This window comes from Mycobacterium sp. KBS0706 (genome assembly GCF_005938675.2).
GTDB lineage: Bacteria > Pseudomonadota > Alphaproteobacteria > DSM-16000 > Inquilinaceae > Inquilinus.
The window spans coordinates 1-54,151 of sequence record NZ_VCCH02000035.1; the positions used below are offsets into that span (position 1 = coordinate 1).

58 protein-coding genes (1 of these 58 cut by a window edge) are annotated in these 54,151 nt (G+C 70.0%); 26 read left to right on the top strand and 32 right to left on the bottom strand.

Annotated elements, in window-relative coordinates:
- The coding region (locus FFK22_RS43080) for a hypothetical protein (RefSeq protein ID WP_221938707.1) at nucleotides 1-211 on the top strand (211 nt) is incomplete at its 5' end.
- A gap of 71 nt (nucleotides 212-282) precedes the next feature.
- Nucleotides 283-1,320: a histone deacetylase family protein gene (locus FFK22_RS19545; protein ID WP_138889610.1), complete on the top strand. Its 1,038-nt coding sequence runs from the start codon at nucleotides 283-285 to the stop codon at nucleotides 1,318-1,320.
- 9 nt (nucleotides 1,321-1,329) lie between these two features.
- On the opposite strand, the gene FFK22_RS19550 is transcribed toward FFK22_RS19545, so the two are convergent.
- Complete coding sequence (locus tag FFK22_RS19550) at nucleotides 1,330-3,006, bottom strand: sensor histidine kinase (RefSeq protein ID WP_138889609.1); 1,677 nt, start codon at nucleotides 3,004-3,006, stop codon at nucleotides 1,330-1,332.
- A 293-nt stretch (nucleotides 3,007-3,299) separates the two neighbouring features.
- Between FFK22_RS19550 and FFK22_RS19555 the strand changes: the two genes are divergently transcribed.
- From FFK22_RS19555 to FFK22_RS19575, 5 genes are all read left to right on the top strand, one after another.
- Nucleotides 3,300-3,548: a hypothetical protein gene (locus FFK22_RS19555; protein ID WP_221938708.1), complete on the top strand. Its 249-nt coding sequence runs from the start codon at nucleotides 3,300-3,302 to the stop codon at nucleotides 3,546-3,548.
- Between the two features lie 140 nt (nucleotides 3,549-3,688).
- Nucleotides 3,689-4,012, top strand: coding sequence for a YqjD family protein (locus tag FFK22_RS19560; RefSeq protein WP_138889608.1), 324 nt, complete (start codon nucleotides 3,689-3,691; stop codon nucleotides 4,010-4,012).
- 7 nt (nucleotides 4,013-4,019) lie between these two features.
- A complete protein-coding gene (locus FFK22_RS19565; RefSeq protein WP_138889607.1) occupies nucleotides 4,020-4,469 on the top strand; it encodes a hypothetical protein in 450 nt (149 codons plus the stop codon).
- A gap of 135 nt (nucleotides 4,470-4,604) precedes the next feature.
- Nucleotides 4,605-5,222, top strand: coding sequence for a phospholipid-binding protein MlaC (locus FFK22_RS19570; protein ID WP_221938709.1), 618 nt, complete (start codon nucleotides 4,605-4,607; stop codon nucleotides 5,220-5,222).
- 31 nt (nucleotides 5,223-5,253) lie between these two features.
- On the top strand, nucleotides 5,254-6,402 hold the full coding sequence (locus tag FFK22_RS19575; RefSeq protein ID WP_138889606.1) for an adenylate/guanylate cyclase domain-containing protein: 1,149 nt from the start codon (nucleotides 5,254-5,256) through the stop codon (nucleotides 6,400-6,402).
- 139 nt (nucleotides 6,403-6,541) lie between these two features.
- Here the strand turns inward: FFK22_RS19575 and FFK22_RS19580 are convergent, their stop codons facing one another.
- A complete protein-coding gene (locus FFK22_RS19580) occupies nucleotides 6,542-7,714 on the bottom strand; it encodes a M20 aminoacylase family protein (protein WP_138889605.1) in 1,173 nt (390 codons plus the stop codon).
- A gap of 188 nt (nucleotides 7,715-7,902) precedes the next feature.
- Here FFK22_RS19580 and clpS point away from each other — a divergent pair, with 188 nt between their 5' ends.
- A complete protein-coding gene (gene clpS / locus FFK22_RS19585; RefSeq protein ID WP_138889604.1) occupies nucleotides 7,903-8,211 on the top strand; it encodes an ATP-dependent Clp protease adapter ClpS in 309 nt (102 codons plus the stop codon).
- An 8-nt stretch (nucleotides 8,212-8,219) separates the two neighbouring features.
- Here the strand turns inward: clpS and FFK22_RS19590 are convergent, their stop codons facing one another.
- Nucleotides 8,220-9,143: a ribokinase gene (locus FFK22_RS19590; RefSeq protein WP_138889603.1), complete on the bottom strand. Its 924-nt coding sequence runs from the start codon at nucleotides 9,141-9,143 to the stop codon at nucleotides 8,220-8,222.
- Between the two features lie 171 nt (nucleotides 9,144-9,314).
- Here FFK22_RS19590 and FFK22_RS19595 point away from each other — a divergent pair, with 171 nt between their 5' ends.
- Entirely contained in the window at nucleotides 9,315-10,520 is a 1,206-nt protein-coding gene (locus tag FFK22_RS19595) for a M20 aminoacylase family protein (protein WP_221938710.1), read from the top strand.
- A gap of 1 nt (nucleotide 10,521) precedes the next feature.
- Here FFK22_RS19595 and FFK22_RS19600 read toward each other — a convergent pair whose 3' ends face one another.
- From FFK22_RS19600 to FFK22_RS19610, 3 genes are all read right to left on the bottom strand, one after another.
- Entirely contained in the window at nucleotides 10,522-11,094 is a 573-nt protein-coding gene (locus FFK22_RS19600) for a hypothetical protein (RefSeq protein ID WP_138889602.1), read from the bottom strand.
- Nucleotides 11,095-11,171: 77 nt separating this feature from the next.
- Nucleotides 11,172-11,792 (bottom strand): TetR/AcrR family transcriptional regulator, encoded by a 621-nt coding sequence (locus FFK22_RS19605; protein WP_138889601.1) that lies wholly within the window; start codon nucleotides 11,790-11,792, stop codon nucleotides 11,172-11,174.
- A 142-nt stretch (nucleotides 11,793-11,934) separates the two neighbouring features.
- Nucleotides 11,935-12,429 (bottom strand): VOC family protein, encoded by a 495-nt coding sequence (locus FFK22_RS19610; protein ID WP_186002549.1) that lies wholly within the window; start codon nucleotides 12,427-12,429, stop codon nucleotides 11,935-11,937.
- Between the two features lie 221 nt (nucleotides 12,430-12,650).
- On the opposite strand from FFK22_RS19610, the gene hemA reads away from it, so the two are divergent.
- Nucleotides 12,651-13,871, top strand: coding sequence for a 5-aminolevulinate synthase (gene hemA, locus FFK22_RS19615; protein WP_138889600.1), 1,221 nt, complete (start codon nucleotides 12,651-12,653; stop codon nucleotides 13,869-13,871).
- Nucleotides 13,872-13,971: 100 nt separating this feature from the next.
- On the opposite strand, the gene FFK22_RS19620 is transcribed toward hemA, so the two are convergent.
- The 8 genes from FFK22_RS19620 to FFK22_RS19655 form a co-directional block, all read right to left on the bottom strand.
- Nucleotides 13,972-15,375 (bottom strand): DHA2 family efflux MFS transporter permease subunit, encoded by a 1,404-nt coding sequence (locus tag FFK22_RS19620; protein ID WP_221938711.1) that lies wholly within the window; start codon nucleotides 15,373-15,375, stop codon nucleotides 13,972-13,974.
- Nucleotides 15,376-15,499: 124 nt separating this feature from the next.
- Nucleotides 15,500-15,901 carry a type II toxin-antitoxin system VapC family toxin gene (locus FFK22_RS19625; RefSeq protein WP_138889598.1) on the bottom strand — a complete coding sequence of 134 codons (402 nt, stop codon included), beginning with the start codon at nucleotides 15,899-15,901 and terminating at the stop codon, nucleotides 15,500-15,502.
- A gap of 3 nt (nucleotides 15,902-15,904) precedes the next feature.
- Nucleotides 15,905-16,150: an antitoxin gene (locus FFK22_RS19630; protein WP_138889597.1), complete on the bottom strand. Its 246-nt coding sequence runs from the start codon at nucleotides 16,148-16,150 to the stop codon at nucleotides 15,905-15,907.
- 50 nt (nucleotides 16,151-16,200) lie between these two features.
- A complete protein-coding gene (locus tag FFK22_RS19635; protein ID WP_138889596.1) occupies nucleotides 16,201-16,656 on the bottom strand; it encodes a potassium channel family protein in 456 nt (151 codons plus the stop codon).
- Nucleotides 16,657-16,716: 60 nt separating this feature from the next.
- Complete coding sequence (locus FFK22_RS19640) at nucleotides 16,717-17,613, bottom strand: bifunctional 5,10-methylenetetrahydrofolate dehydrogenase/5,10-methenyltetrahydrofolate cyclohydrolase (protein WP_138889595.1); 897 nt, start codon at nucleotides 17,611-17,613, stop codon at nucleotides 16,717-16,719.
- A gap of 79 nt (nucleotides 17,614-17,692) precedes the next feature.
- Entirely contained in the window at nucleotides 17,693-18,499 is an 807-nt protein-coding gene (locus FFK22_RS19645; RefSeq protein WP_221938712.1) for a carbohydrate ABC transporter permease, read from the bottom strand.
- Nucleotides 18,496-19,365, bottom strand: coding sequence for a carbohydrate ABC transporter permease (locus tag FFK22_RS19650; protein ID WP_138889594.1), 870 nt, complete (start codon nucleotides 19,363-19,365; stop codon nucleotides 18,496-18,498). Before FFK22_RS19650 ends, FFK22_RS19645 begins: the two co-directional genes overlap by 4 nt.
- A 141-nt stretch (nucleotides 19,366-19,506) precedes the next feature.
- On the bottom strand, nucleotides 19,507-20,727 hold the full coding sequence (locus FFK22_RS19655; RefSeq protein ID WP_138889593.1) for an ABC transporter substrate-binding protein: 1,221 nt from the start codon (nucleotides 20,725-20,727) through the stop codon (nucleotides 19,507-19,509).
- Between the two features lie 270 nt (nucleotides 20,728-20,997).
- Here FFK22_RS19655 and FFK22_RS19660 point away from each other — a divergent pair, with 270 nt between their 5' ends.
- Entirely contained in the window at nucleotides 20,998-22,023 is a 1,026-nt protein-coding gene (locus tag FFK22_RS19660; RefSeq protein WP_221938713.1) for a LacI family DNA-binding transcriptional regulator, read from the top strand.
- Here the strand turns inward: FFK22_RS19660 and FFK22_RS19665 are convergent.
- The 3 genes from FFK22_RS19665 to FFK22_RS19675 form a co-directional block, all read right to left on the bottom strand.
- The gene (locus tag FFK22_RS19665; protein ID WP_138889592.1) at nucleotides 22,020-22,448 is read right to left on the bottom strand and encodes a GNAT family N-acetyltransferase; all 429 of its coding nucleotides are present in this window, start codon (nucleotides 22,446-22,448) and stop codon (nucleotides 22,020-22,022) included. The two genes, FFK22_RS19660 and FFK22_RS19665, sit on opposite strands and share 4 nt — an antisense overlap.
- A gap of 26 nt (nucleotides 22,449-22,474) precedes the next feature.
- Nucleotides 22,475-23,263 (bottom strand): phosphodiesterase, encoded by a 789-nt coding sequence (locus tag FFK22_RS19670; protein WP_138889591.1) that lies wholly within the window; start codon nucleotides 23,261-23,263, stop codon nucleotides 22,475-22,477.
- Between the two features lie 129 nt (nucleotides 23,264-23,392).
- On the bottom strand, nucleotides 23,393-24,454 hold the full coding sequence (locus FFK22_RS19675) for a trypsin-like peptidase domain-containing protein (protein ID WP_186002550.1): 1,062 nt from the start codon (nucleotides 24,452-24,454) through the stop codon (nucleotides 23,393-23,395).
- A gap of 277 nt (nucleotides 24,455-24,731) precedes the next feature.
- On the opposite strand from FFK22_RS19675, the gene FFK22_RS19680 reads away from it, so the two are divergent.
- A complete protein-coding gene (locus FFK22_RS19680) occupies nucleotides 24,732-24,959 on the top strand; it encodes a hypothetical protein (RefSeq protein ID WP_138889589.1) in 228 nt (75 codons plus the stop codon).
- A gap of 100 nt (nucleotides 24,960-25,059) precedes the next feature.
- Here FFK22_RS19680 and FFK22_RS19685 read toward each other — a convergent pair whose 3' ends face one another.
- From FFK22_RS19685 to fabI, 4 genes are all read right to left on the bottom strand, one after another.
- Entirely contained in the window at nucleotides 25,060-25,341 is a 282-nt protein-coding gene (locus FFK22_RS19685; protein ID WP_373683756.1) for a plasmid stabilization protein, read from the bottom strand.
- 159 nt (nucleotides 25,342-25,500) lie between these two features.
- The gene (gene aroC / locus FFK22_RS19690; protein ID WP_138889587.1) at nucleotides 25,501-26,571 is read right to left on the bottom strand and encodes a chorismate synthase; all 1,071 of its coding nucleotides are present in this window, start codon (nucleotides 26,569-26,571) and stop codon (nucleotides 25,501-25,503) included.
- Between the two features lie 7 nt (nucleotides 26,572-26,578).
- On the bottom strand, nucleotides 26,579-27,073 hold the full coding sequence (locus FFK22_RS19695; protein WP_138889586.1) for a GNAT family N-acetyltransferase: 495 nt from the start codon (nucleotides 27,071-27,073) through the stop codon (nucleotides 26,579-26,581).
- On the bottom strand, nucleotides 27,070-27,909 hold the full coding sequence (gene fabI / locus FFK22_RS19700) for an enoyl-ACP reductase FabI (protein ID WP_138889585.1): 840 nt from the start codon (nucleotides 27,907-27,909) through the stop codon (nucleotides 27,070-27,072). Before fabI ends, FFK22_RS19695 begins: the two co-directional genes overlap by 4 nt.
- Nucleotides 27,910-28,063: 154 nt before the next feature.
- Here fabI and FFK22_RS19705 point away from each other — a divergent pair, with 154 nt between their 5' ends.
- Entirely contained in the window at nucleotides 28,064-29,389 is a 1,326-nt protein-coding gene (locus FFK22_RS19705) for a YihY family inner membrane protein (RefSeq protein ID WP_186002551.1), read from the top strand.
- A 172-nt stretch (nucleotides 29,390-29,561) separates the two neighbouring features.
- On the opposite strand, the gene FFK22_RS19710 is transcribed toward FFK22_RS19705, so the two are convergent.
- A complete protein-coding gene (locus FFK22_RS19710) occupies nucleotides 29,562-30,032 on the bottom strand; it encodes an RT0821/Lpp0805 family surface protein (RefSeq protein WP_138889583.1) in 471 nt (156 codons plus the stop codon).
- A 231-nt stretch (nucleotides 30,033-30,263) separates the two neighbouring features.
- On the opposite strand from FFK22_RS19710, the gene pdxH reads away from it, so the two are divergent.
- Nucleotides 30,264-30,827, top strand: a complete 564-nt coding sequence (pdxH, locus tag FFK22_RS19715) for a pyridoxamine 5'-phosphate oxidase (protein WP_221938714.1) — start codon at nucleotides 30,264-30,266, stop codon at nucleotides 30,825-30,827.
- Nucleotides 30,824-31,774, top strand: coding sequence for a cation diffusion facilitator family transporter (locus FFK22_RS19720; protein WP_138889581.1), 951 nt, complete (start codon nucleotides 30,824-30,826; stop codon nucleotides 31,772-31,774). The genes pdxH and FFK22_RS19720 overlap by 4 nt, the downstream gene beginning before the upstream one ends.
- Here FFK22_RS19720 and FFK22_RS19725 read toward each other — a convergent pair.
- Entirely contained in the window at nucleotides 31,771-33,360 is a 1,590-nt protein-coding gene (locus tag FFK22_RS19725; protein WP_138889580.1) for a calcium-binding protein, read from the bottom strand. The two genes, FFK22_RS19720 and FFK22_RS19725, sit on opposite strands and share 4 nt — an antisense overlap.
- A 215-nt stretch (nucleotides 33,361-33,575) precedes the next feature.
- Between FFK22_RS19725 and FFK22_RS19730 the strand changes: the two genes are divergently transcribed.
- The 3 genes from FFK22_RS19730 (at nucleotide 33,576) to FFK22_RS19740 (ending at nucleotide 37,178) form a co-directional block, all read left to right on the top strand.
- Nucleotides 33,576-34,148 (top strand): peroxidase-related enzyme, encoded by a 573-nt coding sequence (locus tag FFK22_RS19730; protein WP_138889579.1) that lies wholly within the window; start codon nucleotides 33,576-33,578, stop codon nucleotides 34,146-34,148.
- Between the two features lie 19 nt (nucleotides 34,149-34,167).
- Nucleotides 34,168-35,922: a signal peptide peptidase SppA gene (gene sppA / locus FFK22_RS19735; protein WP_138889578.1), complete on the top strand. Its 1,755-nt coding sequence runs from the start codon at nucleotides 34,168-34,170 to the stop codon at nucleotides 35,920-35,922.
- A gap of 311 nt (nucleotides 35,923-36,233) precedes the next feature.
- Nucleotides 36,234-37,178, top strand: a complete 945-nt coding sequence (locus FFK22_RS19740; RefSeq protein WP_221938715.1) for an IS110 family transposase — start codon at nucleotides 36,234-36,236, stop codon at nucleotides 37,176-37,178.
- Between the two features lie 29 nt (nucleotides 37,179-37,207).
- Here the strand turns inward: FFK22_RS19740 and FFK22_RS19745 are convergent, their stop codons facing one another.
- The gene (locus FFK22_RS19745) at nucleotides 37,208-37,801 is read right to left on the bottom strand and encodes a VOC family protein (protein WP_138889576.1); all 594 of its coding nucleotides are present in this window, start codon (nucleotides 37,799-37,801) and stop codon (nucleotides 37,208-37,210) included.
- A 174-nt stretch (nucleotides 37,802-37,975) separates the two neighbouring features.
- Between FFK22_RS19745 and FFK22_RS19750 the strand changes: the two genes are divergently transcribed.
- Nucleotides 37,976-38,464 (top strand): MarR family winged helix-turn-helix transcriptional regulator, encoded by a 489-nt coding sequence (locus FFK22_RS19750; protein ID WP_138889575.1) that lies wholly within the window; start codon nucleotides 37,976-37,978, stop codon nucleotides 38,462-38,464.
- 69 nt (nucleotides 38,465-38,533) lie between these two features.
- Here the strand turns inward: FFK22_RS19750 and FFK22_RS19755 are convergent, their stop codons facing one another.
- Both FFK22_RS19755 and FFK22_RS19760 read right to left on the bottom strand, forming a co-directional pair.
- Nucleotides 38,534-39,040, bottom strand: a complete 507-nt coding sequence (locus tag FFK22_RS19755; protein WP_138889574.1) for a hypothetical protein — start codon at nucleotides 39,038-39,040, stop codon at nucleotides 38,534-38,536.
- A gap of 90 nt (nucleotides 39,041-39,130) precedes the next feature.
- A complete protein-coding gene (locus FFK22_RS19760; RefSeq protein WP_138889573.1) occupies nucleotides 39,131-39,874 on the bottom strand; it encodes a TlyA family RNA methyltransferase in 744 nt (247 codons plus the stop codon).
- A 93-nt stretch (nucleotides 39,875-39,967) separates the two neighbouring features.
- On the opposite strand from FFK22_RS19760, the gene FFK22_RS19765 reads away from it, so the two are divergent.
- Complete coding sequence (locus FFK22_RS19765; protein WP_138889572.1) at nucleotides 39,968-41,041, top strand: Gfo/Idh/MocA family protein; 1,074 nt, start codon at nucleotides 39,968-39,970, stop codon at nucleotides 41,039-41,041.
- A gap of 149 nt (nucleotides 41,042-41,190) precedes the next feature.
- On the opposite strand, the gene FFK22_RS19770 is transcribed toward FFK22_RS19765, so the two are convergent.
- Nucleotides 41,191-41,607 (bottom strand): response regulator, encoded by a 417-nt coding sequence (locus FFK22_RS19770; protein ID WP_138889571.1) that lies wholly within the window; start codon nucleotides 41,605-41,607, stop codon nucleotides 41,191-41,193.
- 284 nt (nucleotides 41,608-41,891) lie between these two features.
- Here FFK22_RS19770 and FFK22_RS19775 point away from each other — a divergent pair, with 284 nt between their 5' ends.
- The 4 genes from FFK22_RS19775 to FFK22_RS19790 all read left to right on the top strand — a co-directional run bounded on the left by FFK22_RS19775 (nucleotide 41,892) and on the right by FFK22_RS19790 (nucleotide 48,770).
- Nucleotides 41,892-42,944, top strand: coding sequence for an efflux RND transporter periplasmic adaptor subunit (locus FFK22_RS19775; RefSeq protein ID WP_186002552.1), 1,053 nt, complete (start codon nucleotides 41,892-41,894; stop codon nucleotides 42,942-42,944).
- 1 nt (nucleotide 42,945) lies between these two features.
- Nucleotides 42,946-46,062, top strand: a complete 3,117-nt coding sequence (locus FFK22_RS19780; RefSeq protein ID WP_138889569.1) for an efflux RND transporter permease subunit — start codon at nucleotides 42,946-42,948, stop codon at nucleotides 46,060-46,062.
- Nucleotides 46,063-46,433: 371 nt separating this feature from the next.
- The gene (locus FFK22_RS19785; RefSeq protein WP_138889568.1) at nucleotides 46,434-47,855 is read left to right on the top strand and encodes a hypothetical protein; all 1,422 of its coding nucleotides are present in this window, start codon (nucleotides 46,434-46,436) and stop codon (nucleotides 47,853-47,855) included.
- 120 nt (nucleotides 47,856-47,975) lie between these two features.
- Nucleotides 47,976-48,770 carry an undecaprenyl-diphosphate phosphatase gene (locus FFK22_RS19790; RefSeq protein WP_138889567.1) on the top strand — a complete coding sequence of 265 codons (795 nt, stop codon included), beginning with the start codon at nucleotides 47,976-47,978 and terminating at the stop codon, nucleotides 48,768-48,770.
- A 151-nt stretch (nucleotides 48,771-48,921) separates the two neighbouring features.
- Here the strand turns inward: FFK22_RS19790 and FFK22_RS19795 are convergent, their stop codons facing one another.
- Nucleotides 48,922-49,389, bottom strand: a complete 468-nt coding sequence (locus tag FFK22_RS19795) for a hypothetical protein (protein WP_138889566.1) — start codon at nucleotides 49,387-49,389, stop codon at nucleotides 48,922-48,924.
- Between the two features lie 74 nt (nucleotides 49,390-49,463).
- Nucleotides 49,464-49,826 (bottom strand): hypothetical protein, encoded by a 363-nt coding sequence (locus FFK22_RS19800; protein ID WP_138889565.1) that lies wholly within the window; start codon nucleotides 49,824-49,826, stop codon nucleotides 49,464-49,466.
- A 312-nt stretch (nucleotides 49,827-50,138) separates the two neighbouring features.
- Between FFK22_RS19800 and FFK22_RS19805 the strand changes: the two genes are divergently transcribed.
- A complete protein-coding gene (locus FFK22_RS19805) occupies nucleotides 50,139-51,065 on the top strand; it encodes a calcium-binding protein (protein WP_138889564.1) in 927 nt (308 codons plus the stop codon).
- 3 nt (nucleotides 51,066-51,068) lie between these two features.
- Here FFK22_RS19805 and FFK22_RS19810 read toward each other — a convergent pair whose 3' ends face one another.
- Both FFK22_RS19810 and FFK22_RS19815 read right to left on the bottom strand, forming a co-directional pair.
- A complete protein-coding gene (locus FFK22_RS19810; protein WP_138889563.1) occupies nucleotides 51,069-52,289 on the bottom strand; it encodes a family 1 glycosylhydrolase in 1,221 nt (406 codons plus the stop codon).
- Nucleotides 52,247-52,585: a cupin domain-containing protein gene (locus FFK22_RS19815; RefSeq protein WP_138889562.1), complete on the bottom strand. Its 339-nt coding sequence runs from the start codon at nucleotides 52,583-52,585 to the stop codon at nucleotides 52,247-52,249. The genes FFK22_RS19810 and FFK22_RS19815 overlap by 43 nt, the downstream gene beginning before the upstream one ends.
- A gap of 143 nt (nucleotides 52,586-52,728) precedes the next feature.
- On the opposite strand from FFK22_RS19815, the gene FFK22_RS19820 reads away from it, so the two are divergent.
- Complete coding sequence (locus FFK22_RS19820; RefSeq protein ID WP_186002553.1) at nucleotides 52,729-53,148, top strand: thioesterase family protein; 420 nt, start codon at nucleotides 52,729-52,731, stop codon at nucleotides 53,146-53,148.
- On the opposite strand, the gene FFK22_RS19825 is transcribed toward FFK22_RS19820, so the two are convergent.
- On the bottom strand, nucleotides 53,145-54,151 hold the 3' portion of the coding sequence (locus tag FFK22_RS19825) for an MFS transporter (RefSeq protein ID WP_138889560.1). 262 nt of this gene lie beyond the right edge of the window; the window shows 1,007 of its 1,269 coding nt (coding positions 263-1,269); its start codon lies beyond the right edge, outside the window; it ends in the stop codon at nucleotides 53,145-53,147. The genes FFK22_RS19820 and FFK22_RS19825 overlap by 4 nt on opposite strands.

Consider the following 54,151-nt stretch of genomic DNA (forward strand, 5'->3'; position numbering starts at 1 on the left):
CGTCGACGACGAGAACGAGGTGACCGAGGTCGGGCTGGCGCTGGAGCCGAGCCGCGGCGCCCAGCCGAAGCTGCCGGTGTTCCAGAACCTGTCGGAGATCGCCGCCTGGATCCGCGGCTGGCTGCGGCAGCGCCGCGCCCGGCGGACGGCACCGCCGGCCCCGGAGCCGCCCGCCCCGCCCCCGACCGAAGCCGCAGGCCGGCCGGAGTAGGGCGTTCCCCGTTCCGGCGCCGCGCCGCATCCGCTATCGTCGGCGGCGACAGGGACCGAGCGGGGGACGCGATGCTGACGATCTATTCCGAGGACCACCGGCTGCAGCACGGCAAGGTCGAGCTGACCGGCGGCCGGTTCATCCCGGTGGTGGAGAAGCCGGAGCGGGCCGAGACCATCCTGGCGCAGATCAAGGCCGTCGGCCTGGGCGAGGTGCGGGCGCCGGAGCGCTTCGGCACCGACCCGATCGCCCGGGTGCACGCTCCCCACTTCATCCGCTTCCTGGAGACCGCCTGGGACGATTGGACGGCCGAGCATGGCGAGATCGACGCGCTGCCGACCAACTGGGCGGTGCGCAACATGCGCCAGGTCGTGCCCTCCTCGATCGACGGCCGGCTCGGCTACTACGCCAGCGACTGCGGCACGCCGATCACCGCCGGCACCTGGCGCGCGGCGCTGAGCTCGGTCGACGTCGCCCTGACCGGGGCGAAGCTGGTGGCGCGCGACGGCAGGCCGGTGTTCTCGCTGTGCCGGCCGCCGGGGCACCACGCCTCGACCGACGTCTATTGCGGCTACTGCTTCTTCAACAACGCCGCGGTGGCGGCGCAGTGGTTCCGCGACAACGGCGCCGCCCGCGTGGCGGTACTGGACATCGACTACCACCACGGCAACGGCACGCAGGAGATCTTCTACGGCCGCGACGACGTGCTGTTCGTGTCGCTGCATGCCGACCCGAATGTCGAATACCCCTATTATCTCGGCTATGCCGAAGAGCGCGGCGCGGGCGTCGGGGAGGGGTTCAACCTCAACCTGCCGATGCCGTTCGGCACCATCTGGGACCGCTATCGCGAGGCGCTGGACGCCGCCCTGGCGCGGATCCGCGACTACGGCGCGGATGCGGTGGTGCTGTCCTTCGGCGCCGACACCTTCCAGGAGGACCCGATCTCGCAGTTCAAGCTGACCAGCGACGATTTCAGCCGCATGGGCGAGATCCTGGGCCGCGGCCTTGGCGTGCCGACCCTGACGGTGATGGAGGGCGGCTACGCCGTCGACGCGCTGGGTGTCAACGTCTCCAACCTGCTGCAGGCGCTGGAGGGGAGCGCAGGCTGATCCCCGCCCTCACGCCTCCGGGTCGCGCGGGGCCGGGATGTCGATGGTGAAGCGGGTGCCGGCGGGCCCGCTGTCGATGTCGATGGCGGCGTCGAGCTGGCGCACCTGGGCTTGCAGCACCACCATGCCGAGGCCGGTGCCATTCGCCGGCATCTTGCCTTCTGGCAGGCCGACGCCGTTGTCGGCCACTTCCAGGCGCCAGCCGTCGTCCCGCGGCTGGAACCGGATCTCCACCCTGCCCTCGCGGCGGTCGGGGAAAGCGTATTTCACGGCATTGGTGACCAGCTCGTTGACGATCAGCCCGAGCGGCACGATCCGCGACGGCGGCAGCTCGGCCGGCGCCGTCTCGATCGCGATCGAGACGCCGCCATTCTCGGGCAGCAGCGCGCGGGACAGGTCATCGCACAGCCCGGTCAGGTACTCCTTCACCTCGACCCGGTCGACCGCAGCATTGGCGTAGAGCCGGCGGTGGACGATGGCCAGCGCCTGGATCCGGTCGTTCGCCTCGGCCAGGGCGTGCTTAGCCTCTGGGTTCTGCGCCCGGCGCGCCTGCAGCCCGAACAGGCTGGACAGAAGCTGGAAGCTGTTCATGACCCGGTGGTTGATCTCGCGCAGCAGCAGGTCCTTCTGCTTCAGGTTCTCCTCGATCTTCTCGGCCATGGCGTCGAAGGCGGTGGCCAGGCGGCCGAACTCGTCGCGGCTGTGGCGCAGCCGGACGCGGGCGTCGAGCCGGCCGCGCTGCCAGTCGCGGGCGGCGGCCAGCAGCCGATCGATCGGCCGCAGCAGGAACAGCCGGCCGCCGATGCCGGCGGCGGCGAGCGAGACCAGCAGGCCGGCGAGGATCAGGGCGACGCCGCGCCGCGTCGCCGCGTCGATGGTGGCGAAGGCCGCGGCCCGGTCGATGCCGACCAGGACGAACAGGTCCAGCTCCTCCGACCGCATCGGCACGTAGCCGTAGATCCGCATGGTGTCGTCGATCGCGCCGCTGGTGATCGAGCCGGCCTGCTGCGACGCCAGGAGGTCGAGGAACTTGTTCGGCAGCTGCTTGCCGACCCAGGGCCCATCCGGCCCGGGCAGGCGCGTCATCACCACCCCGGCGCGATCGGCGATCATGATCACCGCATTGCGCGATTCGGTGTCGACGGTGATCGCCTTGGCCATGGCGTCGACGCTGATCGCCGCCACCACAGCGCCCTGGAAGGTGTCCCCGTCGAAGATCGGGTAGGCGACGTGCAGCACCTTCACGCCGACCGCGTCGGTGGTGGCGAAGCCGCCGACGGCGAAGCCGCGGATCTCCCGCGCACGCTGGAAGAAGCCCTGATGACCGACCGAGACCGAGATCGCCGCGGTGAGATTGGCGCCGCACAGCAGGTTGCCGTCGGCATCGACCACGGCGATGGCGTTCAGGCTGGCCACCTCCGATCGCAGCTCGTCCACCACCTCGGTGCAGCGCCCGCCCTGGCCCTCGCGGATCGCCGGCACCCGAGCCATCGCGGCCAGCAGCTGGCGGACCCCGTCGACGATGCGGAACTGCGCCCCGGCGGCGACATTGGCCAGGCGGATCGCATCGTCCTGGATCTCGTTGGTGCGGGCGATCCGCAACGCATATTCGTTGTAGCCCTGCAGCGCGATGCCCGGCGCGACGGCAAGGGCGACCAGCAGGAACAGGCGCGACAGCAGATTCATCGCGGCGGCAGCCGGCGGCGGTGGCAAGCGACGCCGGCTCGGTTCCTCGACCTCATATCCTGCCCCGACGTCATCGGCCCCATCCCGGGCCCCATCCTGGAATGGGCCCCGCACGATTCCAACCCGCAACTGCGGCGCCGAGAGGGTACGACAGCCTGCGGGCCGCCTTTTACGACAACAGCCTTGGAAAAGCCATCACCAGGCCGCTAATTGGTCACCACTGGCCGTGGGAACAAACTGCTGGACGGCCCGTTTTTTTACGGTGAAGTGCTCGGCTGCGACCGGCGCTTGAAATGGAGACGAAGACGATGTTGAAACCCACCATGATCGTGCTCGCGGCCGCGCTGGCCCTTGCGGCGTGCGGTCGTGATACGGGCGGCCGGGCCTTGTCCGGCGGCCTGATCGGCGCCGGCGCCGGCGCCGGCATCTCGGCCATCACCGGCGGCAACGCCGCCACGGGCGCGCTGATCGGCGGCGCCGTGGGCGCGGTCGGTGGCGCGGCGACGAGCTGCCGGACCATCAATCTCGGCGGCCGCTGCTGATTGCCGGGCTGACGGACGAAACGAGGCGCCGCAGTTCCCGGCGCCTCGTTTGACGTTATATCGATCGGGGACAGAGTCGCCTCTGTCCCCGTTTGCTTTTGTGGCGTCCGCCAACGCAACCATTGGAGCGAGGAACAGACATGGCCACGCGGAACCTGGACCAGGAGCTCGACACGCTGCGCGCCGATCTCGGCAAGATCCGCGACGACATCGCCGCGCTGACCCGCACCCTTAGCGACACCGCCGCCGCCGAGGCCAAGGCCGGTGGCGCCCGGCTGAACCGGGCGGCCCATGACGCGGCGCAGACCGCCAAGGAGCGGGCGCAGCACTTCGCCGATAGCGCGCGGGCGCAGGGCGAGGAAGGGATCGCCGCGCTGGAGCAGCGGATCGAGCAGAACCCCTTCACCAGCGTCCTCGTCGCCTTCGGCGTCGGCCTCGTGATCGGCAAGCTGCTGGACCGCTGAGGCGGGGGTGAAAACCGATCTCGGCGTCGCCCTGCTGGGCGCCCTCGCCGCCCGACAGCGCCTCCGGCTCGGCCAGGCGCTGAGACGGGCCTGCATCGCCGCGGCGCTGTTCCTGGTTGCCCTCGCCCTGGCGGTGATCGCCCTGGTGCTGCTGGCCTGGTCCGGCTTCTACCTGCTGCTGCCGCAGCTCGGCCCCGCCGGCGCCGCGCTGGTGGTCGGGCTGGTGGTGCTCGGCCTCGCCGCCATCGTCGCCTTGATCGGTGTCCTGGCCGGCCGCCGGCCACGCCGCCGGCCCGCTGCAGCCCCGGCCTCGGCCGCCGGAGCCGGGCTGGAGGGCGTCGCCGCCGGTCTCGGCCTGTCCGCCGCCAAGGCGGCGCCGAAGCTGGCCCTGGCGGCGCTGGTGGCTGGCATCGCGGTCGGCGCCCTGCCGCTGCTGGGGCGCCGCAAGCGGGATTGACCGCCGGGACAGCTTGCCCCATGACCGCCGCTGCGTTTCGTCTATAATCCCGCCTCCCGCCGCCGTTGGGGGCCTTGGTCCCGGCCAGGGAAGGCGGCGGGGGTCGGGGTATCCCAGAACAACAAAGGTCGAGACATGATCAACAGACGGACGGTGCTGACCGCGGGCGCCATGGCGACGGCTTCGCTGCTGCTGGCGGGGCTGACGCGACCGGCCTCGGCCCAGGCCGATGGAGCCGCGACCTTCATCGACGACATGGCCAAGCGGGCGATCGGCATCCTCCAGGCCGGCGGCGCCGCAACGGCGCAGGGCAAGGCCGAGTTCACCCGGATCCTGAACCAGGGCTTCGACCTGCCGACGATCGGCCGCTTCGTGCTGGGCCGCTACTGGAACAGCGCCACGCCGCAGCAGCAGCAGGAATATATGGACCTGTTCGAGCGGATGATCGTCGAGACCTATTCCCGGCGGTTCCAGAACTACCAGGGCGAGACCCTGGTGGTGAAGGGCACCCGCGCGGTCGGCAACGGCAACGACACCCTGGTCGCGACCGAGATCCGGCAGAAGGACGGGCCGCCGATCCAAGTCGACTGGCGGGTGCGCCAGGCCGGCGGCGGCTACAAGGTGGTCGACGTCATCGTCGCCCGGGTCAGCATGAGCGTGACCCAGCGCGACGAGTTCGCCTCGGTGATCGCCCAGAACGGCGGCAACATCGACGGGCTGCTGCAGGCGATGCGCCGGCAGGCCGGCGGCTGATCCGCCGGAACCCCTGAACGGGGACGATCCCATGGCGGTGGCGGAGGACGGCAGGGATGTCGCGGACTGGCTGGTGGCCGAAGGCCGGCTGCTGACCAACCCGGTGGCGCTGGTCGACGCCTTCTGCCGCCGCCTGATCGCCGCCGGCGTGCCGCTGCAGCGGGTGCGGATCGGCCAGAGCATCACCCATCCGCTGCTGAGCGCCTGGGGCGTGGTCTGGACCCCGGACAAGGGCGGCGAGAGCTACGTCATCGACCGCAAGGTGCTGGCCACCGCCACCTTCGTCGGCAGTCCGTTCGAGGCGGTGATCCGCAGCCGCGAGCCGCTGCGCCGCCGCCTGGCCGGGCTAGGGCCTGACGATCACGCCGTGTTTCACGAGTTGGCCGAAGCCGGCGGCACCGACTATGTCGCCGTGCCGATCGTCTACGGCAACGACACCGTGCAGGTGGCGAGCTTCGTCACCGACCGGCCCGGCGGCTTCGGCGACGACGAGGCGGCGCTGCTGGAGTGGCTGCGCCACCCGCTGGCGGCGGCGATGGAGCCGACCGCCATGCGCCGCTCCGCCGCCAGCCTGCTGCGCACCTATCTCGGAATCGGCCCGGCCGACCGGGTGGCGGAGGGCGCGATCCGCCGCGGCGACGTGGTCGCGGTCGAGGCGGCGATCCTGTTCGTTGACATGCGCGGCTTCACCGCCCTGTCCGAACGCCTGAGCTCGGCCGCCGTGCTGGCGGTGCTGGACCGCTATTTCGAGACCGTGGCCCAAGCCATCGTCGACCGCGGCGGCGACGTGCTGAAGTTCATGGGCGACGGCGTGCTGGCGATCTTTCCGGTCGAGCAGGCCGGCGGCGCCGCTGCGGCCTGCGACGCCGCCGTCGGCGCGGTGCGGGCGATCCGCCAGGGCTTGGCCGCCGGACCAGATCCCGTGGCCTTCGCCGCGGCGCTGCATCTCGGCCCGGTGCTGTACGGCAATATCGGCAGCCCCGACCGGCTGGACTTCACCGTGCTGGGGCCGGCGGTCAACCTGACCAGCCGGCTGGAAGGCCTGGCCAAGCAGCTCGACCGGCCGAGCGTGTGCTCCGAGCCGTTCCGGCAGGCCTGGGCCGGGGTCGCCGAGCCGCTCGGCGCCCACCCGATCCGCGGCCTGGCCGACCCGCAGCCGGTGTTCGCGATCGAGGCGTGAGTTCCCGCACGAGCCAGCCCCATCATCCTCCCCCTCCCGCAAGGGGAGGGGAGGATAAAAGGGATAAGCCGGCTCAAACGACGATGCTGTGAAGAGGCCTTGCAAGCGGGAGAGGCCACGCAAAGCGCCGGAAGCGCGATTACCCCGCCTTCAGCTGGCTCTCGACCAGGCCGGCCAGCAGCGAGGCGCCGAGCGGCAGGACCTCGTCGTTGAAGTCGTAATGCGGGTTGTGGATCATCGCCCCCGAGGCGCCGCCGGCCTGGCCGAGGAACAGATAGGCCCCCGGCCGGGCGTTCAGCAGATAGGCAAAGTCCTCGCCGCCCAGCGACGGCTCGACGTCACGCTGGACATTGCCCGCGCCGACCACCGTCTCCGCCACCCGCGCCGCGGTCTCGGCCTGCTCGGCATGGTTCACCGTCGCCGGGTAGCCGTACTGGTAGTCGATGTCGATCGACACATCGAAGGCGGCGGCGATGCCGTCGACGATGCGCCGGATGCCGGCGACCATCATCTCCTGCACCTCGGGCCGGAAGGTCCGCACCGTGCCGTTCAGATAGGCCTCGTCCGGGATCACATTGTGGGTGCTGCCGGTGTGGATCTGGGTGATCGACAGCACCGCCGCATCCATCGGGTTGGCGTTGCGGCTGACCAGGGTCTGCAGCGCGCCAACCAGCTGGGCCGCGATCACCACCGGGTCCTTCGCCGCCTGCGGGATCGCGGCATGGCCGCCGACGCCGCGGATCCGGATCTCGAACATGTCGGCGGCCGCCATCATCGGGCCGGGCCGCACGCCGACCGTGCCGGCCGGCATCAGCGGCCAGTTGTGCAGGCCGTAGACCTCGTCGCAGGGGAAGCGGTCGAACAGCCCCTCCTTGACCATGACGTCGCCGCCGCCGCCGCCCTCCTCCGCCGGCTGGAAGATGAAGTGCACGGTGCCGTCGAAGTTCCGCGTCTCCGCCAGATACTGGGCGGCGCCGAGCAGCATGGTGGTGTGGCCGTCATGGCCGCAGGCATGCATCTTGCCGGGCACGGTGGATTTGTGGGCGAAGTCGTTGACCTCGTCCATCGGCAGGCAGTCCATGTCGGCGCGCAGGCCGATGGTGCGGCCGCCGTCGGTCCGTCCCTTGAGCACGCCGATCACCCCGGTCTTGGCCAGGCCGCGATGCACCTCGATGCCCCAGGAAGCCAGCTTCTCCGCCACGATGGCCGAGGTCCGCACCTCCTCGAAGCCGAGCTCCGGATGGGCGTGGAGGTCGCGCCGCCAGGCGGTCATCTCCTCCTTGCGGGCGGCGATCGAATTGATGACGGGCATCGGTCGGTCTCGTCTTGCGCTGGCTGGAAACCCAGATACTGGTCCGTCCGCGCCGCCGGGGCAACCCGGCGCGGTGGCGCAGGCGCCATTCGCGCGGCAACCGGCCGCTGCCCGGGCGATGGACGGGCAGCGCCGGGCGTGACAAGCTGCGGCCGTTTTTCCGCTGCGGCGCCAGCCAGGAGCAGCCGATGAGCGACACCACGAGCAAGCCCCGCATCGACACCCGGCCGAAGACCCAGCGGCCGCGGCTGCACAAGGTCATCCTGCTGAACGACGACTACACGCCGCGCGAATTCGTGGTCGTGGTGCTGAAGGGCGAGTTCCGGATGAGCGAAGACCAGGCCTATCGGGTGATGATGACCGCGCATCGGCGCGGCGTCTGCGTCATCGCGGTCTATCCCAAGGAGATCGCCGAGACCAAGGCGACGCGGGCGACCGAGGCCGCCCGCAAGCTGGGCTATCCGCTGCTGTTCACCACCGAGCCGGAAGAGACGTAGGCCGGCTGCTATCCGATCGGCGTGGTCGGGCCGAGCCGCGGCAGGGCGGCGTCGATCGCCGCGGCGGTCGGCATGCTTTCCTGCGCGCCGAGGGCGAGGCAGGCCAGGGCAGCGCCGGTCGAGGCCCGGCGCAGCGCCTGGTCGAGCGGCAGCCCGGCATCGAGCCCGGCGGCCAGCACGCCGGTGAAGGTGTCGCCGGCGCCGGTGGTGTCGACCGGCTGGATCGGCAGCGCCGGCACGGCGAAGTCGGCGCCCGGACCAACGGCAATCGCGCCCGCGCCGCCGAGGGTGACGACGCAGGTGAGGTTCATCCGGCCGCTGAGCGCCTGGGCCGCGGCCCGCGGGCTGGACGTCTCGAGGCCGAGCCCGCCGGCGATCGCCAGCGCCTCATGCTCGTTCACCACCAGGAGGTCGAGGTCGCGCAGCGCCGCCTCGGGCACGGGAGCGGCCGGGGCGACGTTGAGGATGGCGCGGCAGCCACGGGCCCGGGCGCGCTGCAGCAATTCCCAGTTCTGCTCCGGCGGCAGCTCCATCTGCAGGATCAGCAGGGTGTCGGGCGTCAGCCGGTCGTCCGGCACCTGGTCGGCCCGAACGCCGAGATTGGCGCCGCTGCCGACGGCGATGAAGTTCTCCGCCTTGGCGTCGACGCAGATATAGGCGACGCCAGTCGGCCGGTCGCTGGTGGCGAGAAGGGCGGTGTCGATGCCCTCCTTGGCCAGGGTCGCGCGCATCACTTGGCCGAAGCCGTCATCGCCGACCGCGCCGGCCATCGCCACCCGCGCCCCGGCCCGCGCCGCCGCCACAGCCTGGTTCGACCCCTTGCCGCCCGGCTTGGTGACGTAGCCATCGCACAGCACGGTCTCTCCGGGCCGCGGCAGCGCCGTCACCGCCATCACCAAATCCATGTTGATCGAGCCGAAATCCAGGATCACGCGGCATTCCCCCCGATGAAGCGGGCCTCCCCGACGAAGGGCGCGATCCTGGCGCGGCGCGGGCCGGAACGCAACCGATGTGCGCGGAGCCTGTCCGGCACCCCTGGGCGCAGGATGAAAAACCTGCAAATGTCCTACCTACCCGAAATGACACAACCGGAAGGGACGACCGTGACCGCCGAGCCGAAGGACATCCTGGCCGAGATCAAGGGCTATGAGGACGAGCTGATCGCCATCCGCCGCGACATCCATGCCCATCCGGAGACCGGCTTCGAGGAGGTGCGCACCGCCGCCCTAGTGGCGAAGACGCTGCGCGGCTGGGGCATCGAGACGCATGAGGGCATCGCCAGGACCGGCGTGGTCGGCACGCTGAAGGGCACCCGGCCCGGCAACCGGGCGGTGGCGCTGCGCGCCGACATGGACGCGCTGTTCATCGAGGAGAAGACCGGCCTGCCCTATGCCTCGACCGTGCCCGGCAAGATGCATGCCTGCGGCCATGACGGCCACACCGCCATGCTGCTGGGCGCCGCCCGCTACCTGTCGGAGAACCGCGACTTCCCCGGCACCGTGCATTTCATCTTCCAGCCGGCGGAGGAAGGCCAGGGCGGCGGCCGGCTGATGGTCGAGGAAGGGCTGTTCGACCGGTTCCCGGCCGACGCCGTCTACGGCATGCACAACAACCCCGGCCGCGCGGTCGGCGAATTCGGCCTGCGTCCCGGCCCGATGCTGGCGGCCGCCGACACCTGGACCGTCACCTTCGGCGGCACCGGCGGCCATGGCGGCTCCGCCCCGCATCTGGCGACCGATCCGACCGTGGTGCTGGCGCATTTCATCCTGGCGGCCCAGGCCATCGTGGGCCGCAACATCCCGTCGGTCGAGCCGGCGGTGATCAGCGTCGGCCACATCTCCGGCGGCTCCGCCGGCTCGCCCAACATCATCCCGCCCGAGGTGGTGGTCAGCGGCACGGCCCGCAGCTATTCCCCCAAGGTGCGCGACACCATCGAGCGCCGGCTGCGCGAGACCGCCGAGGGGCTGGCGGCGACCTATGGCTGCACCGCCGCGGTGCATTACGACCGCCGCTACCCGCCTCTGATCAACCACCCGGAGCAGACCGACATCGCCGCCGGCGTCGCGTCGCGGATCGTCGGCGCCGACAAGGTGGCGACCAACATCGCCCCGATCACCGGGGCCGAGGACTTCTCCTTCATGCTGGAGAAGAGGCCCGGCGCCTTCATCATGATCGGCAACGGCGTCAACCCGGACGGCAGCTACCACTACGTCCACACGCCGCATTACGACTTCAACGACGCGATCCTGGCCCTCGGCTCGACCTACTGGGTCACGCTGGTGGGGCAGGAGTTGGGGGTGGAGGAGTAGCCTAGGTCAGCACCGTCCCGTCCGGCGCCAGCCGGACGGTGAAGGGGTCGGCGATCTCGCCGGCGATGCTGAGATGCGACACCCAGCCGCTGACCTCGATCGAGCCGTCGGGCAGGGTGCGGGCGGCGGCCGGGACGATGGCGCCGTCCGGCGCGGGCGGCACCAGGTCGGCGCCGCTGCGCAGCACCTCGCCGGCCAGCACGATCTCCTCGACCCAGCGCACCGCGATCGCCTCGCGCGTCGCCTCGTCCGCCGCGGCCCAGCCGGTGTCGGGCAGCAGCAGCGGCGCCAGGTCGTCCGGCGTCACCGCCGGCTGCCAGACGCCGTCGATGGCGACGCCGCGCCAGGACGGCACCGCATCCGGCGCGACATCGCCGATGAAGGTGACCCGGCCGAAGCTGTCGGGCCGGTAGAAATAGAGCGGGGCCAGGGCGGTGTCGTCATTGGCCGCGCGGGACGAGCCGAGATAGGCGGCCAGGGCGTCGTCATAGGGTGGCCGCTCCGTCGCCACGGCGAGGTCGGCCTGGCCCAGGCTCAGGAGAACCGACACGCCCCAATAGCGGAACTTCGCCATCTGTTTCCTCCGTCGGTGCCCCTTCGTCCTCCGAAGTAAGCAGCAAATGCGGCGAAACAAGGGTTCGGAATGTGAACTTAACGTGTTGTATAGGCGCGCAAAAACACCGCGACGGCCCGTTCGGCGATGCCGCGCAGCTCCGCCGGCTCCGGCGCCGGCTCGACCCCGAACAGGTGACGCTGCCGCCGGCCGCCCTGCAGCAGCCCGATCAGATCCTCCGCCGCTGCTGCGGCATCGTCGGAGCGGAGCGCGCCCGCCTCCATCCTGTTGCGCAGGAACGCCGCCAGCGTCGTGCGGACATGGCCCGGGCCGGCGTCGTAGAAGATCCGCGCCAGATCCGGAAATGCGCCGGCCTGGGCGATCATCAGCCGCTGCACGCCGAGGATCTCGGGATCGAAGATCCGGCGCAGCAGGTCCTCGCCGAAGGCGGTGAGCTCGGTCGCCAGGTCGCCCGCCGGGTCGAGCACCCGCAGGCTTTGCTGCTTGTAGCGGTCGAACAGGGCGTGGAACAGGCCCTCCTTGCTGCCGAAATGACTGTACAGGGTCTGCTTGGCGACGCCGGCCTCGGCCGCCACCCGGTCCATGCTGGCGGCGTAGCCCTCGGCCATGAAGACCTTGACCCCGGCGTCGAGGATCGCCTCGCGCTTCTTCCGGCCGCGCGGCGTCATCGCCACCCGGGCCACGTCCTGCACCGTCATCGAACCAGACCCGTCGCTGCGCCCCACGCCTTGGGATCATGCCGCCGAACCCGGCGGGCGCAAAGCCCGCCGGGCACACTCTTCGTCGCATGAACGGGTCGGGTTTCCCCAACAGGGAATGGCTACGCCCGTAGTGACGCGCTCAGGCGTCGCCGTGGTAGGCCCGCTCGATGGCGGCGATATCGATCTTGGTCATCTGCAGCATCGCCTGGAACGCGCGGGCCGCCTTCGCCGGGTCGGAATCGTGGGTCCGCTCGAGCAGGATCTTCGGCGTGATCTGCCAGGACAAACCGTACCGGTCCTGCAGCCAGCCGCACTGGTTGTGCTTGCCGCCGCCTTCGACCAGGCGGTCCCAGTACCGGTCGACCTCCTCCTGGGTCTCGCAGAGCACGACAAAGGAGACCGCCCAGGAGAACCTGAAATCCCCGCCGCCGTTGATGGCGGTGAAATCCTGGCCCTCGAGCTGGAAGCCGACGGTCAGGGGGGTGCCGTTCGGCCCCGACATGGTGTCGCCGTTGCGCAGCACGGAGGTGATCCGCGAATTGTCGAAGACCGAGACATAGAACTCGGCCGCTTCCTCGGCCTTGCCGTCGAGGAACCACAGGAACGGCGAGATCTTCTGCGTGAGCTGGGCCAAGACGGCCTCCTTCGTTGACGATGATCCTAGGACGGGTGGGCCGGGCACATCCCGACAGGGGCCGTGAATTTATCCGCCTCGTGCGGCGGATCGCCGCCGAACCCGCCGCAGGCCTCGCTTGCCGGCATGGTTCGACTATGGTGCCATTTCACGCGACGGCAACAGATGCGCTACACTTTCCGCAGACGGGTTCCGGCCCGTGGCACGGCGAGATGGTGGGAATGGACTACGAGACCATATTCCGGACGGCGATCGACACCCTGAAGGCCGAGGGCCGCTACCGCATCTTCGCCGAGCTCGAGCGCCATGCCGGTGCCTTCCCGCGCGCCGCCCATCACGGGCTCGACGGCGCGCCGGACGTCACCGTCTGGTGCTCGAACGACTATCTCGGCATGGGCCAACACCCGGCGGTGCTGGCGGCGATGCATGAGGCGCTGGACCGCTGCGGCGCCGGCGCCGGCGGCACCCGCAACATCTCCGGCACCCATATCTACCACCGGGCGCTGGAGGCCGAGCTGGCCGACCTGCACGGCAAGGAGGCGGCGCTTCTCTTCACCTCCGGCTTCGTCTCGAACGACGCCTCGCTGTCGACCCTGGCCAAGCTGATCCCCGGCTGCGTGATCTTCTCCGACGCGCTGAACCACGCCTCGATGATCGCCGGCATCCGCCATTCCGGCTGCGAGAAGCGGATCTTCCGCCACAACGACCCGGCCGACCTGGACCGGCTGATGTCGGAATACCCGGCGAACCGGCCTAAGCTGGTGGCGTTCGAGAGCGTCTATTCGATGGATGGCGACATCTCGCCGATCGCCGAGATCTGCGACGTCGCCGACAAGCACGGCGCCATGACCTATCTCGACGAGGTCCACGCCGTCGGCATGTATGGGCCGCGCGGCGGCGGCATCGCCGAGCGCGACGGGCTGACCCGCCGGCTGACCGTGATCGAGGGCACGCTGGGCAAGGCCTTCGGCGTGATGGGCGGCTATGTCGCCGGCTCCGCCATGCTGGTCGACGCGCTGCGCAGCCATGCCCCGGGTTTCATCTTCACCACCTCGCTGCCGCCGGTGGTGGCCGCCGGGGCGCTGGCCGCGATCCGCCACCTCAAGGGCAGCGGCGCCGAGCGCGAGCGGCACCAGGAGCGGGCGGCGACGCTGAAGCGCCTGCTGCGCGCCGCGGGCCTGCCGGTGATGCCGTCGGTCAGCCACATCGTGCCGGTCTTCGTCGGCGACGCCCGGCTGTGCAAGGCGGCCAGCGACCTGCTCTTGGACCGGCACCGGATCTACGTCCAGCCGATCAACTTCCCGACCGTGCCGCGCGGCGCGGAGCGGCTGCGCATCACCCCGACGCCGCTGCATGACGACCTGCAGATGGCGCGGCTGGTCGAAGCCCTGCGCGATGTCTGGTCGACGCTCTCGATCCCCGTCGCCGCCGCGGCAGCCTGACCTGCCGCGCAAGCCGCCCGCGCCGCCCCCGGCGCGGGACCGCCGGCCGGTGAAGGCGCCGGCGACGCCCCGCGGAAAGCCGCCGCCGAAGCGACCGTAGTCAGCGCGGCCGGCGCTCGTGCTTGCTGACCTGCACCCCGTCCTCCGGCCGCAGATACAGGAAGCCGGGGATCGACAGCAGCGGGATCACCGCCAGCAGCAGGAACGCCTCGTGGAAGCGCTCCGGCGCCAGTACATGGGTCTCGAAGCTGACCAGGCCGAGCAGCATCGCGGCGACCGAGACGCCGAAGCTGACGCTGAGCTGCTGCAGCACCCCGCCCAGGCTGGTGGCGCGGCTGAGCCGCTCGCCCGGCATGTCGGCATAGGACAGGGTGTTCGAGGTCATGAACTGCATCGACCGCAGCAGGCCGAAAAAGAAGATGTAGCCCAGCAAGACCCAATGCGGCGTGTCCGGCTCCATCAGAGCGAAGCCGGCGATGGCGGCGGAGCCGAGCGCGGCGCTGATGATCAGCACGCGGTCGAAGCCGAGATGGCGCAGCATCGGCGACAGCAGTGGCCGGATCAGCAGCGCGCCCAGGCTGCTGACGAAGGTCAGCGACCCCGACACCACCGGGCTGAAGCCGAAGCCGACCTGGAGCATCAGCGGCAGCAGGAACGGCACGCCGTTCAGCCCGACCCGGCACAGCCCGCCCGCCAGGGTGCCGACCCAGAAGGAGCGCAGCCGGAACAGCGTCATGTCGACCGCCGGATTCGCCCGCCCCCGGGCATAGCGGCCGAAGGCCAGCAGCAGCAGGACGGCCACGGCCAGCACCGCCGCGATCGCCAGGGCCGGGATGGTCGGGCGGCCGATATTCTCCAGCCCGTATTGCAGCAGGGCGACGCCGAGCCCGACCATGACGAAGCCCGGATAGTCGAAGGGCGTCACCGTCTCGCCCTTCACATCCTCGAAGTAGCGCAGCGCCGCCAGGATGCCGACGCAGCCGAAGGGCACGTTGACGTAGAAGATCCAGCGCCAGGACGTGTAGGTGGTGAGGACGCCGCCCAGCAGCGGCCCGATCACCGGCCCCAGGATCGCCGGCAGGGTCATGTAGGTCATGGCCGTGACCAGCTGCGCGCGCGGGAAGCTGCGCAGCAGGATCAGCCGGCCGACCGGCGTCATCATGGCGCCGCCCAGCCCCTGCAGCACGCGCATCGCCAGCAGCATGCCGAAGCTGTCGGCCATGCCGCACAGCGCCGAGCCGAGGGTGAAGATGCCGAGCGCCAGGGCGAAGATCCGGCGGGCGCCGAACCGGTCGGCGAACCAGCCGCTGACCGGGATGAACACGGCCAGGGTCAGCACATAGGTCGTCACCGCCAGATTCAGCCGCAGCGGCGTGGTGCCCAGGCTGGCGGCCATGTCCGGAATGGCGGTGGTGATGATGGTGGAGTCGAGCTGCTCCATCAGGAAGGCGACGGCGACGATCATCGGGATGATCACGCGCAGCCGCGGATCCCGCTCCGTCACGAATTGGGGCTGGTCAGGGACTCGGTCCGATGCCGTCATATGTCGGGTTTAGACCCGCGGCCGGCCGCTTGCACCCGGCCTCCCTGCGCCACAGGGTTGCGGCGGCGGCATGCGCTTGGCCGGGTCAGGCCTTCGCCCAGTTCTCCACTGTCAGGCCGGGATAGACGTTGAAATCGGCCTCGTTGTTGGTGACCAGGATCACTCCGAGACTGAGGGCGTGGGCCGCGATCAGGCGGTCCAGCGCATCGCGGCGCCGATCTTTGACGGCGGCGGCCAGCACGCCGTAGCGGATCGCCGCATCCGGGTCGAAGGGCTGGGCCGGGATGAAGTCGAGCAGCCGGTCCAGCGCCTGCTCGGCCTGGGGCTTCGCCGATGGGTTGCGTTCGACCCCGTGGCGCAGCTCGGCCAGCGTCACCACCGACATCACCACATCGCCCTGGGATAGCGCGGCGAAGCGACTCAACACCTGCGGCGGACGGCGCTGGATCAGGTGGATGCAGATGCTGGTGTCGAGCATGTAGCGCATGGCTCAGGCGCCGCCACCCCAATCCCTCTCCTTCTGCTCATGATGCTCCCGACCTTCGGCCATGAAGCCCGGCGGGAAGGACGCGAAGACCTGCGCCACCCCGGCCAGCGAACGGGAGGCCACCGGCCGGATGACCAGGCTGTCGCCCCGGCGTTCGATCTCGACATCCTGCGCCGCATCGGCGAAGGCCAGCTCCTTGGGAATGCGCACGGCCAGGGAGTTGCCGCTTCGGAACAGCCGGGTCAGCATCGCTCGCCTCCGTCTCGTATATACCGTATATACGAAGTGGCGATCCGAATTCAATGCCGACCAGATCCGCTCTCCCCGTGCTCCCGGATATGCCGGGAGATCGCCATCAGCGTGTCGAAGATCACCGCGGTGGACCAGCCGGCCAGCAGGATGCCGTTCAGCGTCGTCATCGGGCCCAGCAGGCGCCAGCGGGGAGCCGGCACCACGTCGCCATAGCCGAGCGTGGTGTAGTTGACGAAGGCGAAGTAGAAGCCGTCGCCCGGTGCCCGCCACTCGATGACGCCGAGCGCGCCATAGACCAGCGCCCAGATCCCGATCTCAGCCAGATGAGCCAGCATCAGCACCGCCACGGTCGCGATCATGGCGGGGACCAGGATTCGGGCCGGCGCCTGTTGGTGCGCCGCCAGCGCCCAGCGGCGCGGCGCGCGCATCGCCTGCATCGCCACGGCGTGCACGGCGATGTTGACCAGGCTGACCGCCAGCCCGACCAGAAGCTGCTCCAGCATCACCCCTCTCCCGACCGTCCCCACCGCATCATCCGGGAGCTGGCGGCCGGGCGCCAGCGGTCAGAAGGTCGAGGCGCCCAGCCGGGTCTCGTAATGTGCCTTCTGGCGGCGGGTAGCGACGATGGTGTTGCGCATCAGCACCGCCACCGTCACCGGCCCGACGCCCCCCGGCACCGGGGTGATCCAGCCCGCCACCGGGGCAACGCTGTCATAGTCGACATCGCCGACCACCCGGCTCTTGCCGGCGTCGTCCAGCACCTCGTTGATACCGATGTCGATCACCGCGGCGCCCGGCTTGATCATGTCGCCGGTGACCAGCTTCGGCTTGCCGACGGCGACGAACACCGCATCGGCCCGGCGCGAATGCATGGAGACCGAGCGGGTCATGTGGTGGCAGACGGTGACGGTTGCGCCTTCCGACATCAGCAGGAAGGCGATCGGCTTGCCGACGATCTCGGAATGGCCGATCACCACGACCTCCAGCCCCGCCAGGGTCAGGCCGGTGCGCTTCAGCATTTCGACCGCAGCCAGCGCGGTGCAGGGCGCCAGCTCCAGCTCGTTGTAGACGATGTTGCCGATCGAGGCCGGGTTCATGCCCTCGACATCCTTCAGCGGATGGATCGCCGTCTGCATCGCCTTGATCGAGATGTGCTTCGGCACCGGGCGCTGCAGGATGATGCCGCTGACCTGCGGGTCGGCGTTCAACGCGGTGATGGCGGCGCGCAGCTCGTCCTGCGTGATCCGCTCCGGCAGGCGCCTGGTCTCGAAGGCGATGCCGACGCCTTCGGCCGTGCGCCGCTGGTTGCGGACATAGACGTCGACCGCGCTCTCGTCGCCGACCGTGATCGACACCAGCTTCGGCGGCCAATGCGCCTCGCCCAGCGCCGACACCTCCGCCGCCACCTCGGCCAGGATGGCATCCGCCACCGCCCGCCCGGTCAGGTCCCGCTCGCTCATCGCCCGCTCCGTCACACGTCCCGCGCTGCGCGGCTTGTGACCCGGCGAGGCCGCAGCGTCAACCCGAACCGGCGGATGGCTACTTTGTGCCGGGAGCGAAGCCGCGCAGCAGGTGCTTCTGGATGTAGCCGGCGACCAGCAGCACCGGCAGCGAGGACAGGAGGCCGATCGCCATCAGCCGGCCCCACAGCGTCTCGTCCTCGGTGATGAAGGTGGCGACGTAGAGCGGCAGGGTGAAGCGGCTGGGGCGCTGCAGATACAGGAGCGCGAACAGGAACTCGTTCCAGCACAGGATCAGGGCGAAGATCAGCGTCGCCACCAGCCCGGGCAGAGCCAGCGGCAGCACGATGTGCCACAGGCGGCGCAAGAGCCCGGCGCCGTCGATCGCCGCCGCCGCCTCGATCTCGACCGGCACCTCGCGGACGAAGCCGAGCAGCATCCACAGGCAGAAGGGCAGCGTGTACAGCTGGTACACCAGCACCAGCCCGGACAGGGTGCCGAGCAGGCCGAGATCGAGCAGCAGCGCATGCAGCGGCAGCGCCACCACGATCGGCGGCATCAGCTTGACCACCAGCACCAGCAGCAGGAACAGCACGTCCAGCCGCTTCGGGAAGCGGAACCGGGCCAGCGCATAGGCGGCCAGGAAGCCGGCGAACAGCGACAGCAGCGTCGCCCCGAAGGCGACGATAGCGGTGTTCTTCAGCCGCACCAGGAACCCGTCGGCGAGCACGGCCCGGATGTTGTCGAGGGTCGGCACGGTCGGCAGGAAGCCACGGCCGGCACGGGCGGGGTCCTCGAAGGCGGCGCCGATCATCCACACCACCGGCAGGGCGAAGACCAGCACGAACAGGGCGATGCCGAGATACGGCAAGGAACGGCGGATCACTTGGCCGAGCCCCGCATCGCCTGGGCGGCATAGACGGCGCACAGGGCGCAGGCGATCGCCATCATCACCACCGAGGCGGCGGCGGCGAGGCCGACATCGAAGAACTTGAAGCCCTTCTGGTAGACATACATCGACATCGTCTCGGTGGCATTGCCGGGGCCGCCGCCGGTCAGGGCATAGACCTTGTCGAACAGCTTGAAGGTGTCGATCAGGCGCAGCAGCAGCGCCAGGAAGACCTGGCCGCGCACCAGCGGCAGCACGATCCGGGTCAGCAGCACCCAGGTGCGGGCACCGTCGGTCCGCGCCGCCTCGACCACCTCGGGCGGGATCGACTGCAGCCCGGCCAGGACGATCAGAGTCGTCATCGGCGTCCACTGCCAGGTGTCGACCAGCATCACCGACCACAGCGCCAGGCCGGGGTCGGACAGCCATTCCACCGGCGGCAGGCCGAGCCAGCCGAGCGCGCCGTTCAGCACCCCGACGTCGTAATGGAACCAGGACCGCCAGATCGCTGAGCAGACCAGCGTCGACAGCATCATCGGATAGACCACGACCGACAGCACCGCGCCGCGGCCGCGGAACTCGCGGTTCAGCAGCAGGGCCAGCGCGGTGCCGAGGCCGACCTGGAGCAGCGAGGCGACGACCGCGAACCGGACCGTGTTGCCGATGTCGACCCGGAAGAACCAGTCGCCGAACAAAGTGGCGTAGTTGGCGAGGCCGACCCAGCGCGAGGTATCAGCGGCGAAATCGATTTCCTGGAAGGAATAGACGGCGACCTGGACCACGGGCGCGAGCGCGAACACGACCAGCAGCAGCGCGGCGGGAAGCAGGAGCAGGACGAGCTGCCGGCGGTCGGTGAAGAGCATGGGGTTCTGTACGGTCTTTCGGAAATCCCATCCTGTCATGCCCAGGCTTGACCCGGGCATCCAGGGCGGCAGGCACCGCTCTCGGTTGCCTTGGATCGCCGGGTCAAGCCCGGCGATGACAGAATAGGGTAAGCTCGTGCCTCACTTCGCCAGCGCCGCGTCGATGTCGGCCGAGGCCTTCGTCAGCGCCTCCTCCGGCGCCATCTGGCCGACCAGGGCCAGCTGCAGGTAGTCGCCGAGGATCGATTCGACCTGCGGCCACTGCTTGATCCGCGGCCGCGACACGCCGGCCTCGAGCGCCTTCAGCTGGTCCGGGTACCAGCGGTACTTGGCGACCAGGTCCTTGTCGGCATACAGCGCGGTCAGCGTCGGCGGCAGGCCGAAGCGCAGCGCCAGCTCCTTCTGCATGTCGGCGCCGTTCAGGAAGGCCAGGAACTTCTGCGCACCCTCGGCATTCGGCGCGCCCGACGGCACCGCCACCTGCCAGATGCCCAGCATCGGCGCCGGGCCCTTGGTCTCGCCCGGGGCCGGGCCGATCGCGACCTTGCCGACCACCTTCGACTTGGCGGCGTCGTCCAGCGACGGCACCCAGGCCGGCCAGACCTCGATCGCCATGGCGGCGCGGCCCTGCTGCAGCGCGTCGCGCACCTCGGTGGCGTTATAGGTCTCGACCCCGGTCGGGGCGAAGGCCTTCAGCGCCAGGAACTGCTGCAGCGCCTTGGTGCCGGCGGGCGACGCCAGCGCCGCCTTGCCCGAGCCGTCGATGATCTCGCCGCCATGGGCCCAGAAGATCGGCAGGAAGCCGGTGACGATCGGGTTGCCCTTGGTGCCGCGGAACACCACGCCGGCGACATTCGGGTCCTTGGCCTTCAGCGCCTCGGCCGCCTTGACCACGTCGCTCCAGCTCTTCGGCGCGGCCAGGCCGGCCGCCTGGAACAGGTCGGTGCGGTAGGCGAACATCTCGACATTGCCGGCGAAGGGCAGCGCCACCACCTGCCCGTCCTTGCCCTTGGACAGGGCGGTCAGGCTGGGGATCACGCCCGACAGGTCGGCGGTCACCGGCTTCAGCCAGCCATTGGCGGTGAATTCCGGCATCCAGGTGTCGTCGGCGACGATCACGTCATAGGCGTCGGCGCCGCCGCGCAGCGACACCACCAGCTTCTCGTACAGGCTGCCATAGGGCAGCTTCAGCAGCTCGACCTCGGTGTCCGGCGACACCGTCTTGTAGGCATCGATCGCATAGGCCAGAGCGTCGCCATAGACGCCGTCGCGGCCGGCGATCACCAGCTCGTCCGCCTGCGCCGCCCCGGCCAGCAGGAGCGCCGCGAGGCCCGCAACCCGGCCGATCAACTTTGTCGTCATCTTCAATCCCTCCCCAGTCCGCAGGATGGTCGGCGACGCCCCGGACGAAGATGTGAACACGTGTTCACACATTGCCATATCCGAATGTCGGCCGCACCGCTCTCCGGCGGCGGTTCTATCATGGCTCCGAACACCGCACGCTTTCAAGGAAATGAATGTTTCGTGACGGTCCGGTGACAATCCTTTGGGCCTGCCGATTTCACCTTTACGGCACCTCGCCTTCATGAACACGTGTGCGCTATCCTGGGGTCATCGGCAGGGGAGCGCTGGTTGGGACGACAACGGCAGGACAGCGAGACGCGGCCGGCGACGGCGCAGGCAGTGGCGGAGCGGGCCGGAGTGTCGCGCGCCACGGTCTCGCGCATCATGTCCGGCCAGGCCCGGGTCGCGGCCGAGACCCGCGAGCGGGTGCTGGAGGCGGCCTCGGCGCTGGGCTACCAGGTCAACATGCTGGGCCGCGGCATGAACCGCCAGCGCTCCGACCTGGTCGGCATCGTCGTGCGCGGCGCCACCGACCCCTACCGCGCCGCCCTGTTCGAGGCGCTGCTGCGCGAGATCGACGGCCACGGCCTGCAGTCGCTGGTCAGCGAGGTCGGCGACGAGGCGGCGCTGGACCGCACTATCGCACGGTTCCTGCAGTACCGGGTCAGTGGCGTGCTGGTGACCTCCGGCGCGCCGCCGATCGCCCTGGCCGAGCAATGCGCCCGGCTGGGCATCCCGGTGGTGGCGCTGAACCGCGCCGTGTCGATCCCCGGGGTCGACGCCGTGCTGTCGGACAACGAGACCGGCGGCCGGCTGGCGGCGCAGGCGCTGCTGGATGCGGGCTGCCGGCATCTCGGCTTCCTTGGGGTCGAGGGCGGCACCTATAGCGGCCTGGCCCGCAGCGCCGCCTTCGTTGCCGCGCTGGCGCCGGCCCTGGCCGCCGGCCGCGCCACCTTCCGCCCGATCGTCGCCGCCGGGCCCGACCACGACGCCGGCGCCGCGGCCGCCGCCGGGGCCTGGGGCGCGCCGCTGGACGGGCTGTTCTGCGCCAGCGACGTGCTGGCCTGCGGCTTCCTGGACGGGGCCAGGGCGGCAGGACGCGCCGCCCCGCGCGATCTTTCGATCATCGGCTTCGACGACGTGACGCCGGCCGGCCTCGCCCCCTATCGCCTGACCACGATCCGCCAGGACGCCGCCCGCATCGCCGCCCGCGCCGTGGCGCTGATGCTGGACCGCGCCGAGGATCCCGCCAGGCCGGCGACGGTGGAGACGGTGCCGGTCACCCTGGTGCGGCGGGCCACGGTCGCGGGCTAGGCCAGGTCCTTGGTCATGAACACCCGGCTGGTGCCCGGCGGGTCGCAGGGGATGTCGCCGAACACCCGCCAGCCATGGCGGCGATAGAAGTCCGGCGCCTGGAAGCTGATGGTGAAGAGGACCGCCGAACGGCAGCCGCGCCGCCGTCCCTCCTCCTCCATCATCCGCAGGATCCGGCTGCCCAGCCCCGAGCCGCGCAGCGCCTCCGGCAGCCAGAACAGCTCGACGAACAGCAGCCCCAGCGAGGTGCGCCCCTTGGCGCCGCCGAGGATCTCGCCGGTCCCGGGATCGCGGACCACGACCGAGAGCGGCCGCCGGTCGCTGTAGCCGATGACCGTGTCGTTGAAGGCGTTCAGCCCGTCATTGATCAGCGCGTCCAGCCGGTCGTCGGCCGTCTCGGTCAGGACGATCTCGGGATCAGGCATCGCCGCCTCCGTCTTCCGGCCCGGCATCAGGACACGCGCCGCTGCACCCCGTCGATCGGCGACAGATGCGAGATCAGCCGCTTGCCGGTCCAGTACAGCAGCCGGACCAGGGGCGGCTCGATGCCGACCGTCAGCTCGGCCCCCTGCTCGAGGTTGAACCCGACCGCATGCGACGGGCTGGGCCCGATCGAGGCCGGGATGCCGGCGAAGGTGGTGTCGACCGCCCGGTGGACATGGCCGCACAGCACATGCACCACCTGGCGATGCCGCACCAGCACGCGGGCCAGGCCGTCGCCATTGCCGCAGCGCCAGCCATCCATCCGGGTCAGGCCGGTCTCGAAGGGCGGGTGGTGCATGAACAGCAGCGCCGGCTGCTGCGGCGCCTCAGACAGCCGGGCGTCGAGCCACTCCAGGCGCTCGTCGCACAACAGTCCCTCGATCCGGCCCGGGATGGTGGTGTCGAGCCCGATCAGGCGCAGGCCGCCGGTCTCGCCGGCGATGTTGAGGAACGGGCCCTCGGCGCCGATCCCGGCATGGCCGGCGAAGGCCTCGCGCATCGCCTCGCGGTCGTCATGGTTGCCGGGGATCGCCAGCATCGGCAGGCCCAGCGGCGTCAGCGCCTTCTGGAACAGCCGGTACGATTCGACATCGCCGCGGTCGACCAGGTCGCCGGTGACCAGCAGCAGGTCCGGCCGCGGCGACAGCGCGGCGAGGTGCTCGGCACAGCGGCGCAGCGCGCCGAGCGCGTCGATCCCGGTCTCGACCGCGACGTCCGGCGTGGTCACATGGGTGTCGGTGATCTGGGCGATCAGCATGAACGTCCGGTACCTCGGCGCCGCGGAAGACGAGGCCGGCACGGTCGCGAGGACCGTGCCGGCCGGATCTGATCCCAGACCGTTACACCGGCGGCGAGGCCCAACGCCAGCGCCGGAATGTGAATACGGCTATTGCGCGCCGAGCGCGACCGGCAGGCTGAGCGTCTCCTTGCCGCGGACCACGGTCAGCATCACCGAGGTCTGAGGCCGCATCAGGCCGACGGCGTTGCGCAGCGCGGTGGCGCCGTCGATCGGGTGCCCGTCCAGCCCCGTGACCACGTCGCCGACCTTGAGGCCGGCCGAGGCCGCGACGGTGCCGGGGACGATGCCGGTGATCAGCGCGCCGCGGGTGACGCCGGCGATCCCGCGCGACGCCGCCTTGGCCGCAGTCAGGTCCTCGATGGCGACGCCGAGTCGGGCCCGCGACACCGAGCCGAATTGCTCGATCTGGTCGATCGAGTTCTTGACCATGTGCATCGGGATGGCGAAGCCGATGCCGGCATTGGCGCCGGACGGGCTGAGGATGGCCGTGTTGATACCGACGAGATGGCCGTCGAGATTGATCAGCGCCCCGCCGGAGCTGCCGGGGTTGATCGCCGCGTCGGTCTGGATGAAGTCCTCATAGCCTTCGATGCCGAGGCCGCTGCGGCCGGTGGCGCTGACGATGCCGAGCGAGGCGGTCTGGCCGAGGCCGAACGGATTGCCGATCGCGACCACGAAGTCGCCGACCTTGGGCATGTCGGTGTCGTCCACCGGCAGCTCGGTCTTCAGCCCGCTGGCAGGGATGCGCAGCACCGCGATGTCGATGTCGGCGGCCGACCCCACCACCTGGGCCGGCACCTCGTTGCCGTCGCCCAGGGTGACGCCGATCTCGGTGGCGTTCTCGACGACATGGGCGCTGGTGACGACCAGGCCCTTGGCCGCATTGACGATGACGCCGGAGCCGACGCTGCGGAACGCCTTCTCCTTCTCGCCGCCGAAATAGCGCCGGATGTCGGGGTCGCGCAGCATCTCGGCGCTGGGGCGGACCGTGCCCTTGACCTGGACGTTCACCACCGCCGGCATGGCTTCGGTCAGCAGCGGGTTGAGCGTCGGCAGCCCGCCCCGGGCGGACCCGGCCGAGCCCCCCGAATTGCAGGCGGCCAGCGCCAGCATCGCAGGCACGACGAACAGCGTCAGGATGCGGCGCATCAGGGTTCTCCTTCCGATTCGCTGGAAGATGTGCGCCGGTTTGCGCCAAGCGTCCAGGTTTGGGTGCACCCCACCGAACCCGCGAGGTCGGCGAAAGTTCACAGATGCGGCGAGGGTGGCGGCACGTGGACCGTGGGAGCAAGGGTTTTGCGATCGGAACGACACGGCCCCTCCCATCCCGACGCCGGTCGGCGTATATAGTCGGACATGACGACTGTGTGACATCGGCGTCGGCGACAGGCGTCGGCTGCGACCCGCTCAGATCCGGAGGGACTTCATGACCGCGAGCGAACCTGCCGACCGCGCGGATATCGAGGCTTTGGCGAAATTTTTGTCCGAATCCGACGGGGCTGCGGTGGCGCCTTACGCCCTGGTGCGCCGCGGCAGGATCAAGTGCTTCTTCGACAACCCGACGACGGCGACCGAAAGCGGCATCCAGGCCTATGCCGACCGTGCCTTCACGGTGATCGACATCCGCGCCCAGAGGGTCGTCCGCCGGCGGTGAGGGGGCAAGCCCCGACCGATATCAGCCGCGCGCAGCGCCGTGGCCATCCAGAGATCGAGCCGCTGGATAGCCACGCCCCTTCGGGGCTCGCCATGACGGGTTAGCCTCCTGGATCGCCGGTATCATCGTCGAAGCCGGGCGGCTCGCGGATCGCCTCTCTCGGCATCTCCGGAAGGTCGACGCCGCCCAGCGTTGCAAAGCGCTGCCGGATCGCATCGGCCAAGTTCACCGTGCCGCCAGCATCTTGCGACAGCACAGACCGAAGAATGTCCCGCGCTTCATCTTCGACCGAATGACCGTTACGGGCGGCACGCCGGCGCAGGCGAACCATCAGCTGTGCGTCGAGTTCGTGGATGGCGATGCTTGCGAAGGCAGGCTCCAGCGACCGGTGATGGGCCTGTCATTCTCCCGCGAGAGAATTGCCGTCGCAATTCCCATTCCGTCATCCCTACGAAAGCGGGGATCTCATGACAGCCTGACCGGAACGAGATTCCCGCTTCCGCGGGAATGACGGCGGAGGGCGAGGCGCGGGTGTGCCGCCTCAGCCTTCGATCGCCCTCTGCCGCAACAGGTGGTCGGCCAGGACGCAGGCCATCATCGCCTCGCCCACCGGTACGGCGCGGATGCCGACGCAGGGGTCGTGCCGGCCCTTGGTCAGGATCTCGGTGTTGTGGCCCTCGATGTCGACCGTGCGCCGCGGCGTCAGGATCGAGCTGGTCGGCTTGACCGCGAAGCGCACCACCACCGGCTGGCCGGTCGAGATGCCGCCGAGGATGCCGCCGGCATTGTTCGCGGTGAAGCGGACCGCGCCGTCATTGCCCATCAGCATCTCGTCGGCATTCTCCTCGCCGGACAGGGCCGCCGCGCCGAAACCGGCGCCGATCTCGACCCCCTTGACCGCGTTGATCGTCATCATCGCCCGGGCCAGCTCGCTGTCGAGCTTGTCGTAGATCGGCTCGCCCCAGCCGGGCGGCACGCCCTCGGCCACCACCTCGACCACGGCGCCGGTCGAGGACCCGGCCTTGCGCACGCCGTCGAGATAGTCCTCCCAGCGTGAAGCGGTCTCGGCATCGGGGCAGAAGAACGGGTTGCGGTCGACCTCGTCCCAGTCCCAGCGGCCGCGGTCGATCTTGTGCGGTCCGATCTGCACCAGCGCGCCGCGGATGGTGACGCCCGCCAGGATCTTGCGGGCGACGGCTCCGGCGGCGACCCGGCAGGCGGTCTCGCGCGCGCTGGACCGGCCGCCACCGCGCGGGTCGCGGATGCCGTATTTCTTCCAATAGGTGTAGTCGGCATGGCCAGGCCGGAACTTGGCCGCGATCTCGGAATAGTCCTTGCTGCGTTGGTCGGTGTTCTCGATCAGCAGCGAGATCGGCGTGCCGGTGGTCTGGCCCTCATAGACGCCGGACAGGATCTTCACCTCGTCGGCCTCGCGCCGCTGGGTGACGAAGCGCGACTGGCCGGGCTTGCGCTTGTCCATCCAGGGCTGGATGTCGGCTTCGCTCAAGGGGATGCGCGGCGGCGCACCGTCGACCACGACGCCGATGGCGGGCCCGTGGCTTTCGCCCCAGGTGGTGAAGCGGAACAGGGTTCCGAAGCTGTTGCCGGCCATATCCGCCTCAGCCCTCTCCGGCCACGCGATCGAGGGCGTCGCCCTCGAGCCGATAATAGATCTTCTGCGCCAGCCGCGCCGCGCCGATCCGGTCGTAGAGGCGCTGCGCCCCCTCGTTCCAGGTCTCGGTGGTCCAGTCGAGCCGGGTGCAGCCGCGCGCCTGCGCCAGCCGGGCCAGGAAGCGCAGCAGCGCCTCCCCGGCCCCCAGCCCCCGCGCCCCGTCACGGACATACAGGTCTTTCAGCTGCAGATGGCCGGTCAGGGTCCGCCCCGGGAAGAGCATGCCGAAGCTGGCGACTCCGACCGCCCGGTCGTCGATCTCGGCCAGGGCGATCTCGGTCGGATGCTGGCCCCAGACATACTGCTCGACCCGCTCGGCCGTCACCGCGTCAGGATCGAGCGTGCGGCCCTGGGCGTAGTGCCGGTCGAGATCCTGGAACAGCTCCGTCACGGCCGCGCGGTCGGCGTCCGCGGCCAGCCGGACCGTGACGGCCGCGCTCATGACTTCGGCGCCAGGCCCTGCAGCAGCTCGGCGGTGGCCGCGGCGGCGTCGACCGAAACCATGCCGACGGTGTGGTAGCCGCTGTCGACGTGGTGGACCTCGCCGGTGACGCCGGAGCCGAGCTCGGACAGCAGGTACAGGCCGGCGCCGCCGACCTGCTCGATGGTGACGTTGCGCTTCAAGGGCGCATTCAGCTCGTTCCACTTCAGGATGTAGCGGAAATCGCCGATGCCGCTGGCGGCCAGGGTCTTGATCGGGCCGGCCGAGATGGCGTTGACCCGAATGCCGCGGCCGCCGAGATCGACCGCGAGGTAGCGCACGCTGGCCTCCAGCGCCGCCTTGGCCACGCCCATCACGTTGTAATGCGGCATCACCCGCTCCGCCCCGTAATAGGTCAGGGTCAAGAGGCTGCCGCCGTCGCGCATCAGCGGCACCGCCCGCTGCGCCACGGCGGTGAAGCTGTAGCAGGAGATGTCCATGGTGCGCAGGAAGTTGTCCCGCGTCGTGTTCAGGTACAGGCCGTCGAGCTCGTTCTTGTCGGAGAAGGCGATGCCGTGCACCAGGAAGTCGAGCTTGCCCCAGTCGCGCTCCAGCGTCTGGAACACCGCGTCGATGCTGGCATGGTCGGTGACGTCGCAGGGCAGCACATGGGTCGAGCCGACGCTCTCCGCGAGCGGCTTGACACGCTTGTGCAGCGCGTCACCCTGATAGGTGAAGGCGAGTTCCGCACCCTGCGCCGCGCAGGCCGAGGCGATCCCCCAGGCGATCGACCGGTCATTGGCGACGCCCATGATCAAGCCGCGCTTGCCTTGAAGGAGCGGAGAGGGAACCGTCATTGCAGAGCCTCAGTTGGGGTCAGGACACCCGAACGGGGCGCGCCGCGGGTCCTTGGATTAAGATGCGGGGATGGTACACGAACGCCCTATCGGGTCAAATGTGGGCTTATCAATGGCATCGGGACCGGGTGATCGGCAAGAGCAGAGGCGGGGCATGGGCGACAAGGCCCGCCACTGGGCTAAGGCGATCTACACCTTCGGCCGCTACGCCGTGCTGCGTTTCTGGAACGACCGCGGGGCGCAGGCCGCCTCGGCGCTGACCTATTCCTCGCTGCTGGCGCTGGTGCCGATCGCCACCATCGCTTTCTCGATCCTGTCCGCCTTCCCCGCCTTCGGCCTGATCAAGGGCGCGGCCCAGGCCTGGCTGGTCGAGATGCTGGTGCCAGAGGTCGGGCACACCGTGCTGAACTATCTCGAGGGGTTCAGCCAGAACACCGGGCGGCTGACCGCCTTCTCGATCGTCGGCCTGGTGGTCAGCTCGGTGCTGCTGCTGGCCACCATCGAGGACGCCTTCAACGGCATCTGGCGGGTGAAGGAGCAGCGGCCCTGGGCGCTGCGGATCGTCACCTTCTGGGCGATCCTGACCCTGACCCCGATCCTGGTCGTCGCCAGCTTCTCCTTCACCATCAGCTTCTTCGGCAGCCATAGCGGCGGCGTCGCCCAGCAGCTATGGGCGCCCTTCATCGGCTTCGTGCCGCTGATGCTGCAGTTCATCGGCTTCACGCTGCTGTACCAGCTGATCCCGAACCGATCGGTGCGCTGGAACGACGCCGTGATCGGCGGGATCATCGCGGCGGTGGCCTTCGACCTCTCCAAGCGCCTGTTCGCCTGGTATCTGCGCGCCTTCCCGGCCTATGAGACGATCTACGGCGCCCTGGCGACGATCCCGATCTTCCTGCTGTGGCTGTATCTCGCCTGGTCGATCGTGCTGATCGGCGCGGTGATCGCCGCTGCCCTGCCGGACTGGCGCTCCGGCCGCCTGCTGGGCGGCGAGATCGACAGCCTGCTGCCGGGGCCGCGGCTGACCGTCGCCGTCGCCGCCCTGCGCGAGCTGGCGGCGGCCAGCCGCCTCGGCGTCGGCATGCATCGCCGCACCCTGCTCGACCGGGTGCCGGTCGGCATCTCCGCCCTCGACGGCATGCTGGAGCAGTTGCGCCATGCCCGCTTCGTCGAACGCTCCGCCTCCGACACCTGGCTGATCTCGCGCGACCTCCGGGTCACCACGCTGGCCGACCTGATGCGCGGCCTGGGCGTCGGCATGCGCGGCAAGATCGGCGAGGTGCCGGGGCTGGAGGGCGCCTGGCTGCGGGCGCTGGCGGACCGCATCCACGCCGCCGAGGAAGCGCATCACGACAGCCTCGACGTGCCGCTGTCGACGGTGCTGGTCGACGAGCCGCCGGCCGAGCGCCTGCCGGGCCCGGCGGAGAAGCCGCCGATCCCGCTGCACCGGGTCGCCCCGAATGCGGAAGGCCCGCCGTGAGCGGCGAGCCTTCGTCGGTCCGTGCGTCGTAGAGATCGTTTGGAAATGCGCTGGTGTGAGTCGGCTGGCGGTGGTTTCGAGAACCGGCGCACAGCGGACATTGGTCCGTGAGCACCGGAAGCTTCGAGTCCGCCGTCAGACGGCCGCACCAGTCGCGTTTACAAGCGGTCTCTTAGCCGTTGACGATGCGCCAGGTGCCATCGCCTTCGCGGCAGGCGGTGCCGCGCCCGGTCTGGGCCCGGCCCTCGACATAGATGGTCTGGGTGAAGTCGCGGCAGTTGCGCCCGGAGTCCTGGTAGGTGCGGGTCGGGGTGACCGTGCCGTAATTGCCCGAATCCGGGTTGCGCCAGGAGCTCTCGGTGCCGCTGCGGGAGTTCTCGAAAGCCTGGTTGTAGGTGCGCTCGGCATAGAGCTGGTCCGACCGGTCGAGCGAGGCGCCGACCGAGTTGCCGAGCCAGCCGCCGACCAGGACGCCGGCCGCGGTCGCGGCCAGCTTGCCGGTGCCGCTGCCGAACTGCGACCCCAGCAGGCCACCGCCGGCCGCGCCGACCAGGGTGCCGATGCCCTGCTTCTGTCCCATGTCCTGGCACCCGGCCAAGGCGACCGCACCGACGAGCGCGGCGGCGATGGTGAACTTCCTCATGCTCTCCGATCCTCCTGCGATGCCCGCAGCGGGCATCGGACCTGTCCTGGCCGCCATGGACTTCACGGCGGCGATGCCTAATGTAGCCAAAATTCGACCGAGTGAAGGCCGTGCGCCATGACGACGCCCCCGTTCCCCACCCCGAACCCCGGCAGTGCCGCAACCGAACCCGCCAATCTTGATTTCGTTCCGCCGGCGGACCCGTTTGCTTTGTTCGAAAGCTGGTTTGGCTTGGCCGCAGCGCATGAAATCAACGATCCAAATGCTGTTGCGCTGGCGACCGCGGCGACGGACGGCGCGCCGTCCGTCCGGATGGTGCTGCTGAAGGGCGTCGACGACGACGCGGCGGCGGCGCGCGGCTTCGTCTTCTTCACCAATCTGGAGAGCCGCAAGGGTGACGAGCTGGCCCGCAACCCGCGGGCGGCGCTGTGCTTCTACTGGAAGAGCCTGCGCCGGCAGGTGCGGGTCGAGGGGCCGGTGACGCCGGTCGAGCCGGCCGAGGCCGACGCCTATTACGCCAGCCGGGCCCGCGGCAGCCGGATCGGCGCCTGGGCCTCGGCCCAGTCGCGGCCGCTGGCCGACCGGGCGACGCTGGAGCAGGCGGTCGACGACGCCACCCGCCGCTTCGGCCCCGAGGAGTCGGACGGGCCGGTGCCGCGGCCGCCGCATTGGTCCGGCTTCCGCCTGGTGCCGTGGCGGATCGAATTCTGGCAGGAGCGGCCATACCGGCTGCACGACCGGGTGGTGTACGAGCCGGGCCGCGACGGCTGGCGCCACCACCGGCTGTATCCGTGACCGATACCGTTCAGAGCGGCCAGGCCGGCGGCGACCAGGCGCGGCGCGACCGGCTGCTGAGGCTGGCCACCACGGTCAGCGTCTCGGTCGCCTCGACCCTGGCCGTCCTCAAGCTGGCCGCCTGGCTGGTCACCGGGTCGGCCGCGATCCTGTCCTCGCTGCTCGACAGCATGGTCGACGTCGCCGCCTCCGGCATCCTCCTGATCAGCGTGCGCCATGCGCTGCGGCCGCCCGACCGGTCGCATCGCTACGGCCACGGCAAGGCCGAGCCGCTGGGCGCCATCGCCCAGGCCGCCTTCGTCGGCGGCTCGGCCCTGCTGCTGATCTTCGAATCGGCCGGCCGCTTCATCACCCCGGCGCCGATCGTCGAGGTGCCGCTGGGCATCGCCGTGATGTCGATCTCGCTGGTGGCGACGGTCCTCCTGGTCGTGTTCCAGCGCAGCGTCGCCCGCCGCACCGGATCGACCGCGATCGAGGCCGACCGGCTGAACTATGTCGGCGACACCGCCACCAGCCTGGTGGTGCTGGCGGTGCTGGTGATCGGCCAGCAACCGGGCTGGCTGTGGCTCGACCCCGCCGCCGCGATCGGCGTCGCGCTGTGGCTGCTGGTCAGCGCCGCCCGTATCGCCCGCCGCGCCGTCGACCACCTGATGGACCGCGAGCTGCCGCAGGAGGACCGGGTGCGGATCGCCGCCATCGTCCGGGCCGATCCGGAGGTGGCGGGCCTGCACGACCTGCGCACCCGCAGCGCCGGCGGCACCCGCTTCATCGAGCTGCATGTCGAGATGGACGGCAGCCTGACCCTGTGGCAGGCCCATACCGTCTGCGACCGGCTGGAGGCGGCGCTGTCCGCCGCCTTCCCCGACGCCGAGGTGATCCTGCACCAGGAGCCGGCCGGGCTGGATGACGAGCGGCTGGACCACCGCATCTACAAGCGGCCGACCTAGCCGATCAGGAAGTCGGACGCCGACAGCGCGGTGCCCGGCACCACGATCGCGAAGGCTCGGGCGGCGCCGGGGCCGGTGCCGTCGCGGTCATAGCGCAGCGTGCCGCTGTCGATGTCGTAGAGGATCCGGTCATCGGCATCCCCGGCGGCGGTCCCCAGCGCGAAGGCATCGGGCGCCAGCGTGCCCGTCGGCAGCTGGGTGAAGATCGCGGGGTCGAGCAGAAAATGGTCCTCGCCCGGCGTGAAATCGGTGAGCCGGTCGATATTGCTGCCGCCGAAGGCGGTGTCGAAGACGAAGCTGTCCGCGCCGCCACCGCCGGTCAGGACATCCTTGCCGAGGTCGCCGGCCAGGACATTGGCCGCGTCGTTCCCGATAAGGGCATTGGCGAGGGCGTTGCCGGTGGCGTCGACCGCGCGGCTGCCGATCAGGACCAGGTTTTCGACATTGTCGCCGAGGCGATAGTCGATGGCGGATCGCACGGTGTCGGTGCCCGGCTCGTCGAGTTCGATGACCCGATCGCCGGTGCTGCCGACGACATAGGCGTCGTTCCCGGCGCCGCCGTCCATGGTGTCGGCGCCCAGCCCGCCGTCGAGCCAGTCGTCGCGCCCCCCGCCATGGAGGGTGTCGTCGCCCGCGGCCCCGAACAGGCTCCCGCTGCCGTCGTCGGTGGTCATGACGTTGTCGAGCGCGTTGCCGACCCCGCGCAGCCCTCCGAAGATGAAGAGATTCTCGACATTGTCCGGCAGGCGGTAGGACTGGCTCGCGGAGACGGTATCGATGCCCTCGCCGGCCGCCTCGACGACGACCTGGCCGAACCGGGTCAGGAGGTAGACGTCATCGCCGGTGCCGCCATGCAGTTCGACGGGGCCTGTCCAGCCATGCAGCTGGTCGTCGCCGGCGTCGCCATAGAGGATGTCGAGGCCTTCCTGCCCATAGAGGGTATCGTTGCCGTCGCCGCCATGGACCAGGTCGTCGCCGGTTCCGCCATAGATGACATCGGCATCCGCCCCGCCGAAGACCCGGTCGTTCCCGTCGCCTCCGTCGAGATAGTCGAGGCCGGCCCCGCCCTCGACGATGTCGTCGCCCCATTGGCCGTAGAGGTCGTCGTCGCCGGCGCCGCCGCGGACGGTGTCATTGCCGCCGCCGCCGAGAACGACGTCGCGGAGATCGCCGCCGGTAATGGTGTCGTCACCCGTCCCGGCGTAGAACTGGATGCTCTCGAAGCCGCGGATCCGGGTGCCGTCCGGCGCCACCTGCTCGACCGACGGGTCGGCAATGGACAGGACGATCGGCGCGGCGACGGCATCGAGCTGCAGATACAGATGGTCGACGCCCGCCCCGCCATCGGCGGTGTCGCCGTCGCCGCCCTCGCCGATGCCGATGAAGACGGTGTCGTCGCCGGCGCCGCCGGACAGCACGTCCCGGCCCGTCCCGGCGGACAGCACATCGTTGCCGTCATCGCCGAAGACCTGGTCGTCGCCGGCCTGGCCGAAGAGCGAGTCATTGCCGCCCAGACCATGGATGACGTCGGCTTCCGCCGTGCCGGTCAGGCTGTTGTCGAGATCGTCGCCGGTGATGATCGCCATGAATCGGCCTCCCCGAATGGACAGGACATCCTCGCCCGGTACGATGACGGTTCGATGTTCGAATCTGAATATGCCGGGCTTTTAAATCTTCGCCGATCCTACCCTGACTCTGGTTTCGACTTCACGCACAAGTATCGGGCTATGATCGCGGCCCGGGTTCGACGGCGGCGCAGCTGCCTGCTAGGCTGCGCCTGCGACCAGAAAGGAATCCCGCCGTGCCGCAGCCCGATCACGTCATGGCCCTGCCGATCCCGGACGAGTCGGCGCTCGACGAGGATCTCAAGGCCTATTACGCCAAATGCCTGGAGAAGCTGGGGCTGGTGCCGAACGTGATCCGCGCCTACAGCCTGCGGCCGAAGAAGCTGCGCAATTTCATCGCCACCTACAACGAGCTGATGCTGGGTGACAGCGGCCTGTCGAAGCTGGAGCGGGAGATGATCGCCGTCACCGTCTCCTCCGCCAACCGCTGCTATTACTGCCTGGTCGCGCATGGCCAGGCGGTGCGGAAGCTGGCCGACGACCCGGAGCTGGGCGAGATGCTGGCCTTCAACCATCGCGTCGCCCGGCTGCCGCCGCGCCAGCGCGCCATGCTGGATTTCGCCTGGCTGCTGACCACCGAGCCGCACAAGGTCGGCGACGCCGAGCGCGCTGCGCTGCGCCAGCACGGCTTCTCCGACGAAGACATTTTCGACATCTGCGACGTGGCCGGGTTCTTCAACATGTCGAACCGCGTCGCTTCGGGCGTCGACATGATGCCGAACCGCGACTATCACGCGATGAACCGCTGATTCCCGGGCAGGACGCATCATGGGCCGCTTCATCCGCGCCATCCTCATCATCTTCGGCGTGCTGTTCCTGCTGCTGATCGTGGCCGCCGGCGGGCTGGTCTGGTACGCGGCCGACCGGTCGCCGCAGCTGCCGAAGGGCGACCTCGCCTTGATGCTCGACCTGCGCAAGGGCGCGCCGGACGGCATTCCGGCCGGGCGCTTCAGCCTGAGCCGCAGCCCGCTGACGCTGCACCAGACGATCGACGCGATCGACCGCGCCGCCGCCGATCCGCGGGTCGGCGCCATCGTCGCCCGGCTGTCGGCCGACGCGGTGCCGCTGGCCTCGGCGCAGGAGTTGCGCGACGCCATCGACCGGGCGCGGCGGGCCGGCAAGCTGACCGTGGCCCATGCCGACGACCTGGGCGGCGGCGGCCCGGGCAATGTCGCGGTTTTCCTCGCCGCCGGCTTCGACCAGAGCCTGATGATGCCGCAGGGCGGCGTCGGGCTGACCGGCATCTCGGTCGAGGTGCCGTTCGTCCGCGACCTGCTCGACACCGTCGGCGTCCAGCCCGAGGTCAGCAAGCGCGGCCAGTACAAATCGGCGCCCGAGACCTTCACCGAGCGCGACTTCACCCCGGCCAGCCGGGCGATGAACGAGGCCATGGCCCAGGGCCTGTACGACCAGCTGGTCGCCGGCATCGCCCAGGGCCGCGCTTTGCCGCCCGACCAGGTCAAGCGGTTGATCGATGGCGGGCCGTACACGGCCAAGGAGGCGGTCGACGCCAAGCTGGTCGACAAGCTGGCCTATTGGGACGAGGTCGACGGGCTGGTCGACGCCCGGGTCGGCCGCAAGCTGACCGAGGTCAAGGCCGACGCGTATCTCGAGGCGACCGAGCCGGAGGTGAAGAGCGACCAGCCGCGGATCGCGGTGATCTACGCCACCGGCCCGATCGTCGACGAGCCGTCGGAAAGCAGCCTGGAGCGCCAGATCGTCGGCCGCGAGCTGGCCGAGACCATCGACGACGCGGTCGAGAACGACAAGGTCAAGGCGATCGTGCTGCGCATCGACAGCCCCGGCGGCTCGGTCGTCGCCTCGGCCCTGGTCGGCCGGTCGGTCGGGCGGGCGCGCGACGCCGGCAAGCCGATCGTGGTATCGATGGGCGAGACCGCGGCCTCCGGCGGCTACTGGATCGCCGCCCAGGCCAAGGCGATCGTGGCCCAGCCTTCGACCCTGACCGGGTCGATCGGCATCTTCGCCGGCAAGCCGGTGCTGCAGGCGCTGTGGAAGAAGGTCGGCGTCAGCTGGGGCAGCGTGCAGCGCGGCCGCAACGCCGGGATCTGGACCGTGAACGAGCCCATGGACAGCGTCGAGAAGGGCCGCTTCGAGGCCGGCGTCGACGCCGGCTACGACGCCTTCCTGCAGCTCGTGGCCAAAGGCCGCGGCATGGACCCGAAGGCGGTCGACGCCGTCGCCCAGGGCCGGGTCTGGCTCGGCAGCGAGGCGGTGAAGAACGGCCTGGTGGACCGGCTGGGCGACCTCGACGCGGCCATGGTCATCGCCCGCCAGGCGATCGGCCTGGGCCCCGACGCCAAGGTCGCGGTGGTCCGCCTGCCGCGCCCGCGCTCGGCCCTGGACACGCTGCGCCGGCTGATCTCGGGCAGCCCGCTCGGCGGGGCGGCGCTGCTCGAGGCCGGGCTGGGCCCCCTGGGCCCGATCGCCGAGCGCTTCGGCGCCCTCGCCGCCGTCACGGACGGCCCGGTCGCGGCGATGCAGCCGCTGCTGCTGGGGCGGTAGCGATCGTTTTGTAGGTTGGGTTCGCGGATGCGAACCCAACACTGGCTCGGGCGGTGCGATGTTGGGTTCGCGAGGCGCGAACCCAATCTTGTATTAGCGCGATGGATTAGATTGTCATCGTTCCGTGAGGAACGGTCCGGCCCGGGCGGCCGCCCGGGCCGGACCGCCGATCGTCGGATCGTAACCCAACCCAGCTGTCAGGGCTGCTCTCGTAGCGAGATCGCGATCGGCACTTCATCGAACCCGCATGGTTGAAGGCCCTTTGAGGGGCGCATCGCAAGGGAGGGTCGACGAAGATGAGCCAGTCTATCATGGCCTATGCCGGAATCGACACCGGCAAGCACAAGCTCGATGTGGCCGTCCATGGCGCCAAGGCGCGGCTGCAGGTCACCAACGACGAGGCCGGCCACGCCAAGCTTGTCACCTGGCTGCGCCGCCAGCGCGTCCGCCGGGCCGGTATCGAAGCCAGCGGCGGCTACGAGAAGGCGGTCGTCGCCCGGTTGCGCCAGGACGGCTTCGAGGTCGTCGTGTTCCAGCCCGCCCAGGTCCGGGCCTATGCCCGGTACCGGCTGCAGCGGGCCAAGAACGACCGCATCGACGCCACCCTGATCGCCGCCTGTACCGCCGACTGCGAGGACGAGGACATCCACGCCCCGCCCGACCCGCGCCTCGCCAACCGGGCCGAGCAGCTCACCCTGATCGAGCAGATCACCGAGGACATCGCCCGGCTGGAGACCCGACGCGCCTCCTGCCGCGACGACGCCATCCTCCGCCACTGGGATCTCGAGATCCGCCGCCTCAAGCAGGAGCTCAAGCGGCAGCTCGCCGGCCTCGTCGCCGAGCTCCGCCAGCACCCAGACCTCGCCCAGCGCCTCGATCTCATCGAAAGCGTCTCGGGCATCGGCCTGCGCACCGCCGTCGCCATCCTCGTCCGCATGCCAGAGATCGGCTCCCTCTCCCGCGAGAAAGCCGCCGCTCTCGCCGGCCTCGCACCCTATGACGACGACTCCGGCGACCACCACGGCGAGCGCCACATCGCCGGCGGACGACAGCGCCTGCGCAACTCCCTCTTCAACGCCGCTCTCCCCGCCGCCTTCCGGTGGAACCCTCAGCTCGCCGCCCTCTACCGACGTCTCTCCGCCAAGGGCAAAGCCCACAAGCTCGCCCTCATCGCATGCGCCAGAAAGCTTCTCATCTTCGCAAACGCCGTCGTCGCCCGGGGCTCGCCTTGGGTCCAAAAATCCGCTGAATGCTAATGGTTGCTGCGACGCGTCATCGTCGCCGCTTACAGCGGCAGCTCCTGGCCGGCCTGCTCGCGGACGATGTATTCGGCGTACCAGTCCGGCCAGTTGGCGTCGTGCACGCCGCCGTTCCGCTTCTCATGCTCGCCATGGGCGGCCGCCGCACGCCGCAGCGTGGCGGCAAGCTCCTTCGACGATGTGAAGGTGGTGTCGCCCGCCTCCACCCGCCCAGGCAGCCGCGCGGTGACCTCCTGGATCTGCCAGGGGTTGCCGTCCGGGTCCTTGAACGAGGCCCAGGAGGCGTAGCTGCGCCGGGTCGGCTCCGGCCCGCTGCGGCGCTGGCCGGTCTCGTCGAAATGGTACACCTCGCTTACCTCGACGCCGCGGGCGGCCAGCTCGGCCTGCGTCGCCACGATGTCGGAGACGATGAAATAGGGGGCCACGGTGTTGCCCTGGCCGAAGATCACCGAGGCCGGCGAGCCCGGCGGGGTGACCTGGATGACCCGGAAATTGTCGCCCGAGATGTCGGCGTCCAGCCGCCAGCCCAGGCCGGTGTAGAAGCTCTTGGCGCGGTCGATGTCCGAGACCGGGATGGTGACGACCTCGAGCTTCAGCTCGGGTGCATTGGCGTTGCTCATGTCTGCTCCTTGGGTTGCGGGAGCTCGCGGATCGGCGCGTCCTCCCTGGTATAGATCGTGTCCGCTTCAATCGGACACGATCTATATAAGCTGAACGATTCCGCGTGTCAACACCTTCCGATTTAATCGGATACGATCTATATCAGAGTGACATCACGCGACGTGAGGACAGCTGTGACCACATCCAAACCGCATGACCTGCCGAAGCTGGCCGATTTCCTGTGCTTCGCGGTCTATTCGGCCAATCTCGCCTTCGGCCGGGCATACCGGCCGATCCTCGAGGAGCTCGGCATCACCTACACCCAGTGGATCGCCATCGTCGCCCTGTGGGATGACGACAACCAGACCGTCAAGAGCCTGGGCGAGAAGCTGTTCCTGGAATCGAACACGCTGACGCCGATCCTCAAGCGGCTGGAGGAGCTCGGCTATCTCCGCCGCCGGCGCGACCCCGCCGACGAGCGGCAGGTGATCGTCAGCCTGACCGAGGCCGGGCGCCGCCTGCGCGAGCAGGGCGGGCAGCAGGATCTGGTCGACGCGACGGGCCTGGATGCGGCGGAGTTCGCGGCGCTGCAGCAGGCCATCGTCAAGATGCGCGACAGCCTGCTGAAGCATGCGCAGGAGGCTCCGATGAAGGAGCCGGGACGTAAGGGGACGATGCGGTGAAGCGGCGTGAGGAATGATGGGCCATGAATCTGGTCGAGCTCAAGAGCGGCCTCTATCGCGAGGGCAATATCACCTATCGTCGTCAAGTCCAGTCAACAGATCCTCGATAAATATTCTTTCTATCTTTGAAAGATCAGAGAGCGAAGCGATCTCTTCAAACATCGGCTGCAAATTTAATATCTCTGCACTAACTAGATTTCTGAGATCAACTGCAGGCAAATTTGAATTTACGACCCAGCCATACTTCTGTTCTGGAACAAAGCTAAACAGCCAATCTGATAATATCTCAAGCGCTGCACTTCTCGGCCATGCCCCTCCCTTCTGAACGATCATCGCCAGGATGGGGATAGCTGGAATAACCGCGGGATAATAAGTTCCTGCTTCCGCGTTTCCGAATGCGTATTCGGTATACATTACTGATTGCCATGATGACGCCTCATCAGATGCGTCCAATATCTTTCGTAGCTCGGCCGCTATCCTGCCTTCGGAGTTTCCTGGCGGCTGCATCCAATGCCCCCAATCCACGGCTTTGATGGCATCTCGTATAAGGGCTTGAGCACTCTCCTTGTCGTCCATTGGCCCCAAACCTTCCGCGAGCATTCCGCCGGCACCGCAACCTAGCTCTGCCGTCATACGGTTGAATAGCCGTCCTTGCCACCCGGCGGATCACCCCTCGAACCGCCCGCCGATCAGGAACTCGACATTGCCCTCCGGCCCGGTGATCGGGCTTTCGGTGATGCCCAGCACCCGCCAGCCCGGGCGGGCGGCGAGCCAGGCGGCGATGCGGTCGCAGACCTCGCGATGCAGCTCCGGGTCACGCACCACCCCGCCCTTCCCCACCCGATCGGGCCCGACCTCGAATTGCGGCTTGATCAGCGCCACCAGCCAGGCACCCGGGGCGGCCAGGCCCAGCGCCGCCGGCAGCACCGTCTCCAGCCCGATGAAGCTGGCGTCGCAGACGATGATACCGGCCGGGTCCGGGATCAGCGCCCGGTCCAGATGCCGGGCGTTGGTCCGCTCCAGCACCACCACGCGCGGATCCTGGCGCAGCGACCAGGCCAGCTGGCCGTGCCCGACATCGACAGCATAGACCTTCGTCGCGCCGCGATTGAGCAGGACATCGGTGAAGCCGCCGGTCGAGGCGCCGACGTCGAGCCCGGTCAGACCCGCCGGGTCGATGCCGAAATGGTCGAGGCCCTTGACCAGCTTCAGCCCGCCGCGGCTGACCCAGGGATGGTCGCGGCCGCGCACCGACAGCGCCTCGGGCTGCGCCACGCCGTCGCCCGGCTTCTCGACCCGGCGCGTGCCCTCATAGACCAGCCCGGCCAGGATCAGCGCCTGGGCCCGCGCCCGGCTTTCCGCCAGGCCACGCTCGACCAGCACCAGATCCGCCCGCGGCCGCTTCGCCATCGCTTTCCTCCGACCTTTCGCCGCATGCGGTTTACACCCTTTGCGGTTCTGGGGTCAGATTCCTCTCCGGCCCCGAGTCCCGAGGATCCGCGCATGCCCCCCTGCAACTTCGCCATCGTCGGCCCCGGCTGGCGCACCGAGTTCTTCCTGCGCGTCGCCCGGGCGCTGCCGGAGCGCTTCCGCATCGACGGCGTGGTGGTGCGCGACCCCGCCCGCGGCGCCGCCTTCGAGGCGCAATGGGGCCTGCCGACCTTCCGCACGACCGAGGCGCTGCTGCGGCTGACGCGGCCGCGCTTCGCCGTGGTGTCGGTGCCGCAGCCGGCCGCGCCCGGGGTGATCGCCGAGCTGGCCGCCGGCGGCCTGCCGGTGCTGTCCGAGACGCCGCCGGCGCCCGACCTCGAAGGCCTGCTGCGCCTGCACGAGCTGGTCCGCGGCGGCGCCCGCCTGCAGGTGGCCGAGCAGTATTTCCTGCAGCCGACCCATGCCGCCCGGCTGGCGCTGATCGCCGCCGGCCGGATCGGCACGCCCAGCCATGCCCATGTCGCGGTGGCACATGGCTATCACGGCACCAGCCTGATCCGGCGATATCTCGGCCTCGGCTTCGAGAACGCCAGCGTCCGGGCCCAGGGCTTCAGCAGCCCGATCGTCGCTGGCCCGACCCGGGCGGGCCCGCCGGCCGAGCACCGCATCGCCCAGTCCGAGCAGACCATCGCCACGCTCGATTTCGGCGACCGCTCGGCAGTGTTCGATTTCACCAGCGACCAGTACCACCACTGGATCCGCACGCCGCGGGTGCTGGTGCGGGGCGAGCGCGGCGAGCTCAAGGATGACGAGCTGCGCTATCTGCAGGATCACCGCACGCCGGTGACGCTGCGCCTGCTGCGCCAGGATGTCGGGCAATACGCCAACATCCAGGGCCACCATCTCGTCGGCTTCCTCGCCGGGGCGGACTGGGTCTATCGCAACCCTTTCGCCGGGGCGCGGCTGAACGACGACGAGATCGCGGTCGGCGCCTGCCTGGCCGGCATGGCCCGCTTCGTCGAGACCGGGGAGGACATCTACAGCTTCGCCGAGGCGGCGCAGGACCAGTATCTGGCGCTGTCGATCGCCGCGGCGAAGGCGTCGGGCGAGGCGGTGCGGACCGAGACGCAGCCCTGGGCGTTGTGACCCCTGGCCGGCCTTCCCTTCACGTCACGGCGAGGAGGCGAAGCCGCCTCCTTGCGTTCAGAAGGGGCCATCCAGGGGCGGTGCGAGCGGCCCTGGATGGCCACGCCCCTTCGGGGCTCGCCATGACGGGTCAATCGTAGGGGCCGACCTCAGTGGATGCTGGCATCGCCGGGGTGGGCGTTGAAGATCGACTGCACCAGCCCGGAGAAGCGGCGCGGGTCGTAGGGCTTCGACAGGATCGGCAGGTTGCGGTAAGCGGCCGGCAGGCTTTCCCGCGGATAGCTGGTCGCCAGGATCACCGGCACGCCGCGCTGCAGCAGGATGTCGACCGCCGGGAAGGCCGCGGCGCCGGACAGGTTGAGGTCGACCATGGCGCCGTCGATCATCTGGCTGCGCGCCATCTCGACGGCGCGCGAGACTGTCGTCGCCGGGCCGACCACGGTGCCGCCCCAGGTCCGCAGGGTCAACTCCAGGTCGAGCGCCACGATCTGCTCGTCCTCGACGATCAGGATGCGACGTCCGTGCAGGTCGACCGCATCCTCCGCTTCGCTGTAGAGCAATCCCATTCCACCTGTCCCGGGCTCGGCCGAGAGCGGGCCGTTCCTCCGGGTCCCTTCCAGTGTCGCTGCTGGACGCAGCGTGGACTCGTCATATCATCGCCATAAACACCGGATTCTTTGGCGGGTTCCCGAGATCGGCGTCGCTGCGACGGAATCTCCACGCTGTGCCGTGGAGGTACAGCCGGCTTTAACAAAGAAGAAACGGGCGGTTGGTACTACAATGCGCCCGTGAGAACGGGTGCGCGTACGGAAGGGGGCTTCGCGGACGCATGCGCGCGTGGAAACAGTTTGTGGTCATCGGCCTGCTCGCCGCTGCGGCGGCGGGGGTGTGGCGCTATGCGCCGTTCCGGGCCGACGGCGCGATGGCGCCGCATGGCGGCCCGATCGCGGTCCCGGTGCTGCTGGCCCCGGTGCACACCGGCACGGTCACCGAGGCGATGGACGCCGTCGGCACCACCCGGGCGAACGAGGCGGTCACCATCACCGCCAAGACCACCGGCATCGTCGACCGGATCGAGTTCGAGGACGGCCAGGTCGTCCCGGCCGGCGCCCCGATCATCCGGCTGGACAGCGACGAGCTGGTGGCCACCGTCGCCTCGGCCGAGGCCGAGCTGCGCAACGCCCGCGTGTCGCTCGACCGGGCCGAGACCCTGTCGCGGTCGCGCAACGTCGCGCAGGCCCAGGTCGACACGCTGCGCGCCGATCTCGAGGTCAAGACCGCGGCGGTGGCGGCGCAGAAGGCGCGGCTGGCGGAGCGGGTGATCACCGCCCCCTTCGCCGGCACGCTGGGCATCCGCAAGGTCAGCCAGGGCGCTCTGGTGTCGCCCGGCACCGCGATCGTCACGCTGGACGACCTCAGCCGGGTCAAGGTCGACTTCAACCTGCCGGAGATGCTGCTGTCGCGCCTGGCCCCGGGCCTGACCCTCGAGGTCCACAGCGACGCCTATCCCGACCGCGCCTTCACCGCCACCGTGACCTCGGTCGACACCCGCATCGACCCGGCCACCCGGTCGGTCACCACGGTGGCGGAGATCGACAACCGCGACGGGCTGCTGCGCCCCGGCATGTTCCTGACCGTGCGGGTGCAGCTGTCGACCGACCCCTCCGCCCTGCTGGTGCCGGAGCAGGCGCTGGTGCCGCAGGGCACCCGCCAGTTCGTCTATCTGGTCGTCGACGGAAAGGCGGTGCGGCGCGAAGTGACGCTGGGCACCCGGCTGCGCGGCCAGGTGCAGATCCGGTCCGGCCTGGCCGCCGGGGATGCGGTGGTGGTCGAGGGCACGCAGCGGCTGCGCGACGGCGTGCCGGTCCAGGTGCAGGGGGCCGGCACGGCGCCGGCGACTTGACATGGTCCTGTCCGACACCGCCATCAAGCGCCCGGTCTTCGCCATCGTCGTCAGCCTGCTGCTGGTGGTGCTGGGCGTCTTCGCCTTCCAGCGGCTGACCGTCCGCGAATATCCCAACATCGACCCGCCGGTGGTGTCGATCAGCACCACCTATGAGGGCGCCTCGGCCCAGGTGATCGAGAGTCAGATCACGCAGGTGATCGAGGAGGGCGTGGCCGGCGTCGCCGGCATCCGCACCATGCGCTCGACCAGCCAGGAGGGGCGCTCCAGCGTCCGGCTGGAATTCGACATCGAGCGCGATGTCGAGAGCGCGACCAACGACGTCCGCGATTCGGTCGGCCGGGTGATCGCCAGGCTGCCGGACAATGCCGACACCCCGATCATCCGCAAGGTCGACGCCGATGCCAGCCCGATCATCTACGCCACCCTGACCAGCGACGGCCGCTCGGCGATCGAGCTGAGCGACATGGCCAAGCGCTATGTCGTCGACCCGCTCTCGGCCGTCGACGGCGTCGCCCAGGTGACGATCGGCGGCGAGCGCCAGCCGTCGATGCGGGTCTGGCTCGACCGCAACGCCATGGCGGCGCGGCTGGTCACGGCGCAGGACGTCAAGGACGCGCTCGAGGCGCAGAATGTCGAGCTGCCGTCCGGCCGGGTCGAATCGAACGACCGCGAGCTGACGGTGCGCACCAACACCCGGCTGTCGACGCCGGAGGAGTTCGCCCGCATCGTGCTGCGCCGCGAGGGCGAGACGCTGGTGCGGCTGGGCGACGTGGCCCGGGTCGAGGTCGGCGCACGCGACGACCGCAGCGGCTTCCGCGCCAACGGCAAGCCCGCCGTCGGCATCGGCGTGGTCAAGCAGTCGACCGCCAACACGCTGGACGTGGCCGAGGGCGTGCGCCACGCCATGGACGCGCTGCGCCAGTCGCTGCCGCCGGATGTGCGGATCGAGATCTCCTCCGACGACAGCGTGTTCATCGACAAGTCGATCGAGGAGGTGTTCCTGGCCCTGGCGATCGCGCTGGCGCTGGTGATCGGCATCGTCTTCATCTTCCTGCGCAGCATCCGCGCCACGTTGATCCCGGCGGTCGCCGTGCCGGTGTCGATCACCGCCTCCTTCATCGTGCTGGCGGCGCTGGGCTATTCAATCAACGTCCTGACCCTCTTGGCCATGGTGCTGGCCATCGGCCTGGTGGTCGACGACGCCATCATCGTGCTGGAGAACATCAGCCGCCGGATCGAGCATGGCGAGCCGCCGCTGGTCGCCGCCTATCTCGGCTCGCGCCAGATCGGCTTCGCCGTGGTCGCCACCACCGCGGTGCTGACCGCGGTGTTCGTGCCGATCTCCTTCCTGCAGGGCAATGTCGGCCGGCTGTTCAGCGAATTCGGCATCACCGTCGCCTCCTCCGTGCTGTTCTCGGCGCTGATCGCCTTGACCCTGACCCCGGCGATGTGCAGCCGGCTGCTGCGCCCGGCCAATGAGGAGACCTGGCTGCACAAGGCGACCGAGCACGGCTTCGAGCTCTTGAACCGCGGCTACAAGGCGACGCTCGGCTTCGCCCTCGCCGCGCCCCTCCTGGTCTGCGCCATCGCCGTGGCACTCAGCCTCGGCGCCGTGGCGCTGCTGCAGAGCCTGCCGCAGGAATTCGTGCCGACCGAAGATCGCGGCCGGGTGGTGATCAGCGCCACCGGGCCGGAGGGCTCGAGCCTGGACTATACCGGCGCCCAGCTGGTCCGGATCGAGGCCGCGCTGACACCCTATGTCGAGGCGCAGGACGTCACCCGCCTGCTGGCCATCCTGGCGCCGTCCTGGGGCCCGACCGGCGTCAACCGGCTGACCGTGGTCGGCCAGATGAAGCCCTGGGACGAGCGCAGCCGGACGCAGCAGCAGGTGGTACGCGAGCTGGCGGCCAAGCTGGCCGGCATCCCCGGCATCCGCGCCGTCGCCATCAACCCCAGCGGCCTTTCCCGCGGCTCCGGCGCCCCGGTGCGCTTCGTCATCGGCGGCAACACCTATGAAGAGCTGATCTCATGGCGCGACAGGCTTGAGGACCGGCTGCGCGGCTCGCAGGTGCTGCGCAACCTGCAGGCCGATTACGACGAGACCAAGCCGGAGCTGCGCGTCGCCATCGACCGCAACCGCGCCGCCGATCTCGGCATCTCGATCCGCGCCATCGGCGAGACGCTGGAGACCATGTTCGGGTCGGTCGCCGTCACCCGCTACGAGGATGACGGCGAGGAATACGACGTGGTGCTGCAGGCCCGGGCCGAGGACCGGCAGACGCCGCGCGACCTGTCCAACATCTTCGTCCGCGCATCCGGCGGCACGCTGGTGCCGCTGACCAGCCTGGTGAAGCTGCAGGACGTCGCCGGGCCGGCCAGCCTGGGCCGCTTCGACCGGGTCCGCGCCATCACCTTCACCGCCAGCCTGGCCGACGGCGCCACGCTGGGCGACGCGGTGGACGAGATCCGCGCCGCCGTCACCGAGGCGCTGCCGACCGAGGCCCGCCTGTCCTGGGACGGCGACACCCGCGAATTCCTGGAGAGCAGCGCCTCGCTCTACATCACCTTCGGCACCGCCCTCCTGATCGTGTTCCTGGTGCTGGCGGCGCAGTTCGAAAGCTTCGTCCACCCGGTCACGATCCTCTTGACCGTGCCGCTGGCGATCTTCGGCGCGCTCGGCTCCGTCGCGCTGCTCGGCATGACCGTGAACATCTACACCCAGATCGGCATGGTCATGCTGATCGGGCTGACGGCGAAGAACGCGATCCTGATCGTCGAATTCGCCAACCAGCTGCGCGACGAGGGGCTGGACGTGCTGCAGGCGGTGCACGAGGCCGCGGCGACCCGCCTGCGGCCGATCCTGATGACCTCGATCGCCACCGCGCTGGGCGCCCTGCCGCTGGCGATCGCCACCGGCGCCGGCGCCGAATCGCGCCAGGCGATCGGCGTCGTCATCTTCGGCGGCGTCATGGTCTCGACCCTCTTGTCGCTGTACCTGGTGCCGGTGCTGTACCGGGCCCTGGCCCGCTTCACCTCGCCGGCCAGCCGCACCACCAAGGAGCTGGAGCGCCAGCTGCTGGTCCATCGCAGCGAGGGCTCGTCGCCAGCGGAGTAGGAAACCTCGCCTCACTTCGGCGAATTTTTCGCCCCGGCTGCGCGGCTTGAGCGGCCGGCGTCGCACATCATCCGGCTCGATCTCCTTTAGTTCCCCCTCCCCTCGCGGGAGGGGGGTAGGGGGAGGGGGTTCTCTCGGCTTGATCCGGCCCAGGCCGTCGCAAACCGGCACCGATGGCGAGTTCGGCTCTCTACCCATACGCGCGCCGACGCGCGCAGCCCCCTCCCCCTGCCCCCCTCACGCGAGGGGAGGGGGGACTCAAAAGGCATGTGTGAATGCCGTAGTGTGAACCGGCCGCGCCGCCCTGGCACACCTGTTGCAAGGCTCCTGACCGCCGCCCGATCCGGGCGGCGTTGCGTCGGGGGACGCCCATGAAGAAGCGCTGGAAATTTGCGGCCGGGATCGCCGCCGCCTTGCTGGCCGTGCCGGCCGCCGCCTATGTCGCCGTGGTGCGGCCCAATTACCCGCCCGTCCCGGTGCTGGAGGCTGCACCGCCGCGCAACCAGGCCGAGGCCGACCGCCAGGACCTGGAGCTGCTGCGCAAGCTGCCGGAGGTCGACCGCAGCTTCTCGGACGGCGCCCGCGAACGGTTCGACCTGCGGATCGAGGGGCTGCTGGCGGAGGTGGCGGCGGCCGGGCCCGCCGGCATGGACCGAGCCCGCTTCGAGACGGCGATCACCTGCGCCGTGGCGCTGGCCGGCAACGGCCACACCTATGTCCGCGGCGCCGCCATGGGCCGCTCGCTGAACACGCTGCCGCTGCGGCTGGTCTGGTTCGACGACGGCCTCTACGTCGTCTCCGCCCGCGAGGCGCTGGCCGACCTTCTGGGCGCGCGTGTGGCCGCGCTGGGCGGCCGCGCGCCCGAAGGCCTGGCCGGCGCGCTGCGCCCCTGCATCGGCGGCAACGACGTCCGGGCCCGGCTGCTGTCGGTCAGCCTCCTGTCCTCCCCCGCCGCGCTGCACGCCCTCGGGCTGCTGCCCGCGGCCGATGCCGCCACCCTCGCCTTCGACCTGCCGGACGGCCGGCGCATCGAGCGGCGGATCGAGGCCGATCCGCGGCCGGCGATCCGGGCGGAGGGCGAGGTGCGCTGGCCGGCCTCCGACCTGCTGCCGGCCGCACTGCCGGCGGATGACGGCCCCTGGCGGCATGTCCTGTCGGGGGTGGATGCGCTGCCGCTGTATCTGCAGCATGGCGACCGCGCCTATTGGCACGATTATCCGTCGCCGGACACGCTGTTCGTCGAGCTGCGACGCATCCGCGACGTGCCCGACGACAGCCTGGAGGCGTTCCTCGACCGGGTGCTGGCGGAGGCGGCGGAGCGCCGGCCGAAGACCGTAATCGTCGACCTGCGCGCCAACACCGGCGGCGACTACATGCTGACCGCCGCCTTCGCCCGCCGGCTGCCGGACGTCCTGGCGCCGGACGCCCGGATCCGCGTGCTGACCGGCCCCGACACCTTCTCCGCCGCGATCTCCACGCTGGCCCGGCTGAAGCATTTCGGCGGCGGCCGGGTCGAGATCGTCGGCCGGCCGGTCGGCGATTTCACCGCCTTCTGGGGCGAGGGCGGACGGCTGACCCTGCCGCATTCGGGCCTCTCCATCCGCTACGCCACCGCCTTCCACGATTGGGGCCAAGGCTGCGGGCTGGCGCAGATCGGCAACTGCTTCTGGCTGAACTACCTGTACGGCGTGGCTGGCGGCGAATTGTCGCCGACCGTGCCGGTGCGCTTCACCTTCGCCGATTACCGCGCCGGCCGGGACGCGGACATCGTGGCCGTCGCGGCCGAAGACTGATCCGTCCCCTCCTCCGGGTTAATTCTCGTCAGGATCGCCCCCGCCGCCCCGGCGGGGCTTTCCAAAACCGCCGGCTTCGTTCACAAGCGAGGCGGCCTCGTTTCACCCCGGAGCACTGTCTTGGACTATCTGAGCGCGATCATCCTCGGGGTGATCGAAGGCATCACCGAATTCCTGCCGATCTCCTCGACCGGCCACCTGATCATCGCCGAACACTGGCTGGGCGCACGCTCGGACACCTTCAACATCGTCATCCAGGCCGGCGCCATCCTGGCCGTCACCATCATCTACTGGCGCCGGATTCTCGACCTGGTGCTGGGCTGGCGCCGGCCGGAGAACCGGCATTATGCGATCCGGCTGCTGCTCGCCTTCGCCATCACGGCCGTGTTGGGTCTGGTCGTCAAGAAACTCGGCTTCAACCTGCCTGAGAACATCCTGCCGATCGCGATCGCGCTTGTCGTCGGCGGTTTCTGGATGATCTGGGCCGAGCGGCAGGCGGCGCAGCTGCCCGACAGCCACAAGATCACCTGGCTGGTCGCCATCGTGGTCGGCCTGGCCCAGATCGTGGCCGGCGTATTCCCGGGCACCTCGCGCTCGGCCGCCACCATCTTCGCCGCCATGCTGGTCGGTGCCAGCAACCGGGCCGCGGCGACCGAATTCGCCTTCCTGGTCGGCATCCCGACGATGTATGCCGCCAGCGCCTATGAGCTGTACGGGCAGCTCAAGGAGGGCGGCGCGCATGAGGATTGGGGCGCGCTGGGCGTGGCCTTCGTGGTCTCGACCGTCACCGCCTTCATCGCGGTGAAGTGGCTGCTGGGCTACATCCAGACCCACCGCTTCACCGCCTTCGCGATCTACCGGATCATCTTCGGGGCGCTGCTGCTGGGCGCGGTGGCGCTGGGCTGGATCGCCTGACGGCCCGTCAGAGACCGCTTGGAAATGCGCTGGCGTGAGTCGGCTGGTGGTGGATTCGAGAACCGGCGCGCAGCGGACGTTTGAGTCCGTGAGCACCGGAAGCTTCGAGTCCGCCGTCAGACGGCCGCGCCAGTAGCATTTACAGACGGTCTCAGCGGTCGTTCTCGTGTCCCGGCCGATAGTAGTAGTAAGGATTTCGCGAAGCGCCCCGGGACGAACCGCGATCGTACCGGCGGTTGTCACCATCGTAACGGCGGACATACCGACGGTTGTCGCCATCGTACCGGCGGCGATCGCCGTAGCCGCGCCGGTAGGATTGCCGGTCGTTGTCGTAGTAGCTGCGGCCGCTATAGGCGCGGCGGCTGCTGTAGTACCGCGGATAGCTGTAGGCGCGAGGGCTGCTGTAGTACCGCGGATAACTGTAGCCCCGCGAGTAGTAGCCACCGGGATAGCTGTAGCTCGGCCGGGAGGTGCGGTAGCCGTAACCGTAGCCATAGTCGTTATAGGCGTAGCTGCTACCGTATCCGTAGTCTCCCGGATAGGCGACGCAGGCGCCCAGGCCGGCCGCGGCCGCCAGGGCACCGATCAGGAACAACCGACGCAGACCGGTCGGGGACATGAGCTGACACTCCTTCAGGCCGCGGGCGGCCTTGCCGCAGCCCGCGGCTGGACAAGCAACGACGGGCCGGCCGGTTACCGCCGGTTGCCCCGGTCGTCGCCGTAATAGCCGTAACCGCCGCGATAGCCGTAGCGCGGATAGCCATACCCGCCGCCATAGCCGTAGCGCGGATAGCCGTACCCGCCGCGATAGCCGTAATAGCGGGGATAGCCGTACGACGTCGGATAGTTGTAGTAGCGGGGATAGCTGTAGGCTTGAGGATAGGTGTAGTACCTCGGGTAGCTGTAGGTCGGCGCCGGGGCATAGGCGTAGTCGTCATAGCCGTAGGTGCTGTAGCCGGCATAGCCCACCGGGTAGGCGTAGCAGCCGCCGAGACCGACCGCGGCTGCGGCCAGGGCGCCGGCCAGAACCAGCCGGCGCAGACGGGTCCGAGACATGACCTGACACTCCATCAGCCCGCGGGCTGGCGCCGCGACGGCGTCGCGGCGTCCCCCCGCGGCGTGACGAATCAACGCAGCACAGCCCGTCCGGTTCCGCCGCAGCAGAAGGGCCGGGCATGCGGGCGACGAACACACGGATGTCATAGTCTGCCGCTACGGAGCAGAGGTTTCATCGGTCGAATCCAGATTTTGCAGGGACTTGGCACTGGCCGCTTTGGTCGGGCCGCCAGATTTTTCTCGAGCTTTCATCTCCGACCCACCGTTGCCGGGGCTTTCGTGAGACGCTGTTGCCCATTGGCGGTGCCGGCCATGCTGACACCCAGCCGGAGGCCGGTCCCAACAGGAATGGAGCGCGGCAGCAACCACGACTACGAGACCCTGGTCGGCAATGCCGGGGTCAATGTGCTCTACGGCAATGGCGGCGACGATGTCGTGCGCGGGGCCGGCGGCGGCAACCGGCTGGACGGCGGTGCCGGCAGCGATACCGCCAAATACGACGAAGGCAATGTCGGCGTCGTCATCAACCTGTCCACGGGCGCCGCATCGGGCGGCAACGCCGAGGGCGATGTGCTGGTCTCGATCGAGAACCTGTTCGGCAGCCAGGGCAACGACAGCCTCAGCGGCAATGCCGGCGCCAACACCCTGTCCGGCTGGGGCGGCGACGATGTGCTCCGCGGCGGCGCCGGCGCCGACCGCCTCGACGGCGGCGCCGGCAGCGACACCGCCAGCTATTACACCGGCACGGCCGGGGTGACGGTCAATCTCGCGACCGGCACCGGCACTGGCGGCGACGCCCGGGGCGACACCTTTGTCTCGATCGAGAACGTCAACGGTTCGACCGCGGCCGACCAGATCACCGGCAACGCCGGGACCAATGCGCTGAACGGCTGGGCCGGCCAGGACGTGCTGCGCGGCGGCGGTGGCGCCGACCGCTTCGCCTTCACCGCCGCCTCGCACAGCACCGTGGGCGCGGCCGACCGGATCACCGATTTCAGCCATGCCCAGGGCGACCGGGTCGACCTGTCGGCGATCGACGCCAACACCGGCGTTGCCGGCAACCAGGGCTTCAGCTTCATCGGCAACGCCCTCTATTCCGGCATCGCCGGCCAGCTGCGCTATGCTTCCGACGGCACCACCACCACCATCGCCGGCGACATCAACGGCGACAAGGTCTCGGACTTCCACATCCAGCTCACCGGCGCCATCGGCCTGGTCGCCGCCGACTTCGTGCTGTAGCCCCTACCCCCGGATCCGGGACTGCAGCCGGCGCCAGCTGTCCTTCGGCAGCGGCGCGTCGGCGCGCCTGTCCCAGGCGGCCAGACCGGCGGGCGGCGCGAACCCGTCGTCCAGCACCGGGCCAAGGAACACCGCCGCAAGCGGCACGCCCGCTTCCCAGGCGGCCTCGGCGGCTTCCAGCTGCATCTCCAGCCGCTCGATCCGGGCGCCATCCTCGATCCGGCCCTCGCGCAGCGGCGGATCCTCGGCCGCGACCCGCAGCGTCAGATGGAGCGGCAGCTTCGGCCAAGCCGCGGCCAGGCGGTCGAGCGCCCGGCGCAGCGAATCGGGGCCGGCGCTCTCCGGCACGGTGCCGCCGCGCGGCCGGCCGGCCAGATCGACCCCGCTCGGGGCGGCGGCGTCCATCCGGGCCCAGAGCGGCCCGGCATGGTCGAGCAGCAGCAGGTCGACCGGGCCGCGGCAACGCTTCTCGTCGTCCTCCTCGACCACCCGGCCCAGGCGCTCGGCCGCCAGTTCGGGGTACCGGCCATCGCGCAGGGTGGTGACCGACGCCTCCCACCCCAGCGCCTCGGCGATGACCACGGCGTCGGACGAGGCCAGCGTGTCGTCCCAGGGCTCGGGCGGCGGCCCGGCCAGAGCGGCGCCCAGGCGCCAGCGGCCGCTCTCCTGCCGCAGCGCCGACAGCGCCAGGCCGCGGCCGAGCAGCAGATGGTGCAGGATCGCGCGGAACGCCGTGTCCTCGGCCATGCCGATCGGCCGGTCGCGCCAGGCCGCCTGGTCAAGGGCGAAGCCGGGGGCGCCGGCATCGACCGTCAGCGCCGCCATGCGGTCGCCGATCCGGCCGGCGACGCGGCAGGCGAATTCGGCGAAGCGCCAAGCCGTGTCCCGCGCGGTCCAGCCGCCGCGGATGCGGATGTCGCGCGGCAGCCGGGCCGGCGCCAGCATCGGCCAGGGGGCCAGCCCGGCCTCGCCCAGCGCGTCGACCCGGCGGTCGAGCCCAGCCAGCGCCGCGGGGTCGAGCTTGCCGCGCCCTTCCGGCTGCAACGCCGCCCAGTCGAGCGCGAAGCGGCCGGCGGCGGCGCCCATATCGGCAGCCAGGCGCAGCGCCTCGGCCTCCTGCCGCGGCGACGCCGGCGCGCCGAGATCGGCGCCCCAGAGCAGCGCGGTGCGCGGTGCCGGCTCTAGCTCTTCTCTCCGCCCTCCGGGCCCCAGAAGATCACCCATGTCGCAAAGTCATCGCTGAAATCCTCGAACCGATGCTCCATATGCGCCGGAACGAAGATCACGTCACCCGGCCCGAAGGCTTTCCGCTCGCCGTCGCGGAAAAACATGCCGGTGCCGCGCCAGACGACATACAGCTCGTCGCGCTTGTGCGGCCCCTGCGGATCGGTGCCGCGCGGGGCGTACAGCCCGACCTTCATGGTGCCGTGCTGCAGCCGGTAGAGGAACTGCTCGGCCGGCAGCGCCGGGAAAAGGGCCGTGGTCTCGGCCGCCGTGGTCAGCCAATGATCGGCGCTCATGGCGCTCTCCTTCTGTCCCTGGTCCGGCAACGGTAGGCCCGCCGGCCAGGCCAGGCGACCGGAACCTTGTCTCGCGACAACCCGCGGCTTCCCTCCGCTGCCGATTCGAGGCTATGTCGCAACCAAGCCGACCGGAGAGCGCCATGACCGACTTCGATCCGACCGATCCCGCCGCCTATCCGCATTGGGCGGAGGAGCGCGTGCGCTACTCCGACACCGACGCGCTGGGCCATGTGAACAACAACGCGTACGGCGTCTATTTCGAGACGGCGCGGCTGCACTTCTTCCGCGACGCCGGCATCCATCTGGGCAAGAGCCGCGGCGCCGTGGTGGTGCGCATCACCATGAACTTCCTACACGAGCTGACCTGGCCGAACGACGTCCGCATCGGCACTCGCATGGTGAAGCTGGGCGGCAAGTCCTTCACCTACGCCCAGGCGCTCTTCGTCGGCGACCGCTGCCACGCGACGGCGGAGACGGTGAGCGCGATGTTCGACCTGGAGACGCGCCAGTCCTTCCCGATCCCGGAGGAGCTGCGCGCCCGCTTCGCGCCGGACCTTTAGGTCTCCTCGGCCGGCCGCGTCTCCGGCATCGTCAGCGTGATCAAGACCAAGCCGGCGGCGGCCACCGCGGCCAGGGTGGTGAAGGCGGCATAGCTGCCGAAGCTGTCGGCCACGAAGCCGGCGAGGATGGTGCTGACCGCGGCACCGATGCCCATGGCGCAGCCGACCAGCCCCTGGGCCAGGTTGAAATGGCCGCTGCCGCGGGCGAGGTCGGCGATGGTCAGCGGCACCAGCACGCCGAGCACCGTCGCCGAGATCCCGTCCAGCACCTGGAACAGCACCAGCAGCTGCGGGTCGCCGGTCAGCGAGAACAGGAAGGCGCGGATCGCCAGCGCCACGAAGCCGAGGATCAGGAACGGCCGCCGGCCCCAGCGCTGCGCCGCCCGCCCCATCCAGGGCGACAGCACCGTGACGGTGAGCTGCGGCACGATCACCGCGGCCGCCACCATCAGCGTCGCCGCCTGGCTCGACCGCAGCGTCACCATGCTGGCGGCGAGCGGCAGCATCGCCGCATTCGCCAGGTGGAACATGGCGATGCAGCCGGCGAAGACCAGCAGCGTGCGATTGCGCGCCAGCACGGCGAGGCCGGCCACCGAGGCCTTCAGCCCCTCGCCCTCCCGACGCGGCGGGGCCGACGCCGGCCGGATCTCGCCGGGCTGGATCCGGGTCAGGGCGAACAGGGCCGGCGCCACCAGCGCCGCCGCCAGGAAGAACACCGCCTGGGTGGACAAATACTGACCGCACAAGCCCATGATGGCCGCGGCGATGCCGGTGCCGGCCGAGGCGAAGGCGGCGTTGCGGCCCAGCCGCTCGCTCATCCCGCCCGGGCCGGCCAGGCCGAGGCTGAGCGAGACGATGGCGAAGCTGACGATACAGCTGGCCGCGGCATGCAGCACGCGCGAGGCCAGCACCACTGGAAAGATCGGCCAGGCGGCGAAGGCGAAGGCGGCGACGCCGATCGCCGCCAGCGCCACGGCGGCCGTCGCCCGCACCGACCGGACCG

What these genes read in the sequence shown, in the direction of transcription:
- FFK22_RS19545 (WP_138889610.1), top strand. Translation starts at nt 283, where the DNA reads ATGCTGACGATCTATTCCGAGGACCACCGGCTGCAGCACGGCAAGGTC.
- FFK22_RS19550 (WP_138889609.1), bottom strand. Translation starts at nt 3,006, where the DNA reads ATGAATCTGCTGTCGCGCCTGTTCCTGCTGGTCGCCCTTGCCGTCGCG.
- FFK22_RS19555 (WP_221938708.1), top strand. Translation starts at nt 3,300, where the DNA reads ATGGAGACGAAGACGATGTTGAAACCCACCATGATCGTGCTCGCGGCC.
- FFK22_RS19560 (WP_138889608.1), top strand. Translation starts at nt 3,689, where the DNA reads ATGGCCACGCGGAACCTGGACCAGGAGCTCGACACGCTGCGCGCCGAT.
- FFK22_RS19570 (WP_221938709.1), top strand. Translation starts at nt 4,605, where the DNA reads ATGATCAACAGACGGACGGTGCTGACCGCGGGCGCCATGGCGACGGCT.
- FFK22_RS19575 (WP_138889606.1), top strand. Translation starts at nt 5,254, where the DNA reads ATGGCGGTGGCGGAGGACGGCAGGGATGTCGCGGACTGGCTGGTGGCC.
- FFK22_RS19580 (WP_138889605.1), bottom strand. Translation starts at nt 7,714, where the DNA reads ATGCCCGTCATCAATTCGATCGCCGCCCGCAAGGAGGAGATGACCGCC.
- clpS (WP_138889604.1), top strand. Translation starts at nt 7,903, where the DNA reads ATGAGCGACACCACGAGCAAGCCCCGCATCGACACCCGGCCGAAGACC.
- FFK22_RS19600 (WP_138889602.1), bottom strand. Translation starts at nt 11,094, where the DNA reads ATGGCGAAGTTCCGCTATTGGGGCGTGTCGGTTCTCCTGAGCCTGGGC.
- FFK22_RS19605 (WP_138889601.1), bottom strand. Translation starts at nt 11,792, where the DNA reads ATGACGGTGCAGGACGTGGCCCGGGTGGCGATGACGCCGCGCGGCCGG.
- hemA (WP_138889600.1), top strand. Translation starts at nt 12,651, where the DNA reads ATGGACTACGAGACCATATTCCGGACGGCGATCGACACCCTGAAGGCC.
- FFK22_RS19625 (WP_138889598.1), bottom strand. Translation starts at nt 15,901, where the DNA reads ATGCGCTACATGCTCGACACCAGCATCTGCATCCACCTGATCCAGCGC.
- FFK22_RS19630 (WP_138889597.1), bottom strand. Translation starts at nt 16,150, where the DNA reads ATGCTGACCCGGCTGTTCCGAAGCGGCAACTCCCTGGCCGTGCGCATT.
- FFK22_RS19635 (WP_138889596.1), bottom strand. Translation starts at nt 16,656, where the DNA reads ATGCTGGAGCAGCTTCTGGTCGGGCTGGCGGTCAGCCTGGTCAACATC.
- FFK22_RS19640 (WP_138889595.1), bottom strand. Translation starts at nt 17,613, where the DNA reads ATGAGCGAGCGGGACCTGACCGGGCGGGCGGTGGCGGATGCCATCCTG.
- FFK22_RS19650 (WP_138889594.1), bottom strand. Translation starts at nt 19,365, where the DNA reads ATGCTCTTCACCGACCGCCGGCAGCTCGTCCTGCTCCTGCTTCCCGCC.
- FFK22_RS19655 (WP_138889593.1), bottom strand. Translation starts at nt 20,727, where the DNA reads ATGACGACAAAGTTGATCGGCCGGGTTGCGGGCCTCGCGGCGCTCCTG.
- FFK22_RS19665 (WP_138889592.1), bottom strand. Translation starts at nt 22,448, where the DNA reads ATGCCTGATCCCGAGATCGTCCTGACCGAGACGGCCGACGACCGGCTG.
- FFK22_RS19670 (WP_138889591.1), bottom strand. Translation starts at nt 23,263, where the DNA reads ATGCTGATCGCCCAGATCACCGACACCCATGTGACCACGCCGGACGTC.
- FFK22_RS19675 (WP_186002550.1), bottom strand. Translation starts at nt 24,454, where the DNA reads ATGCGCCGCATCCTGACGCTGTTCGTCGTGCCTGCGATGCTGGCGCTG.
- FFK22_RS19680 (WP_138889589.1), top strand. Translation starts at nt 24,732, where the DNA reads ATGACCGCGAGCGAACCTGCCGACCGCGCGGATATCGAGGCTTTGGCG.
- aroC (WP_138889587.1), bottom strand. Translation starts at nt 26,571, where the DNA reads ATGGCCGGCAACAGCTTCGGAACCCTGTTCCGCTTCACCACCTGGGGC.
- FFK22_RS19695 (WP_138889586.1), bottom strand. Translation starts at nt 27,073, where the DNA reads ATGAGCGCGGCCGTCACGGTCCGGCTGGCCGCGGACGCCGACCGCGCG.
- fabI (WP_138889585.1), bottom strand. Translation starts at nt 27,909, where the DNA reads ATGACGGTTCCCTCTCCGCTCCTTCAAGGCAAGCGCGGCTTGATCATG.
- FFK22_RS19705 (WP_186002551.1), top strand. Translation starts at nt 28,064, where the DNA reads ATGGGCGACAAGGCCCGCCACTGGGCTAAGGCGATCTACACCTTCGGC.
- FFK22_RS19710 (WP_138889583.1), bottom strand. Translation starts at nt 30,032, where the DNA reads ATGAGGAAGTTCACCATCGCCGCCGCGCTCGTCGGTGCGGTCGCCTTG.
- FFK22_RS19725 (WP_138889580.1), bottom strand. Translation starts at nt 33,360, where the DNA reads ATGGCGATCATCACCGGCGACGATCTCGACAACAGCCTGACCGGCACG.
- sppA (WP_138889578.1), top strand. Translation starts at nt 34,168, where the DNA reads ATGGGCCGCTTCATCCGCGCCATCCTCATCATCTTCGGCGTGCTGTTC.
- FFK22_RS19740 (WP_221938715.1), top strand. Translation starts at nt 36,234, where the DNA reads ATGGCCTATGCCGGAATCGACACCGGCAAGCACAAGCTCGATGTGGCC.
- FFK22_RS19745 (WP_138889576.1), bottom strand. Translation starts at nt 37,801, where the DNA reads ATGAGCAACGCCAATGCACCCGAGCTGAAGCTCGAGGTCGTCACCATC.
- FFK22_RS19755 (WP_138889574.1), bottom strand. Translation starts at nt 39,040, where the DNA reads ATGGACGACAAGGAGAGTGCTCAAGCCCTTATACGAGATGCCATCAAA.
- FFK22_RS19760 (WP_138889573.1), bottom strand. Translation starts at nt 39,874, where the DNA reads ATGGCGAAGCGGCCGCGGGCGGATCTGGTGCTGGTCGAGCGTGGCCTG.
- FFK22_RS19765 (WP_138889572.1), top strand. Translation starts at nt 39,968, where the DNA reads ATGCCCCCCTGCAACTTCGCCATCGTCGGCCCCGGCTGGCGCACCGAG.
- FFK22_RS19770 (WP_138889571.1), bottom strand. Translation starts at nt 41,607, where the DNA reads ATGGGATTGCTCTACAGCGAAGCGGAGGATGCGGTCGACCTGCACGGA.
- FFK22_RS19780 (WP_138889569.1), top strand. Translation starts at nt 42,946, where the DNA reads ATGGTCCTGTCCGACACCGCCATCAAGCGCCCGGTCTTCGCCATCGTC.
- FFK22_RS19785 (WP_138889568.1), top strand. Translation starts at nt 46,434, where the DNA reads ATGAAGAAGCGCTGGAAATTTGCGGCCGGGATCGCCGCCGCCTTGCTG.
- FFK22_RS19795 (WP_138889566.1), bottom strand. Translation starts at nt 49,389, where the DNA reads ATGTCCCCGACCGGTCTGCGTCGGTTGTTCCTGATCGGTGCCCTGGCG.
- FFK22_RS19800 (WP_138889565.1), bottom strand. Translation starts at nt 49,826, where the DNA reads ATGTCTCGGACCCGTCTGCGCCGGCTGGTTCTGGCCGGCGCCCTGGCC.
- FFK22_RS19805 (WP_138889564.1), top strand. Translation starts at nt 50,139, where the DNA reads ATGCTGACACCCAGCCGGAGGCCGGTCCCAACAGGAATGGAGCGCGGC.
- FFK22_RS19810 (WP_138889563.1), bottom strand. Translation starts at nt 52,289, where the DNA reads ATGGGTGATCTTCTGGGGCCCGGAGGGCGGAGAGAAGAGCTAGAGCCG.
- FFK22_RS19815 (WP_138889562.1), bottom strand. Translation starts at nt 52,585, where the DNA reads ATGAGCGCCGATCATTGGCTGACCACGGCGGCCGAGACCACGGCCCTT.
- FFK22_RS19820 (WP_186002553.1), top strand. Translation starts at nt 52,729, where the DNA reads ATGACCGACTTCGATCCGACCGATCCCGCCGCCTATCCGCATTGGGCG.